At 60.7% G+C, this 57671-nt stretch carries 40 protein-coding genes (2 of these 40 running past the window's edge); 17 read left to right on the top strand and 23 right to left on the bottom strand.

Annotated elements, in window-relative coordinates; genetic code table 11:
- The 3 genes from HUU46_09745 to HUU46_09735 form a co-directional block, all read right to left on the bottom strand.
- Nucleotides 1–1651: the 5' portion of an O-antigen ligase family protein gene (locus tag HUU46_09745; GenBank protein NUM53913.1), read on the bottom strand. The gene continues 923 nt to the left of window position 1, outside the view; 1651 of the gene's 2574 nt are visible here — the first part of the coding sequence; its start codon is at nt 1649–1651; its stop codon lies off the left edge, out of view.
- The gene (locus tag HUU46_09740) at nt 1648–2775 is read right to left on the bottom strand and encodes an undecaprenyl/decaprenyl-phosphate alpha-N-acetylglucosaminyl 1-phosphate transferase (GenBank protein NUM53912.1); all 1128 of its coding nucleotides are present in this window, start codon (nt 2773–2775) and stop codon (nt 1648–1650) included. The genes HUU46_09745 and HUU46_09740 overlap by 4 nt, the downstream gene beginning before the upstream one ends.
- Before the next feature lie 168 nt (nt 2776–2943).
- Nucleotides 2944–3219 carry a DUF433 domain-containing protein gene (locus HUU46_09735; GenBank protein ID NUM53911.1) on the bottom strand — a complete coding sequence of 92 codons (276 nt, stop codon included), beginning with the start codon at nt 3217–3219 and terminating at the stop codon, nt 2944–2946.
- Between the two features lie 569 nt (nt 3220–3788).
- On the opposite strand from HUU46_09735, the gene flgK reads away from it, so the two are divergent.
- From flgK to HUU46_09710, 5 genes are all read left to right on the top strand, one after another.
- Nucleotides 3789–5483 (top strand): flagellar hook-associated protein FlgK, encoded by a 1695-nt coding sequence (flgK, locus tag HUU46_09730; protein NUM53910.1) that lies wholly within the window; start codon nt 3789–3791, stop codon nt 5481–5483.
- Nucleotides 5484–5717: 234 nt separating this feature from the next.
- Nucleotides 5718–7298: an arylsulfatase gene (locus tag HUU46_09725; protein NUM53909.1), complete on the top strand. Its 1581-nt coding sequence runs from the start codon at nt 5718–5720 to the stop codon at nt 7296–7298.
- 217 nt (nt 7299–7515) lie between these two features.
- Entirely contained in the window at nt 7516–8967 is a 1452-nt protein-coding gene (locus HUU46_09720) for an alkaline phosphatase D family protein (GenBank protein NUM53908.1), read from the top strand.
- 120 nt (nt 8968–9087) lie between these two features.
- Nucleotides 9088–10857, top strand: a complete 1770-nt coding sequence (locus HUU46_09715) for a right-handed parallel beta-helix repeat-containing protein (protein NUM53907.1) — start codon at nt 9088–9090, stop codon at nt 10855–10857.
- Nucleotides 10858–11129: 272 nt separating this feature from the next.
- Nucleotides 11130–12275, top strand: a complete 1146-nt coding sequence (locus tag HUU46_09710) for a DUF1593 domain-containing protein (protein NUM53906.1) — start codon at nt 11130–11132, stop codon at nt 12273–12275.
- Between the two features lie 27 nt (nt 12276–12302).
- Here the strand turns inward: HUU46_09710 and HUU46_09705 are convergent, their stop codons facing one another.
- Nucleotides 12303–12773, bottom strand: a complete 471-nt coding sequence (locus tag HUU46_09705) for a hypothetical protein (protein ID NUM53905.1) — start codon at nt 12771–12773, stop codon at nt 12303–12305.
- A 1081-nt stretch (nt 12774–13854) separates the two neighbouring features.
- Here HUU46_09705 and HUU46_09700 point away from each other — a divergent pair.
- From HUU46_09700 to HUU46_09690, 3 genes are all read left to right on the top strand, one after another.
- A complete protein-coding gene (locus HUU46_09700; protein NUM53904.1) occupies nt 13855–14877 on the top strand; it encodes a PD40 domain-containing protein in 1023 nt (340 codons plus the stop codon).
- The gene (locus HUU46_09695; protein ID NUM53903.1) at nt 14874–15854 is read left to right on the top strand and encodes a hypothetical protein; all 981 of its coding nucleotides are present in this window, start codon (nt 14874–14876) and stop codon (nt 15852–15854) included. Before HUU46_09700 ends, HUU46_09695 begins: the two co-directional genes overlap by 4 nt.
- A 61-nt stretch (nt 15855–15915) precedes the next feature.
- Entirely contained in the window at nt 15916–16968 is a 1053-nt protein-coding gene (locus HUU46_09690) for a DUF1624 domain-containing protein (GenBank protein ID NUM53902.1), read from the top strand.
- Nucleotides 16969–17195: 227 nt separating this feature from the next.
- On the opposite strand, the gene HUU46_09685 is transcribed toward HUU46_09690, so the two are convergent.
- Complete coding sequence (locus HUU46_09685) at nt 17196–18506, bottom strand: hypothetical protein (protein NUM53901.1); 1311 nt, start codon at nt 18504–18506, stop codon at nt 17196–17198.
- Nucleotides 18507–18658: 152 nt separating this feature from the next.
- The gene (locus HUU46_09680) at nt 18659–20758 is read right to left on the bottom strand and encodes a hypothetical protein (GenBank protein ID NUM53900.1); all 2100 of its coding nucleotides are present in this window, start codon (nt 20756–20758) and stop codon (nt 18659–18661) included.
- A 225-nt stretch (nt 20759–20983) separates the two neighbouring features.
- Between HUU46_09680 and HUU46_09675 the strand changes: the two genes are divergently transcribed.
- Nucleotides 20984–22024, top strand: coding sequence for an exo-alpha-sialidase (locus HUU46_09675; GenBank protein ID NUM53899.1), 1041 nt, complete (start codon nt 20984–20986; stop codon nt 22022–22024).
- Nucleotides 22025–22153: 129 nt separating this feature from the next.
- Here HUU46_09675 and HUU46_09670 read toward each other — a convergent pair whose 3' ends face one another.
- Entirely contained in the window at nt 22154–23644 is a 1491-nt protein-coding gene (locus HUU46_09670; protein ID NUM53898.1) for a hypothetical protein, read from the bottom strand.
- A 43-nt stretch (nt 23645–23687) separates the two neighbouring features.
- Between HUU46_09670 and HUU46_09665 the strand changes: the two genes are divergently transcribed.
- The 3 genes from HUU46_09665 (at nt 23688) to HUU46_09655 (ending at nt 28905) form a co-directional block, all read left to right on the top strand.
- Nucleotides 23688–25781: a hypothetical protein gene (locus HUU46_09665; GenBank protein ID NUM53897.1), complete on the top strand. Its 2094-nt coding sequence runs from the start codon at nt 23688–23690 to the stop codon at nt 25779–25781.
- 63 nt (nt 25782–25844) lie between these two features.
- Nucleotides 25845–26459 (top strand): hypothetical protein, encoded by a 615-nt coding sequence (locus tag HUU46_09660; GenBank protein NUM53896.1) that lies wholly within the window; start codon nt 25845–25847, stop codon nt 26457–26459.
- 157 nt (nt 26460–26616) lie between these two features.
- A complete protein-coding gene (locus tag HUU46_09655) occupies nt 26617–28905 on the top strand; it encodes a DUF4838 domain-containing protein (GenBank protein NUM53895.1) in 2289 nt (762 codons plus the stop codon).
- Here the strand turns inward: HUU46_09655 and HUU46_09650 are convergent.
- Together HUU46_09650 and HUU46_09645 are read right to left on the bottom strand one after the other, a co-directional pair.
- Nucleotides 28856–30544 (bottom strand): hypothetical protein, encoded by a 1689-nt coding sequence (locus tag HUU46_09650; GenBank protein NUM53894.1) that lies wholly within the window; start codon nt 30542–30544, stop codon nt 28856–28858. The two genes, HUU46_09655 and HUU46_09650, sit on opposite strands and share 50 nt — an antisense overlap.
- A 34-nt stretch (nt 30545–30578) precedes the next feature.
- Nucleotides 30579–30773, bottom strand: coding sequence for a hypothetical protein (locus HUU46_09645; GenBank protein ID NUM53893.1), 195 nt, complete (start codon nt 30771–30773; stop codon nt 30579–30581).
- A gap of 238 nt (nt 30774–31011) precedes the next feature.
- Between HUU46_09645 and HUU46_09640 the strand changes: the two genes are divergently transcribed.
- A complete protein-coding gene (locus HUU46_09640; GenBank protein NUM53892.1) occupies nt 31012–31305 on the top strand; it encodes a flagellar biosynthesis anti-sigma factor FlgM in 294 nt (97 codons plus the stop codon).
- A gap of 58 nt (nt 31306–31363) precedes the next feature.
- On the opposite strand, the gene dut is transcribed toward HUU46_09640, so the two are convergent.
- The 7 genes from dut to HUU46_09605 form a co-directional block, all read right to left on the bottom strand.
- Nucleotides 31364–31816 (bottom strand): dUTP diphosphatase, encoded by a 453-nt coding sequence (gene dut, locus HUU46_09635; GenBank protein ID NUM53891.1) that lies wholly within the window; start codon nt 31814–31816, stop codon nt 31364–31366.
- Complete coding sequence (locus HUU46_09630; protein ID NUM53890.1) at nt 31813–33084, bottom strand: insulinase family protein; 1272 nt, start codon at nt 33082–33084, stop codon at nt 31813–31815. Before HUU46_09630 ends, dut begins: the two co-directional genes overlap by 4 nt.
- 353 nt (nt 33085–33437) lie before the next feature.
- Nucleotides 33438–35729: a polyribonucleotide nucleotidyltransferase gene (gene pnp / locus HUU46_09625; protein NUM53889.1), complete on the bottom strand. Its 2292-nt coding sequence runs from the start codon at nt 35727–35729 to the stop codon at nt 33438–33440.
- Between the two features lie 189 nt (nt 35730–35918).
- Nucleotides 35919–36191: a 30S ribosomal protein S15 gene (gene rpsO, locus HUU46_09620; GenBank protein ID NUM53888.1), complete on the bottom strand. Its 273-nt coding sequence runs from the start codon at nt 36189–36191 to the stop codon at nt 35919–35921.
- 219 nt (nt 36192–36410) lie between these two features.
- Entirely contained in the window at nt 36411–37643 is a 1233-nt protein-coding gene (locus HUU46_09615) for a phosphoglycerate kinase (protein NUM53887.1), read from the bottom strand.
- Nucleotides 37644–37812: 169 nt separating this feature from the next.
- A complete protein-coding gene (gap, locus tag HUU46_09610; protein NUM53886.1) occupies nt 37813–38811 on the bottom strand; it encodes a type I glyceraldehyde-3-phosphate dehydrogenase in 999 nt (332 codons plus the stop codon).
- 391 nt (nt 38812–39202) lie between these two features.
- Nucleotides 39203–39808 (bottom strand): HNH endonuclease, encoded by a 606-nt coding sequence (locus tag HUU46_09605; GenBank protein NUM53885.1) that lies wholly within the window; start codon nt 39806–39808, stop codon nt 39203–39205.
- A gap of 231 nt (nt 39809–40039) precedes the next feature.
- On the opposite strand from HUU46_09605, the gene HUU46_09600 reads away from it, so the two are divergent.
- Nucleotides 40040–42370, top strand: a complete 2331-nt coding sequence (locus HUU46_09600; GenBank protein NUM53884.1) for an alginate lyase family protein — start codon at nt 40040–40042, stop codon at nt 42368–42370.
- Between the two features lie 325 nt (nt 42371–42695).
- Here HUU46_09600 and HUU46_09595 read toward each other — a convergent pair whose 3' ends face one another.
- Nucleotides 42696–44393 carry an exo-alpha-sialidase gene (locus HUU46_09595; protein ID NUM53883.1) on the bottom strand — a complete coding sequence of 566 codons (1698 nt, stop codon included), beginning with the start codon at nt 44391–44393 and terminating at the stop codon, nt 42696–42698.
- A gap of 397 nt (nt 44394–44790) precedes the next feature.
- Nucleotides 44791–45669, bottom strand: a complete 879-nt coding sequence (locus HUU46_09590) for a hypothetical protein (protein NUM53882.1) — start codon at nt 45667–45669, stop codon at nt 44791–44793.
- A 163-nt stretch (nt 45670–45832) separates the two neighbouring features.
- On the opposite strand from HUU46_09590, the gene HUU46_09585 reads away from it, so the two are divergent.
- Nucleotides 45833–48517, top strand: coding sequence for a hypothetical protein (locus HUU46_09585; protein ID NUM53881.1), 2685 nt, complete (start codon nt 45833–45835; stop codon nt 48515–48517).
- A gap of 6 nt (nt 48518–48523) precedes the next feature.
- On the opposite strand, the gene HUU46_09580 is transcribed toward HUU46_09585, so the two are convergent.
- The 5 genes from HUU46_09580 to HUU46_09560 all read right to left on the bottom strand — a co-directional run bounded on the left by HUU46_09580 (nt 48524) and on the right by HUU46_09560 (nt 54617).
- On the bottom strand, nt 48524–49333 hold the full coding sequence (locus HUU46_09580; GenBank protein NUM53880.1) for a class I SAM-dependent methyltransferase: 810 nt from the start codon (nt 49331–49333) through the stop codon (nt 48524–48526).
- Between the two features lie 18 nt (nt 49334–49351).
- Nucleotides 49352–50620, bottom strand: coding sequence for a nucleotide sugar dehydrogenase (locus HUU46_09575; protein NUM53879.1), 1269 nt, complete (start codon nt 50618–50620; stop codon nt 49352–49354).
- 27 nt (nt 50621–50647) lie between these two features.
- On the bottom strand, nt 50648–51439 hold the full coding sequence (locus HUU46_09570) for a hypothetical protein (protein NUM53878.1): 792 nt from the start codon (nt 51437–51439) through the stop codon (nt 50648–50650).
- Nucleotides 51440–51451: 12 nt separating this feature from the next.
- Nucleotides 51452–53092 (bottom strand): sugar transferase, encoded by a 1641-nt coding sequence (locus HUU46_09565; GenBank protein NUM53877.1) that lies wholly within the window; start codon nt 53090–53092, stop codon nt 51452–51454.
- Nucleotides 53093–53165: 73 nt separating this feature from the next.
- Nucleotides 53166–54617 carry a hypothetical protein gene (locus tag HUU46_09560; GenBank protein ID NUM53876.1) on the bottom strand — a complete coding sequence of 484 codons (1452 nt, stop codon included), beginning with the start codon at nt 54615–54617 and terminating at the stop codon, nt 53166–53168.
- Nucleotides 54618–54978: 361 nt separating this feature from the next.
- On the opposite strand from HUU46_09560, the gene HUU46_09555 reads away from it, so the two are divergent.
- Together HUU46_09555 and HUU46_09550 are read left to right on the top strand one after the other, a co-directional pair.
- Nucleotides 54979–56907, top strand: a complete 1929-nt coding sequence (locus HUU46_09555; protein ID NUM53875.1) for an O-antigen ligase family protein — start codon at nt 54979–54981, stop codon at nt 56905–56907.
- 53 nt (nt 56908–56960) lie between these two features.
- A protein-coding gene (locus tag HUU46_09550; protein NUM53874.1) for a hypothetical protein crosses the window boundary here: on the top strand, nt 56961–57671 show its 5' portion. Its footprint extends 618 nt past the window's final position; 711 of the gene's 1329 nt are visible here — the first part of the coding sequence; its start codon is at nt 56961–56963; its stop codon lies beyond the right edge, outside the window.

The following is a 57671-nucleotide window of genomic DNA, read 5'->3' as shown; positions in this document are numbered from 1 at the left end:
CCGCAAGCGTGGCGAGGCTCGCGTTGAAGAAATTGAAATCGACGAACGAGTGCAGCAGAAAGCCGATGACACCGGCGAAGGTTCCCGCGCGGAACCACCGCATCGCGCGGTCGGTTTCGCGGAGAATGCTGCGCGCGTTCGACACGGCGAAGTATCCCCAGAACCCGAGGAACGCGAGCAGGCCGAAGATGCCGGTTTCGCTGGCGCACTGTAGATAATCGTTGTGCGCGTACTTTACGTCGCCTGCGCCGAGAACCTGGTAGTGCGGATAGGCGGTCGGGAAATTGTCCAGACCGACGCCGGTGACTGGGTGCGCGGCGAACATGCGCAGGCCGGATATCCAGTAGCCCAGGCGCAAGAGCGCGGTGTTTGGATCGGTCATGGCGTCCCACGACGGATTGACGCCTTCGACCGTGAGGTTCTTCATGTTCGGCCCGGACTGTTCGCGTTGCGGCGCGTTTGGCGGAGTGCCTTGTTGGGCGACGGCGAGGTGCGCGAGCGGCAACATGGAGGCGAGAACGAGCAGTATGGCGACGGTGTGTTGCGCGGCCTGTATTTGAATGGCGGGTTTGCGTTGCACCATGAGCAACACAAGGACGATGAGCGCCCCGCCGCAGGCGAGCATTCCGCCGCGCGAATACGTCGCGCCGAGGCCGTAAACGGCGGTGAGGCCGAAGAGCGTGGAGACGATCATGGACACGGCGAACATGAGCGCGCTCGCGCCGTAGCGCGAGGCGAACACCCACGCGGCGATCGTGATTGCGGAGGGCAGTGCGGCGCAATAGAACATCCAGCGCGCCATGTGCGCGCCCATGTCCGCCGTCGGGCCATACGAGACGGTGAAGTAGATGATGTAATAGAGCGTGATGCCGACGAATGCGGCCGCACCGACGAGCAACGTCGCGAAAAGTACGCGGGTGCGTTCGGTCACGGATTCGGGCGCGACTTTCCCTGTTTCGCGCGCGCGCGACAGCGTTTCGCTCAGGCGCAAGTAGAGCCCGTTGGTGGCGGCGATGCCGAGCGGAACGCCGGTGAGGAGCCAGCAGGCGAGGGCGTTGGCGAACAGCATTGAACCGTATGCGCGGTTGCTTTCCAACCGCGCGGCGAGTTCCGCGGTGATGGAGTGGGCGTCGAAATACGTTTGCAGGAGTGTGGGGTCCTTCATGACGGCGGCGCGCTGCATGGGCATGACGTACATGACGTGCAGTACGGCCCACAGCGATTCCGCGATCGTGGTGATCGCGAGGAAGCCGATGACGATGGCGATGGACGTGCGCGAGCGCAGGCCGTTCGCGGCGGCACAGAAGAGGAGCAGGTGGCCGCTCCACGTAATCAGGGCGCGGTAGGTGCGGTCGTACTGGATTGTGTAGGCTGCCGTGACGATTGCGACGAGCAGAAAGAGGGCGAGCAAGGAAACGGGGAGCACAAAGCGGACCTGCATACGGCCTGTGAGCACCATGACGGCCCAGTACGCGGCGAGCGCGGCACACGCCCATGTGAAGGTGACGTTGTACTCGGGATAGGTCATGCCGTCGCGCCAGGGGCGCACGAACACGATCAAGCCGACACCGACCGCGAGGACGAGTTCCTCGATAGGCGGAAGCGATTTCAGGATGCCTTCGCGCGGCGCGGATTTTGTCGGCACGGTCATGGGGCGCGCTTCTTGCCGTTTCCGGAGTTCATGAGCAGCACGATGAGCAAGTATACGCCGACGGCCTGGGCCAGCACGATGATTGTACCGGTGAAATCGACGTGCGGTAAGAGGGCCGCGCCGAGTCCGGTGACGAGGCCGACGAGGTAAATGAACTCGACCGCCTGGCGCGGGGTCATGCCGACTTCGACGAGGCGGTGCGAGAAGTGCCGTTTGTCGCCTTTCATGATCGATTCGCCGCGCCGCCAGCGGATGTAGACGACGCTGACGGTGTCGAACACGGGCACGCTGAGGGCAAGCAGCGGCGCGGCGAGCGCAATGCGCGACGGAGTCACGTTCGCCGAGTAGAAGGTGCCGAGCACGGCGACCGTCGCGAGGATGTAGCCGCAGAACATGGCGCCGGCGTCGCCCATGAAGATTCGCGCGGGGCTGAAGTTATGGTAGAGAAAGCCGGACACTGAGCCGACGAAGACCATGAGCAGCACGCAGACAAAGGTCTGGTGCGTGGGCAGGACGCATGCGAAGAATGCGAGGCCCGCGATCGCGGAGACGCCCGCGCAGAGGCCGTCCATGTTGTCGAGGAAATTGAGTGCGTTGGTCATCATGACGATCCAGACCATGGTGACCGCGCCGGAGATAATGGGGTGCACGCCGATCACGTCGTTGAGAAAGTCGAAGCGCACGCCGCAGAGGACCAGCAACAGCGCGGAAAGAATCTGGCCGACGAGTTTTTTCTCCGGGCGCAACGCGTAGAGATCGTCAATGACGCCGACGGCAACGATGACGATGCCGCCGAGGAAGACGCCGGCAAGTTTCCAGACGGCGTCTTGTTCGGTGCCGAGGAAGGACAGCACGTTGGCCTGGAGCCAGTCCCAGTCGAGACGTTGCGCGGGCAGCAGAATAAGCATGTTGCCGACGATGACGAGGAAGAAGGTGAGGGCGATGGCGACGCCGCCGAGGAGCGGGACGGGTTCGGACTGCATCTTGCGCTCGCCGGGGTGATCGAGCACGTTCCAACGGATGGCGAGCTTGCGGACGATATGCGTGAGCACCGCAGAAAGAACGAAGGAAACCCCCAGCGCGTAGGCAAAAATCGAGTACCAATTCACCTGCCAAACCGTCATGCGGGGACCTGTACGCCTTTCGTTTGCGACTCACAAAGCGGGAGGATAATTGATACACGAACGGGGTGGAAGACTTCCAATTTGTCAATGCAGCATGCAACCTGCGGAGCGGAAACGGTTTTTGCAGCACGAGGCATGTTGGCATCAATCAGGAACCGCATGGCCGCGCTACCTGGTCGACAAGTATAACTCATCCTGCTCGACGCCATTCTCCGCGAAACACAATGCCGCGAGCATGTCCTCGCGCTTCAACTCGTAATCTTCCTGAATCTCGTCGCAGGTCATGCCGCTCGCCAGGCTTCCGAGTATAAGCGCGACGGGTAAGCGGGCGCCGCGGATCACGGGCTTTCCATGGCAGATGTCTGCATCGATTTGAATCCGGCTATCCACTACGCCGCGCCTCCAACAGTGACCTTGAGAGTCGTAGCCCGGCGTCCCGAACAGCGCAACCTACCGCGAACTAGTGTCATGAATCCCAAATTCGTTCGAAAAGTCGAGCGCCTATAGAAGTTTTGCAGGAGCTCGAATGTTCGATTACGAGTCGTCACGAACAGAGTTTACCCTGAGATTATGAAAACTTGAGCGGTGCGCTTTCAGCGCACGGCGTACGATGCGGCACCTATTCACAGTTGGCGCTGCCCCGCTCGCGAGAACTGGCTCTCTTGGGATGGTGGTACTCCCCGACGCGAAGGCGCCAGAGCCGGCGAAGGCTGTCCGTGGCCGGGTCGCCCGACACATTTTCCTCTCCTTGGGGAAAGCAATGCCGGGTGGAGCGACCCTGATTCGCGTCAAATGAGGCGTGGTTTGCAGCGCATTGGGCGAGATCGGAGGCGCGTGCAGCATACGTAAGTATAATATTCATAATTACTTATGAATGTTCAATAAAATGTTCGTTCAAACCCTTATGAAAAGACCTCAAGCCCCCAACTTTCCTCGCCGATAAATGGGTATGCGGATTGCACCGTTGGCTGCGACGGAATGCGTCCAGGGCAGTCCGCACTCGGGAGGATTCAGTGGGTAGTTTGTTCAGCGCGCTCGATATCGCGCGGTCGGGAATGGCCGCGGCGCAGATTCAGCTTGACGTGACGGGCAACAACATTGCCAACGTGAACACGCCGGGGTTCTCGCGTCAGCGCGCGCTTCTCGAGGAACGGTTCCCGGCGTTGACCGCTGTGGGGCCGATCGGGCGCGGCGTGGACGTCGCCAATATACAGCGCATCCGGGACGCCTTCCTTGACCAGGCCTACCAAGGGCAGGCGCCCAACCTGGGCAGTTCGAGTGTCCAGACGCAATATTTCAATCTGCTGGAGGACGTATTTCTCGAGCCGTCGGAGAATGGCTTTGGGTCGCGGCTCGATCGGTTCTTCGACGCGCTGAACGACTTTGCGAACAACGTCGAATCGCCCCCTGTGCGCGAGGCGCTTATCTCGGAAGCAAACGCCATGGCCGGCAGCTTGACCGGCCTCATTGGACGCTTCGATCAACTCCGCACGAACGCCAACGAGGAAGTGCGGAACCTCGTCCCCGAGATCAATTCGCTCGCGGACCGCATCGTGGACTTGAACCGCCAGATTCGGCTTGCGGAGGGGGGCGGCGCAAACGCGAGCGGCCTGCGCGACCAGCGTGGCGTGCTGGTAGACGAACTGTCGCGCATCATCAACATCAGCTCGCGCGAGGACAGCAGCGGGCAACTCCACATCCAGATTGGCGCGGACGTGCTGGTCGATTCGTCCGGCGCGCGCGACATCATCGCGTTCCGGAATCCCGCGCTAGACCCGGAACGCAACGATCTCGTCGAGCTGCGGTTCGCGGACAACAACGCGCTGGTGGACGTCACCAATGGCGAAGTTTTCGGCGCGCTGCACATCCGCGATACGGTCATTCCCGGGCTGGATGACGAGATCGATCAGATCGCCGCGGCGCTGATCGAACAGATTAACCGCATTCATAGCCAGGGCAACGGCACGCAGAACTTGTCCGGCACGATCACGAGCACGAATAACGTGACCGGCGCGGGCACGGCGCTGGTCTCGGCGGGGCTTCCGTTCACCGTCACGCCCGGCACCTTCGACGTCGTCGTCTACGACAACACGGGCGCGCCCACGACGACGACGATTACGATCACGGCGACAACGACGCTCAACGATCTGGCGACGGCGTTGAACGCGGTCCCGAATTTCTCCGCGAGCGTTTCCGGGCAGCAGATTAGCCTCGGCGCGAACGCGGGCTTCACGTTCTCGTTCGCGAACGATTCCACCAACGTGCTCCCGGCACTGGGCATCAACGGATTCTTCACCGGGCGCGACGCGCGCAGCATCGGCGTGAATCCCGACCTCGAAGCGAACCCGGATTGGATCACGTCGTCGTTCAGCGACGATGTGTTGAATACCGGCGACAACGAAGCGGCGTTACAGATGGCGGCGTTGCGCACCGCGCTCGTGCTCGATAGCGGCACGGCGACGATCAGCGACTTTTATCAATCAACCGTAGCTGGACTGGGGATTGACTCGCGCGCAGCGAACGACAGTCTGGCAGTCGACGAGCAGTTCCTGCTGAATCTAGAGGCGCGGCGGCAGGAAGTGTCCGGCGTGAACCTCGACGAGGAAGTCACAAACCTGCTGCTGTATCAACGCGCCTACGAGGCGTCCGCGCGCGTCATCACGGTGACGGACCGGATGCTCGACGCGCTGTTCAGTATCGCGCAGTAATTGGACATTCCAGGGCAGTTCATCTTCGTGCTCGTGCTCGTAATCGTGCTCGTAATCGAGGGTTCGGTCATACCACGGCATTCGGAGGTAAGAGCAAAGCGGAGCTTTTCAAGAGCGCGTTACCAAGCAGAGCTTGGTAACGAGGCAATTATGAGCACGAAGAGAACGTTAATTACGTGTTTGAGTTGAAGTGCGTGTATGCTGGCGCCCACCGGATAGTGGGGAGGGCGACCCATGATCACGCGCAGACAGTTTATCGGACGTAGTGCGGGCATCGCGGCGGCGACGGCGTTGGGACTGACGACTGATGGGGCGCAAGCGAGATCGACGCGCCCGAACATCGTCATCATCATGGCGGACGACATGGGCTTTTCCGATCTCGGGTGCTACGGGTCGGAAATCCATACTCCTAACCTCGACCGCATGGCGTCCGAGGGGTTGCGTTTCACGCAGGCGTACAACTCGGCACGGTGCTGTCCCACTCGCGCGGCGCTATTAACGGGCCTCTATCCGCATCAGGCCGGCATGGGCGGTATGGTCAGCTTTCCGGAACAGAACCGTCCGCAGGGTCCGTATCAAGGATATCTCAACAAGAACTGCGCGACGATTGCCGAGTTGCTGCGCCCCGCGGGATACAGGACGTACATGTCGGGCAAGTGGCACGTGGGCGAGGCGCCGGACCACTGGCCACGCAAACGCGGGTTCGATCGCTACTTTGGAATCGTCAGCGGCGGCAGCAGCTATTGGAAGCTCGACACGGAAGGCCCGCGCAAACGCGTGATGGCGCTCGATGACGAGTCCTACGTGCCGAGCGGCGATACGTTCTACATGACCGACGCGTTTACGGATTACGCGGTGAAGTTCGTCGAGGAACACAGCAGCGCCGAGCAGCCGTTCTTTCTCTATCTCGCGTACACCGCGCCGCATTGGCCCATTCATGCGTGGCCGGAGGATATCGAGAAGTACCGCGGCGTGTACGACATCGGCTGGGACGAACTGCGCGCGCGGCGTCACGAACGCATGATCGAACTCGGTATCGTGAACAAGAAGTGGCCGTTGTCGCCGCGCGATCCGGAAGTGCCTGCGTGGGCCGACGTATCCGATAGGGAAGACCGCGCGCTGCGCATGGCCGTGTACGCGGCTATGATCGATCGCATGGATCAGGGGATTGGCCGCGTGATGGAATCGTTGCGGAAGACGGGCGCGGACGACAACACGCTCGTGCTTTTCCTTTCCGACAACGGCGGCTGCCATGAAATGGTCCTGGACTCGCCGTTGCACACGCCCGGCACGCGCGCGGGCGAACGCGGTTCGTTCCTCGCGTATCAGCGGCCGTGGGCAAACGCGAGCAACACGCCGTTCCGCATGTTCAAGCATTGGACGCACGAAGGCGGCATCGCCACGCCGCTCATCGCGCGATGGCCGGGTGAGATTCGTCAGCACGGCGAACTCACGAAGCAGGTGGCGCATGTCACCGACCTTATGCCGACGTGTCTCGATCTCGCCGATGCGGCGTACCCGGATTCGTATGAAGGGAACTCCCTCGCGCCACTGCCCGGCAGCAGCATCGCGCCGATTCTCCGCGGTAAGAAGCGCGAGCAGCGCGAACACCTTTATTGGGAACACGAAGGCAGCAAAGCGATCCGCGAGGGCAAATGGAAGTTGGTGTCGGCGGTTAACCGCGATTGGGAACTCTTCAATCTCGAAGCAGACCGCACCGAGCTGAACGATCTCAAGCGCAAGGAACCCAGACGCGCTGAGGCGATGCTCGCGCGGTGGAATAAATGGGCCGACGCAATCGGCGCGAAACGATAGGTCGATGGTTTGGGGGTATTGCGTATTCAAGAATATAGTGGCTGCTGAATCGAGACGGTCTTCTAATGGATATCGAGAATTCGATTACGATTACGAGCACGATTACGAGCACGCGCACGAATGGGCCATGGCGTTGTATCTATTGGCATAGTTGAATCGAATTGCATAGCGAATCGGTATATTGAACGGTCGAATCTGCAGGGGAGACATGTCGATCATGCGAATCGTGCTGCTTGCTTTGTTCGTAGCTGCCGCGGCGGTCGAACACAACGGTCCGTATTTGGCGACGGGCGTCAAGATTGGCGAAGTGACGGACACGTCGGCGATCGTTTGGACGCGATTGACGTCCACTAAGGATCGCATCGCCGAAGGCGGGCCAAACCCAATCGTAAAATATCGCGATCCGCGAACCGGTGAAACCTCGGAGGAAGATACCGGCCGAAATCGTGCGCCTGTCGTTGAGTTTCCAAACGGCGTCACCGTCGACGAGTTGGACGGCGCTGCACCCGGGCATGCCGGTCAAATGCGCGTTGCATATCGTGAACAAGGGCTGCGCGAATGGACCGAAACGGGTTGGCAATCGGTCGATTCCCAACGCGATTTCACTAACCAAATCAAGCTGGAAAACCTCAAGGCGAATACGCGATACGAGCTTCGCGTCGACGCCCGGGCAATGGATGGTACGTCACCGTTGTCGTCGATTTCTGCGCGGTTCAAAACGGCCCCGGCGAAGAACGCTACGGTGCCCGTGACCTTTACGGTCACGACCGGCACGGAGTACAACGACAAGGACGCGCCGGACGGTTTCCGCATGTACGCGGCGATGCTGAAACTCAACCCCGACTTCTTCGTACACACCGGCGACATACTCTATTATGACGTTTTGGCAAAGTCGCTGCCGCTGGCGCGGTGGCACTGGCAACGCATGTACAGCCTGCCGACGAATGTCGAGTTTCACAAGCAGGTGCCGAGCTATTTCATCAAGGACGATCACGACACATGGCAAAACGATTGCTGGCCGACGATGGAGTCGAAGTTCATGGGCGACTTCACGTTTGCGCAAGGGCAGGCGGTGTTTCTCGAACAGGTGCCGATGGGCGAGAAGACGTATCGCACGGTGCGCTGGGGAAAGGACCTGCAGGTGTGGTTCGTCGAAGGGCGCGACTTCCGCAGTCCGAACGACATGCCCGACGGACCGGACAAGACGATTTGGGGCAAAGAACAGAAGGAATGGTTCAAGCGCACGGTATCAGAATCTGACGCGGCGTTTCGCGTGTTGGTGAGTCCGACGCCGATCGTTGGCCCGGATCGGTCCGCGAAGAACGACAATCACGCGAACGCGGGCTTCAAACACGAGGGTGACGAACTGCGCGCGTTTATGGCCGCACAGAGAAACATGGTCGTCGTCTGCGGGGATCGGCATTGGCAGTATGTCTCGGTCGATCCCGTCACCGGCCTGCGCGAATACTCGTGCGGCCCCGCGAGCGATGCGCATGCAGGCGGCTGGCCGAAGGACGACAAGCGGCCGGAACATAAGTATCTGAATGTCATCGGGGGATTTCTTTCCGTCACTGTCAATCGCGAAGACGAAAAGCCGGTGCTAGCCGCGCAACATTACTCGGTCGACGGCATTATGTTAAACGAAGACCGATTTGATACCGGGCAGTAAGGGCGCATCGAATTCGCGCGACGAAAGAGAATAGTCAGCGGTGGTGCGCGCGAACCAATGCTTTGTCGGATGCGATACTGCTACCGGTGCCAGTCCCCAAGGACGCGGAGGGGTACGATAATGAAAGCGTTCCGAATGCCGAGCACTGTCGCGTGGTGGTTCATGGCGGCACTTTGTGCGTACGCCGCGACCGAGAACGTTGTCGCGACAATCCAGCCTGAGCCGGACGGCGTAGCGCAACTCCGCAACGCCCTCGAGGCCATTCGCACGAACAATACCGACATGCAAGGCGACATCATCATTGAGATTGCCGACGGCACGCTCTCCATCGACACGCCGTTTTTGCTTGACGAGTCCTGCAGCGGCGCGAACGGCCACAACGTCATCTTCCGCGCGGCTTCCGGCGCGAAGCCGGTGATCAGCCGCGGTACGAGAATCGAGAATTGGACGGAGGACGAGCACGGGCGCTGGCGCGCGCCCCTCAACGGCAAACGCGTTCGGCAACTGTTCGTCAATGATGTTCGGGCACAACGCGCGCGCGGCCCCTTCCCAGAAGGCGCGGAGCGCTACGGCAATCTCAAAGCGATTGACGCAGATGCGGGTTTCATCGTCCCGAATGGAGAAATGGCGCAGTGGAGGAATCCTTCCGAGATTGTGTTCGGCTTCTTCAATTCGTGGTCGCACATGACGTGCGACGTTGCCGCGATCGCCGCCGATCCCGATGGTCGCGCCCGCGTTCGCATGCGAATGCCCGCGTTCATGCTGATGTCCCGCAAAGAGGGCGTGCGCGCGGAAATGCCCGCGTATATCGAGAACGCGATCGAAGTGCTCGACGAACCGGGCGAGTGGTACGCCGATGCGTCCACAGGCGCAGTGTATTACATGCCGCGCGCCGGCGAAGACATGACCTCGGCAAGCGCCGTGATCACCGGCAACGACGAACTGCTGCATATCGGCGGGCGGTCGGATGAGCGCGCGCATCATATTCGTTTCGAGGGCATCACGTTCGCGGAAGCCGCGGCGAACGATCCCGATACCGGCGGTCACGCCGACGTGCAGGCGAACTTCGTCATCACCACGGAGAACAGTTACGAGCGCGACGGCTATCTGGTCAATCTTCACAACGAATACATCAAACCGCGCGCGGCCATTGTTGTCGGCGCCGCGAGCGACATCGTATTCGACGGTTGCACGTTCACGCGCATCGGCGGCGCGGCGCTCAATCTCGACGCCGCGCAGAAAGCAAGCGATGTCGCGACGCAGGATGTGACGATTCGCAACTGCACGTTTTTCGATATCGGGGGCAGTGCGATACAAGTCGGCGACGTGAATCGGTATGCGCACCATCCGCTGGACGACGAACACGTTGTGCGCAACATCCGCATCGAGAATTGCAGGATTCACAATATCGGCAGCGAGTACGAGGACAGCGTCGCCGTCTTCGCCGGCTACGTGCAAAAAGTCGAGATCATCGGAAATGAAATGCACGATCTTCCATACAGCGGGATTTCTATCGGTTGGGGATGGGGCGAGGAAGACGCGGGCGGCTCGACGTATCCGATTCCATACATCTACGAATCGCCGACGCCCGCAAGCGACAACCGCATCGCGAACAACCACATATATCGCGTGATGCAGAAACGTCTTGACGGCGGGGGCATCTACACGTTGGGCAACCAGCCTGGTACAATCATCGAGGGAAATCACATTCACGACAACAAGGGCTGGCCGGGCGGGATTTATTTGGATGAAGGCAGCGGTTTCATCGAAGTGCGCAACAACCGCGTCTACAACGTGCCCACTCCCATGAACTTCAACAACCGCAACCAGGACCGTATCGAGACGTGCAACGTGCACGACAACGACTTTGCGGAGCCGCAGGCAAAATGAGTTTGCGATTGGCAGTGTAAGAGCAATTTGAGATATGTCGTAGCCGTCATGTCCCGTAGGATTCGCTGCAAATCGAGTGCGCGATTACGATTACGAGCACGAGCACGAGCACGAGCACGAGCACGAAAATTCAACTGCGTAGCGTCTCAATTCATTCTAATCTACCCCGCACGTTTCGCATAGTATGAGCAGGAGGCGACGCGAACAATGCAAAAGTATATGTGGTGGGATGAAGATGTGCCGGTACCGATGTCGCGCTGGGAGTTCATTGTATGGATTCTGCAAAACCCAATCGAGTTTTTGCTGAGACTGATCGAGTTGATACGCAACCCTTATTTTATTGCATACTGAATAGCCGGGGGCGCGCGAACGCAACAAGGCGCTTGGTTTCAGATTGGGACGGAAGACGTGTTCGCCGCGCGTCGCCGCTCCGTTACGTCGCCGCCGCGTGCGCACTTTGGGTCGTCGCGTGTGCGGCACACGCCGGCGTCCTTCCGATCCTCAAACGTGGCGCAGTGAACGGCGATCGTTGCCGCGTTATCGTGTCGACCGACATCGGCGGATCGGACCCCGACGACTTTCAATCGATGGTCCACTTTCTCGTATACGCGGACCTGTTCGACGTGGAGGGCCTGATTTCGTCGCCGCCGAAACAAGGCCGCGCCACGCACATCCACAAGACCGTCGATGCTTACGAACGAGACTACCCAAACCTCGTTCAATGGTCGACCGCGTATCCGTCGCCGGGCCAATTGCGCGCGGTCGTCAAACAAGGCGCGATCGATCCGGCGCCGGAACAAGGCTTTAGTCAACCGACCGAAGGCTCGCGATGGATTGCAGCGCGCGCCGGTGCGGGCGACGCGCGCCCGCTCTACGTGCTTGTGTGGGGATCGATCACGGACGTCGCACAGGCGGTACACGACGATCCGGCCATCAAACGCAATCTGCGCGTTTACTCGATCGGGTCGTGGAACACGTCCAACGATCGCGCTGCCCGCGACTACCTCTTTCGCGAGCACATCGATCTCTGGTGGATCGAATCCGACACGACGTTTCGCGGCATGTACGTGGGCGGCAATCAGGAGGGCGAGTGGGGCAACAAAAGTTTCCTCGAAACGCATGTGCGCGGACACGGCGCGCTCGGCGATTTTCTCGTCACAAAACTCGGGGCGATCAAGATGGGCGATTCGCCGTCCGTGTTGTATCTGCTCTCGGGCGATCCCAACGATCCTGCCGCGCCGCATTGGGGCGGCAGTTTCGTGAAGACGGACCACGGTCCGAACTACTGGACCGATTCGCAGGACGCCGCGTTGCAGGAGGGGAAATATCCGGGCGCGAAAACCGTAAACGCGTGGCGCGAACGATTCCTGACGGATTGGCGCGATCGCATGGATCGCGCCGCCGGGAGAGCGCGATGAACCGGTCCGGCGCGCAGAGAACGTGCGTTACGGTTCGCGCGCGGCCGCGTTAATCGAACCGATCGAGATTTGGATTGCTTCGGTTTCGAGGTCCGAGCGGACGCGCACTTTCGCGTTCAGGCCGGCAGTCCGCAGCCACTTGACGACCGACGTGATTTCTTCCGCGTGAAGCGCGCTGGACTTCGTCAGGATCTTGATCCCTGGCGCATTCTTCGACTCGGGAGTCACAGTCACGTTCCAACCGGCCTCGGCCATCGCCTTGCCGAACTCCTTCGCGAACCAGTGCGCCTCCGGATCGTAGACGTTGTACGTGATGTCCGCGGGGCAATACTCGAATTGTTTCATTTGATCAATGAAGTTCGAGCGCACGCGCCCGACGAGTTTCCACTCTCTTGCGGCGCTTTTTCCAGATGCAGCGCGCCGCGCGGGGCCCGCGTTATCGGCGGCGGTCCCGGCGCCCCCGCCACGAGACATTGACGCGTCACTTTGCTGAATCATCGTCCGCACATCACCCATTTACACGCACAAGACACACACAACGCGGCGATATTTTACCACACGAATTCGGGTTGTGGCGTGGCCTTTTCGCGAATCGCGAGGGCGAGACTACGCAGAATTATCCGTTTGAATACAATGCGAACTCTTGCTGTCCCAACGTGTTTGCGGAGGGCAGAACTCCGTGGTTCCGTTTCAACAGGTCTCGTAGAATCCGCCGATTGGCGGCGCCATGCGCGCAGGCAACGGGGGGGGCCGACGTGTGCGATCGGCTTCATTTGGCTAAGGCGTATCGGAATAATCGTCATGCCCTATTGGGTACCCAGGAACCATGAAAATGCAATCTCAGATTTGAAATCTCATATTGCACATCACCACGGGCAGGAAGACTTAGGACTCTCTAACATTAATGCCGAAACCCCTTCAGGTACATTCCCCGATGGGGGGTGGTTGGCACCCAGGGTAGCCCCGCCTACGTCGGAGCGACTTCGGCGGGCCAACCCTGGGCTGCGCGCCGAAACCCCTTCGGGATAAACGCAAAGACGTCATTATAGTTAGAAGTTCTAAAGGTCTGTTTTCGACGTAGGTGCGGTGGGTATTGCTGCCGTTCGGGTGAATCACGATGGCGCGGAGGCCTCGAATGGAAACACTATCGCAGCGAAATTCCTATTGCGGAGGAGACGGTTGTGGGGCATACTGAACGGTGGCGCCGCACCGCCCGAGGAGGGTGCATGGGGCGGTTGGTAGCAGGGCGCGCCAGAATTCGGATTGCGGCAAAGCGTTACAAGGATTGGAGGAACATGCCATGTCGATCTTGGATATTCTGCTGTTGCTCATTCGCATAATCCTACGATTGCTGGGGTTGCTCGAGCCCAGGATGCTCGTCGAGATGTAACGATTCTGCCCGGCATGGAAGCTGGACGGCCCTCTTGCAGGGAGGGACAGGCACCGTGTTTCGCTTCCTCCTTCGCTAGAGCTATGGAGGACAAGCCGCAGAGCCTGAGCGAAGGACGGCGCCAGTCCCCGGCGATTACGCCCGGTGATCGCTCGTGTGCCGGAGCCGGTACATGGTAGACTCCGCCAAATGGGAATTCTGTTTCTTGTGGCGGGTCTCGCGATCGCGCAGGGTCCAAGCGGGACAGTCGCATTCGTTCAACAAACCGATGCGGGGCAGCGCGTTGTCTGCGTAGTGGATGCAGCTACCGGCGCGGTGCGCACCGTGGGCGCGGGCCCGTGGGATGGCGCGCCCGTGTGGTCGCCGGATGGGTCAAGGTTGGCCTTTGGTTCGGAATCGGATGACGGCGCGGCGCGCATCCGAATCGTTGGCGCGGACGGCTCGGCGGGTCCCGAAATCGCGCATGCAGACCCGGTGAACTACGCGCCCGCGTGGTCGCCGGATGGCGGGAAGCTGGCGTACGGCGCCGGCACCGGGCATGCGCGGCACATTCGCGTGTACGACACCGAAACGGGGCGCGAAAACGTCTGGGGCGCACCGGGACCGCCGAACGAGACCAATCCGAGGATTGCCTTCCAGAAACCGGTGTGGCTGACAAACACGTTGATTGCCGCGGTCGGCATCCGCGATGACGAATCGGGGCGCGTCGCCGACCTCTACAAACTGGAGCAGGACAGCGTAACGCCGATGGTGGAGACGCGCGGCCTCGGCATCTACGTCGAGTGGGCGCCGACGCCGCATGCCCGCACCGGCCAGCTCGCGTACGAATCGAATGACGGCGGCGACCGCGAAATATTCGTGACTGCGCCGCAACGCCTCAACGACGTAAGCAACCATCGCGACGCGGATTGGAACCCCGTGTGGTCCGCGGATGGCGCGCGGCTTGCCTTCGAATCGTTTCGCGGCGGTTCGCGGGGTATTTACAGGACGACGCCGCAGGGAACCGTCGTTACTCCGGTCGCCGCCGATCCGGCTTACGACAACTGGTCTCCGACGTGGTCGCCGGATGGCGCATGGATCGCGTTTGTGTCCATGCGCACGGGCAAAGCGACGCTGCACGCCTGCCGCGCGGACGGATCGGACGCCCGCGCCATAACCACTCACGAGGGCGAAGACTTCGCGCCCGCGTGGCGGCCGACGCCGGCAAAATGACTTTGCGGTTGGCCGTGATAGTGATCATCGCCGGCGCCGTGGCGGGTGCGCGCACGCCAAGCGGTTCGCTGGGCGCGCTCCTTCTGCCCAATAGCACGCGGCCCGCGGTGATAGCGGCCAGCGGCGAATTCACGGTGGAAGCGCAACAGCGCGGCGACTTGCGCCTCATCGGTGAAGCCGCCGAGTTTCCGCTGTCGCCGGAATGGAAGGACACGCCCGGTGGACACACGCGCGCCGAGGTCGTCGCGCCGGGGGGCATGCCGGCCGGCGCGTACGCATTGGAATGGACGAGCGGCGACGAGGCCGACCGGAACATCCGTGCGGTGTACGTAATTGCGCCGCCGGAAACGCAGAATCCATTCTCGCAACAGTATGCGTTTGCGTGCGTATCGGTCGACGCAACCTCCGGCGAGTCGACAGTCATCGCCGACGTTGCCCAGCGCATCGACGACGCGCAGGCGCAGTTCGCCGTTGTGTTCGTACGCGGACCCGAAGACCGCTTTCCGGGGATCGTCGCGGCGCTCGATGCGTGCGCCACGCCGACGGTTGTGATCGCGGATGCGCCCGAGTCGGCGTGCCGACGCTGGTTCGGTCCCGCGACATTTTCGTTTTCATACGGGCCGGACACGTTCATCGCGCCGGCGAGCGGCCGCGCCGGGATTGGCGACGAAATCGGATCGGTAACCGGCACAATCGCGAAGCTGCGTCACGACGCAAAGACGTCGCGCTGGACAGTTGGGCTGTTCAGCGAGGCGGGCGCGCGGCTGAGTATGCGCAACGAGATTACGTTGTTTGTAGACGATACGCTGCACGCTTGCATCTACGGGTCTGCAGACGGCAAAGACCGCACCGACGCGCCAAAGGCCTGGGCGGGGTGGTTCGAACCGCCGCTGCATTTCGCCGTCATTAAGGACAGGGCAACGCTGTTCGCCGTAAACCGCAAAGAGGTAGCGCTGGTGAAACAGGGCCAGCGTTAGCAGCGCGGAACGGCTTCCGCGCATAGACCTGCGCGCGACTGCGAGAGGGGAAACAACACCGATGTCTACCGATCAGACCGGCCGCGCCGCGCCAACTGCGCGCATTGCATCGATGGACCAGATTCGCGGTTACGCGATATTCGGGATGCTGCTCGTCGATTACTTCGAGGCGTTCAAGGTCACAACAGAACAACTGCACCACCACAAAGAGTACATGACGTACGCGGACACGATCGCGCCGCTGTTTCTCTTTGTCGTGGGCATGGGCATGCGGTTATCGATGAAGCGGCGCATCGAGCAGGAGGGCGCGCAGCAGGCTCGGCGCGGCCTCTTGAAGCGTTACATGTTGCTTGTGCTCATCGCGTTCACATTGTACACAGGCTACTTGTGGGACGCGCTGATGAACATAGGTCTCGCGGGATTGATCGCGCTATGGGTTGTCGACAAGAAACCCGCCGTTCGGATTGGAGTTGGACTTGGGTTCCTCGCGGTGTATCAGGCGCTCTTTTCTTTCACAAGTTACGGCGGATGGATGACGCGCGCGATCGAATACGACGGCGAGAGCATGCCGATTATCTGGAAACTAATTCCCATCGGCACTGAACTGGTCGGTTGGCCGGGCAACGGCGGTCCGATCGGCCACTGGAGTTGGCTGTTGATGCTCATTTGCGGCACGGTCGCCTATGACATCATGTCGACGCGCGATACGAAGAAGATTGTCGTGGGCTGCCTGGCTTGGGGCGCGGCGTTGTCTATCGCGGGCTGGGCGCTGCACTGTCCATGGCCGGGTGTGAAGGAAGAATGGGTATTCTCGAAGAATTACATGACCGCGCCGTTCGCGTTGTGGGCTTCCGGACTCTCGTTTTTCACCATGCTTGCGTTTTACGTGTTGTGCGATCTGATCAAAGCGCGGTTGCCGCACTTGACCGTGTTCGGCATGAACCCGCTGGCGATCTACGTCCTGCAATGGTGCATTATGGAAACGGCGCACCGGTTCATCCCCGAGGATACGACAAACTGGTTCGGTATCATGGCCGGGTTCGCGCTGTTCTACGGCGTGTGTTACGGCGCTGCGTATTGGATGTACAGGCGAAACATCTTCATCAAACTGTAACGACCGCGACGGGCCGCGTGGTTTGATCGAAAGCTACGGCCTATAGCGCCTCTAGTTTGTATGCACCGGGGTTACATCCCCCTAAATCCCCCTTCAAAGGGGGACTTAAAGAATCGCAAAACGGCGGTATTGGTCTTGGCTTAAGTCCCCCTTTTGAAGGGGGATTTAGGGGGATGTCAAGGAGCACGTCAACTGCAAAGAATGTGTGCACTCATTCTTGAGCCGCTCTAATCTTGCTGGAACGTTTCGACGCCGAGTTCTTTCTTGCTGGTGAACAGCGCGTAGACCTTACCATCGGAATCGACGGTGCAGGTGGTTTCTTCGTGTTCCGGCGTCGAGAAGGCCCAACTCGTTATAAAGTCACCGTTGTTGTTGTATTTTGCGATGCTGACGTCTTTGGCCCCGGCTTTCGATATTGCGCCCTGGTATCCGGATTTGGTGCGCACCATGCAGTAAATGTTGCCCCACCGGTCGCCTGTCATGTTGTGGAAGTAGACCGGGCCGTCCGGCGGATCGCCGTACGCGAACGCGCCGACGTAGTTGCCTCTGGCGTCGAACTTCTGCGTTGGTCCGTAATAGCTGGTGATGAAGACGTCGCTGCTGCGGTCGACGAAGATTCCGTGCGGCGCGTTTAGCTGGCCGGGATTCAATCCTTCCTCGCCCCATTGATAGAGAAACTCGCCCTGGTTGTCGTAGACGTTGACACGCATGTTGTCCACGTCCGTGGCGAACAAGTGTCCCGTGGGGCCAAACGACAAGCCGTGACAGCGCAGGAGCATGCCGTCCGGCCGGCCCTTCTCGGCGAAGATTTTCAGGAACTCGCCCTTCGGGCTGAATATCTGAAGGCGCGGGCGATCGCCCTTGCTGTCGGATATGAAGATGCGGCCATCCGAGGCAACCTCGACGATGCGCGGTTCTGTGAAGTGTCCTTCTTCGCTGCCCGAGCCGAGGCCGAGTTCGCCGAGGTACTTGCCATCTTTCGTATAGCGGACGACCTTGCTGCCGAGTTGATCGGCGATGATCAGGTTGCCTTCTTTGTCGATTGCGATGCCGTGGGGATCGCGCATGTGTTCGGATCGGCCGGTCTCTTCGCTGATGACGGGTTCGGACCAGACGTGGATGCCGCGGTACACGATCGGTTCCTTGCCGACGATCACGGTCGCAAAGAGAAAACGGTTCGCCGATTCGGGAACTTCCGCGACAATGTGAACCTCGCGCGGCGATGGCATCTGCGCGGGCGTGCGATAGACGCCGTCCGCGCCGATCGTTCCAACCGTGTTGTCGCCGCCGGGGATGTCGTTCACGGACCAGGTCACCTGCTTCGGCGGCATTGCGGCCATCAGGCGCGTGGCAAGCATCACGATCTTGAACGGCTGCTCCTCGCCCGGTTCGAGGTATACCAGCGAGGGATGGATCGTCGCGCGATGATGCGGGGACTTCGGCTTGAGGTCTTCGGCATTCGCCCAGGCGCAGACAACGGCCAACGCCGCCACAACGCGTGCAGCACGACACGAGTAGAATTTGATGGAATTGCGCATGACTCCCCCAAGTGGTTCGCTTCTCGTTTTGGCCCGAATTTACCGCGCGGACCGAGATGGACGGTTCGTTGCCAGTGTATCGGGACGCGCGCCGAAGTGCGAACTTAATGTCGGCGCCGGAATCGGCGGGATGGAACGGCGCGTGCAGGGCATCACGGTCTTACCTTGAATTTGCTGTCGCTTTGATCGCTGATGGAATCGTCCGCAGTGGAGACGATCTTCACCTTATATCCATTTCCCTGCGCAACGGAATCTTTTACCTTCCATTTTAGCTGGCCGTCGTTTGGCGTCTCGTTCTTGATCTTGCGCACGAACGCGCCGTTACGCCACAGCTCGATTCGCACTTCGGGGCCGAGCGCGCCCGCGCTGGTCCAGGAAATGGTCTCCTTCTCTCCGATATGCCAGACTTCGCCGCCGTTCGGCGCGGTTACCGTAATGGACGGCTCGTCCGCGCCGGCGGCCTGCGTGACGGTCACGTCAACTGGGCTGCCGGTTGCGCCGGTGGCCTCGACGCGCACGGCGCCGACGCGCTCCGCGCCATCGTTTGTGGTGAATGCGCACTCGATGGTTCCCGCGTCCACACCGGCATCGCCCGAGCTAATGCTCAACCAGTCGCTGCCGGAAATCACCTGCGCGGACCAGTTCATCATGCCCGTGCCCGTGTTGGAAACATCGAAGGACGTGTTGCCCGCGGCCGCGCCCACATCGCGATTGGCGGGTATAACGGAAAGGATGGGTTGATCGGGCAACAACGAGAGTTGATCGGTGAAGTAATCGAGATCGGCGGCGTCGAGGCTGTTGTCCGACCAGACCAGATACGCCATTGAACCCTGGCACGCGACGCCAATATATTCGAGGAAGTTGTTGGTTGTTCGGTTGGCGTTTGTAACGGACTGGTTTGACGGCGCATCCGACGCGAGCCGCTCGACGGAGAACGTATCGCCGCCGTCATCGCTGACGCCGAGGAATACCTCGACCAACTGGTTGTTTACGTCGTTTCGCGCGTCATACCAGATGACGCCGACCCTTCCGGACGACTGGTCGACGTCGAGCCACGGCAGAAACTGGCTGTTCGTGTCGTTTGTGACCGCGACGGCCGTAGACCAGGTCGCCCCTTGATCGTCGGAATAACGCACGAAGACGTCGGTGTCGGGCATCGTGCCGACGACGTCGACGTACGAGATGTAGAGGCGCCCGTTATGCGTGCCGCCGCTTCGGTCCACGTCGATATTCGGGCCCGCAAACACGCCGCGATCGGGCTGGGCCGGAATGGGCACCTTGAATCCGATGCGCCCACCGGAAGCAAAGGCGCTGTTAATCGTGGTGACGAGTTGGTCGGTGCCGAAGTTGCTGCCGCCGAACCACGAGTCCGAGACGTCAACGAAGATTTTGCCGGACGCCGTGTTGTGCCACACGACGTATGTTTCGCCGTTCGGTCCAACGGCGGGTTCGGCAAAGATGTTGCCGGTTTCATTCGAACTCCCGAGGGAATTATCGTTCACAATGAGGCTCGTCACGAACGATTCGCCGCCGTCGAAGGACGGGAGCAAGACGATGCGTTGATCGAGCCCGCCGGGATCGTCGATGTTCGCCGTCATTGCGAGATAGACATTCTCCTGGCCGGCATCGTCGGGGTCGGGTCCGGTGGCAAGCTGCCATTTGTCGCTGCCCGGAAGGGTTGTCCCCGCGGGGTCATCCGGGGCGGTGGTTGCATATGCGAAGTGCGTGTAGTTCTGCCCGCCGTCCGTGCTCTTCGCGACGATCACCACGGTATCCGTCGTGCCCATACCGCCGTCTACCGTAGCGCCGTATGCGACGAATACATTGCCGTCGGCGTCAAACGCAACGCTGGGATCGAAGCGGAACGTGCTGGTCTTTCCATCCTCCGCATCGCCCAGGGGCACGTGCGTCCACGTTTGTCCGCCGTCCATAGAATAGAACGTATTCAGCGTCGCGAAATCGGGCGAATGTCCCGCAATGACCTGGTTGTTGGCGTCGGTCGGATTCACGTCGATGCCGACCTCGCTCTCGTTGCCCATTAGGTTGCTGACGTTGATGTCGACGCCCTTGGCTCCGGGCGTTCTCGCGCGGGGTGATTGCACTTTGAAATTGGCAGCAGGTGCACTGACCTGGGGATCGGGAAGTGTCGTTACAGGATCGCCCGGCCGCGCGCCGTCGCCCGCCGCGACGCACAAGCATGCGGCGCACAAGGCTGCTGCCCAATGCCCGATGTGGTATGGGCGGTCGTTCATGATGCCCGGTATCCTCCGCGTGCGCGAAGATATGACGGTACTGCACGAAACGAAGTGGAACGAACTTTGCACCTAGGACCCAACACACAGTATGGCAGAGGATCGCGATTCGCGCAATGGCTTTGTGCGCGGCGAGCGCGGTACGCTTGAGATCGTGGCAGCGATGGCGCGCTGGTTTGCGGTACGGCGCACCGGGTTCAGGCACTACCGAAACAGGGGGACCCCATGATCGATTTGATGGTTTGCTTCATTGCAGCAATTGGCGCGCAACAGGCCGACACGGCGGTGGCACCGGGCACGGAACCGTATCACATCGTCGTCGCGCCGGTCGGCGAACGGAACCCGAGGAACAGCGAGGCGGCGATTGTATCGTTGAAGGACGGATCGCTGCTGCTGGGCTGGACCGAATTCTATGCCGGCGATGGCGCGGACCACGGCCCGGCCCGAATCTCCGGAAAGGTTTCCAAGGACAAGGGCAAGACGTGGGGCGAGAAGGTCGCGCTGGTGGAGAACGACGGCGGCTGCAACGTGATGGAGGTGAATTTTCTCCGAACTCGCGACGGCCGGCTCATGCTGTTTTACTGCCAGAAGAACTCGGAGAGCACGGACTGCCGCGTAATGATGCGGGTTTCCGATGACGAAGGAAAGACCTGGGGCGCCGCGAAGCAGATTAGTCCGGACAACAAGTACACGGGCCTGACGAACGGGCGCTGCATTCGATTGCAATCCGGCCGTATCGTGCTTGAAGCGTGGGAAGGCGGCGATAGTTATTGCTATCTGTCGGATGACGACGGCGCGACCTGGCGCGAGTCGCAACGCGTGAAACCGGGCGACGGATCGTGGGAACCCGCGTGCGTCGAACTGAGAAACGGCGATGTGCTGATGCTGATGCGCACGGGGCTTGGCGGCCAATACAAGAGCATTTCCAAAGACGGTGGCGAAACGTGGAGCACGCCCATCGAAACGCCGTTGAAAGGCACGGCGGCGCCGGTTTCGATTAGCCGCGTTCCGGGAACGGGCGATCTGCTCGTGATCTGGAACCACAACCCGGGCGCGTCAAAACGGAACCCGTTCACGTCGGCGATTTCAACGGACGAAGGCGAGACGTGGGAGCGGTTCCGCAACATCGAAGATGCGCCGGACGACGCGTGGGCCTACCCCGCCGTAACGTGGGTCGATGGGAACGCTTTGCTCACGTATTTCAACTATACGGGCGGCTTGTCGCTGCAATTGAAGATCATCCCCGCGCAGTGGTTTTACGATTAGAGCAATTTAGGATACGTCGTAGCCGGTATTTCCTGTCGGTTTCTGTACAAATCGAGTGTGCGATTACGATTACGAGCACGATTACGAGCACGCGCACGAAAATGCAGCTACGTAATACTTCAAATTGCTTTAGTCCGTAACCTGGAAGGCATATAGCGCGCCTCGTTGGATGGTGAAGCGCAGCGCAATCGGGCGGCCCGTTACCGCTTGGTTCAACGTGCGATCGCCCGCTGGCGATTGCCACACGACGCGGTAGCGCAGAGGGTCGCACGCGATCAACCGCGATTGTTCGGCGTTGTACCCGTCGAGGACGGCGCCCGACGAATCAAGCAGTTCCACGCGCAGATCGCCTGGTGCGGCCGCTGCGTTGACGATTAGATCGACACCGTCGAACGCAAGCGGTTTGGTTTCAATCACGGCGGGCAATGAGGAGTCGTAGGGTCCGAGCGCAACGAAACGGTCCGCCGGCAGCGTGGCAAGTCCGATTCCCATTGCGCCCCATCCCTCGCCGTGTCGCGTTTCGACGCCGGTGAAGTAAATGTGGACGCGATTGTCCTTTACAAACATCGTCGTACCGGGAAATACGCGGCCCTGGTCCCATGCGCCGGGTGTGCCTGCGAGAAACACGGCGCGGTCCGCGACGCGAGTCCAATTTCGTCCGTCGCGGCTTACCACAAGTTGTACGTCCTGGTACCCGATCGAATTGTTGTTGGGCGCCTGGTCGAGATGGAGCAGCCATAACAAGCCAATCAGGACATCGCCGTAAGGAGTAACGGAAATCCCGTAAGGCTGCACCCAAGGATATCCGTCGTCCGTGTCGGTAATGAGTACCGTCTGCTTCGGCGACCATTGCTCGAAGTCGGCGCTTGTCGAAAGCCCCACGCCGCGCATCACCGCGGGCCAGTTGGGGTCCTTGACCTGTGCGCGCACAAACGCGAGGTATTCGCCCTTCCAGCGAACGATGCAGGTGCTGGTGTCGTTCTTGCCCACGGCATCGCGCCAATCGCGCAGGCGCCATTCGATCCCGTCGGGAGACGTGCCGACCAGCGCGCCGCCGGCGCCCTTGTACTTTCGCGCGGGATCGGGGTCGTCCGGCGTTGGAAGCACGCAAAAGCCGTGCGTATTCCGAATGATCACGTTGTGCCGGGAATGCACGCCGAACGCACCAACGCCGACCGGCGGTTTGGTCCAATCAATTCCATCCGTAGATTCGGCGTAGCACGTGTAATACTCCGCGGTGCGCGGATGGCCGGGCGTGTCGGGGATGCCGTCTTTGAATTCGTTGGCGAGGTACCAACACCGGAATTTTGACTGATCTGAATCGAACAAGACCGTGCCATAAATTTCGAGAATCCGCTTCTCCCACGGATTCTCCGGCACGATTACCGGATTATCCGCGTGCTTTTCGGGCGACATCAAAGTGCGCTTGGTGTTGGTTGTCGCGCGAACGAGATGGTCGTCGAGAAACAGTTGGGGGCCATTCGAAATGTCGATGGTTTCTTCCGCGTTAAGCGGGTATAAGCACGCGGAAATCGCGAGGATGACGTGTGTCATGACCATCGATGTACGACGCTTCGCTCGGAAAATCATTGTCGCGCTGCCCACCAACTCGCAATTCATGGAAGACTATCCTACGATACGCGGTTTAGTCGGGGAAAAAACAATGATCGCGATGTCTACGGCAGTTTGTGTACTAACGCTTTCCTCGTTCGGCGCGATGCCGCGGGCCGATGGCGGTGTGCTGCACGCCGATTTGGAGAACTACACAGACGGTGTCGTACAGGCATTGAACGCGGGCGTGCGCTGGCTTGGGGACCCGTTCAGCAATGCGAACGAAGGCGTCGTCCAAATCACGCGCGGCGACGCGTTTGCGGGAGCGCGCTGCGCACATGTAGCGACGGAGTCAGCAGACCAGATTGGCCGTGTACGTTTCCAGCCGAGATTCGATGCACCGAAACCGGGCGGCGATTCCATCGCGGAATTCGTGTATCGGCCCACCGCGGATGGTTTGTCGCCGCTGAACGAATTCGTGGTCTGGTCGGCGAAGGGATCGAGCGGGCAACCGGCAGGCGTAACGATTATCGCGAACAGTGACGTTGGCGCGGCGACCTATCGATTGGACGTCATCCACGCGGGCCAGAAGGAACCGGCGCGGACCGATCGCGTCGTTGGCGATGTAAAGCAGAACGCGTGGATTCGAATCGTTCTGCATCGAGAAAGGGCGAGCGGAACGGTGCGGTTGTTTGCCGGCGCACCGGACAATGAGTCGCTCGTGGGTACGTACCCTGATCTCGATGCAGGAAGCGACATTCATCAAATCGAGGTAGGCGATACGTCGGCGTCGGAACGATATGGTTCGGGTTACTGGGACGATATTCGCATAGGCAATCTTCTGGCGCCCGGCGCCACCGTAGCGGCGGCGGAGCCCGCGCTTCGCGATCTGCGTAACGAAGCGGCAGAGATTGAGGCGCCGATTCGCGTGGGCCGCGTGAAGCAACTCTTCGTGGACGACGCGGTGATCGAGTCGATGGAAAACGTCTCCCGGACAATGTACACGGCCACGAAGCACCCCAAAAACCCATTGATGGTGGCGAGCGCGTCGTGGGAAACCGGCGGGATTTGGTTTCTCCCATACGATGTGATCCGCGAAACGCCGGAGGGAGCACTCCGCGTGTGGTACGGCGTATATCCCAAGGCCGGAAGCAAGCTGACGTATACCTGCGTTGCGGAGTCGCGCGACGGAATCGAGTGGACGCGCCCTACGTTCGGACTGTTCGAGGTCAACGGGTCCAAAGACAACAACATTGTGTGGCAGGGGCGAGCCGTGAAACCGAATTTCGATCCGCGCGATCCCGATCCCGCGCGGCGGTACAAGGCGATGACGCGGAGCGACGCGTTTACGCCGCTGTTTTCGCCGGACGGCATTCATTGGACCGAATGGTCCGGGCCGGTGATTTCGCAGGCGTATGACGCTACGTCGTTTCATTGGGACCCTATCGGGGAGAAGTGGATCGCGTCGTGCAAAATCTTTCGTGACGGCAAACGCGCCCGGGGATACGCCGAGAGCCGTGATTATGTGAACTGGAGCGACACGTATTTCATGCTCGCCGCGGACGAACTGGACCAACCGCAAGATGAGACCTATGCGATGCGGATTTTCCGTTACGAAAGCGTCTATATCGGTTTGCTCAAGATTTACCACGTCGCGACGGACCGCTGCGATATCCAGTTGGCGTTCAGCCGTAACGGAAGGCAATGGCAACGGCCTTTCCGTACGCCGTTCCTCGCGAATGGGGACGAGCCGGGCACTCACGACTACGGAAATCTCGATGAAGCGGGCGAACCGATACGGATCGGCGACGAACTGCGCTTCTATTACGCGGGACGCAGCCTGCTGCACAACGAGGAGCCGCGAGACAGCAACGGATCGCTGAATGCCGCGACGTTGCGGCTGGACGGGTTCGTATCGCTTGACGCAGCCAGCGACGGGGTCATCACGTCAAAGCCGGTGCTGTTTGAAGGGAAGACGTTGTACATGAATGCCGACGCGAAGGAGGGCAGCATTCGCGTTGAGTTACTCGGCGGCGACGGACAATCGGTTCGGGGCTACGCGCAAAGCGAGGTCATCACCGGCGATGCCGTGCGTATGCCGGTGCGCTGGGCGAACAGCGGTGCGGCGGTCGAACTTCCGCGCGAACCGGTTCGCATCCGATTTTCCCTCTCAAAAGCGTGTTTGTTCTCCTACTGGGTGGAATAGCCGCGCCATACCCCCGCCCCGCGGCGCTTCGGGGTTATAATATCACTAAGGGGGAAATCTATTATGAGTATCAAGAATCTACCTTTTGGGCGTGCTGTGCTCGTGGCGATCGTGTTTGCGCTCGCTTTTTCATGTCCGAGACACCGTCCACTGCGAATCATCTTCAACCAGGGCGCCTATGGCAGTGCTGCGAATTACAGCGAATTGGAGTACTCGGACTTCTTCGGCGGCGTAGTGCAGATGGCCGACGACTTCGAACTGGCGGAAGACAACAATATTGTCACCCGCGTGCGTTGGTGGGGAGTGTATGCGAACAACATTCCGGCCTCGGACCAGTTTACGATCTTCGCATATGAATTGGTTGACCCCGAGCCGGAATCCCATCCCTGGTACGAATACACTTCTACGGAAGCTACGCGAACGGCGACATCGTCGACCGTGCCGTGGGATGGGGCCAACCTCACGGTTTACGAGTATAATCTCGCGATACCGGATGGTGAATTTCCTCCCGACACGCCTTACGCGCTGTCCATCGTGAACGATACCGGGCGCTGGGCGTGGCTGGTGAACGATTCGCCAACGCAAGGTAACGGTGTGGGCTGGGTGCGGCGATTGGCTGGTGGCACTTGGCTGACGATTGCAGTAGACAGTGCCTTCGTGTTGTGGAGCGACCAGTAATCCAACTTTCGCACCATGCGAATACTTCCACTTGCGAGCGTGAAATCGCGCGGTGTGAGGATGTACTCTGTCTGATCGAGGCGAGCACGGGCGGTGCGGCGACATCCGGCGCCGGGGGCCGCGAGCGGTAGGGTTCACGTATCGGGGAGAAATCGTCATGCGGGCAGTTCTTATTAGCGGCGTGGTGCTTTTGAATGTGGTCTGCGCGTCCGCGCAATCGAAGCAACGCGAACTTTTTCTCGTGAAGGACGGTATTGCGCAGGGGCGCATTGTCGTCGCTGCGGAAGCGCCGGCATCCACGAAGTATGCGGCGGAGGAACTGCAGCGGTTTCTCCGAGAGATGTCGGGCGCGACATTCGAAGTTGTTCCCGATACGGAGAAGTTAAAGGACGGCGATATAGTCGTCGGATGCAACAACGCACTGGGAAAGGCGACGCGAAAGAAGTCGCTGTACAAATCGCTGGGCAATGAATCGTACGTGCTGGAAAACACGGGAAAGCATTTGATTATCGCGGGGGGCGAACCGAGAGGGACGCTATACGGCGTGTACGGTTTGCTGGAAGATGTGTACGGATGCCGTTGGTTTACACCGGCGGTCAGCCGGATTCCGAAACTGTCTACGTTGAAGGTGCCTTTCACATCGATAAGCGGCGCGCCGGCGCTCGAGTACCGCGAACCCTTCGTGGCGGACTGCTTTGACGGGGACTGGGCGGCGCGCAACCGGATGAACAGCAGTTCGGCGCGCCTCGAGGAAAAGCACGGCGGGAAGGTGACGTACTTTGGGTTCGTGCACACGTTCAACATGCTGCTTCCGCCGGATCAATACTTCGATCAACATCCCGAGTACTTTTCGCTGGTGAAGGGGCAACGCCTCAAGGAGCGCACGCAACTGTGTTGCACGAACGACGAGGTGATCCGGATCGTCACCGAAGCCGTGAAGAAGAACATGCGCGAGCACCCGGATGCGACCGTGTTTTCGGTGTCGCAGAACGATTGGCTGAATTACTGCGAGTGCGACAGGTGCACCGCGTTGGCGGAGCAGGAAGGCAGTCAGCTCGCGCCGGTGCTCCTGCTCGTCAATAGCGTCGCAAAAGCGGTCGCGCAGGAGTTCCCGGACAAACTGATCGACACGCTTGCGTACCAGTATACGCGCAAGCCGCCGAAGACGATGCGCGCGGAGCCGAACGTGGTCATCCGCCTGTGCAGCATCGAGTGTTGCTTTGCGCATTCGTTCGTGACGTGCGACAGTCCCGAGAACGTCGCCTTCGAGCAGGACGTGATCGACTGGGGAAAAATCTGCAACCGGCTGTGGGTGTGGAACTATAACACGTCGTTCTCGAACTATTTTATGCCGTACCCAAACCTGCGCGTGCGGAACGACAACATCCAGTTCTATGTGCAGAACAATGTGAAAGGGATATTCGAGCAGGACGTGTACACGACGCTCAACGGCGAGCTGTCCGGCTTGAGCGGGTACCTTAACGCGAAGCTGCTATGGAATCCCGCGTACGACGAGGACACGGCGATCGACGAATTCCTCGACGCCGTCTACGGGAAGGCCGCGCCGCTGGTGCGCGAGTACATCGAGCTTTTGCATAACCGTGTCGAGGCGCACAACATTCACATGGATATCTGGATCGGGCCGGAGCATCCGGTGATCGACGACGGTGTGCTCGAGGCCGCGGACCATATTTGGGACGCAGCGGAAGCGCGCGTGGCGGACCAGCCGGACGTGCTCGAGCGCGTGCGGGCGGCGCGGCTGTCAGTAGATTTCGCGGTCATCGAGCGCGAACGCACCGAGGGCCTGAAGATGTACGAAATCGATCACACGGCGCGCGCGCTGAAGGTCCGGCCGGAATTCGCCGGCCGTGTGAAGCGCTTCTTCGAGGTGGCCGAGCGCAACGGCGTTACGAACTTGCGCGAGAGCCAGGGCGATATCAACGCGTACAAGAAGGAACTCGAAGCTTATACGGACATATCGAGCGGTCCCGAGCGAAAGGCGGTAAAGGTCCGCGGCGCACAGCCGGGCCTTCGCTTCCGCGCGTACGACGGCGAGTTCTCCTTCGTGCCCAATTTCGACGGGCTGAAGCCGGGCGCGGAAGGCATTGCCACCGAGATTGGACTTGGCGTGACGCAGCGCCGCGACGCGTTTGCGCTGGACTTCGACGGCTATTTCCTCGCGCCGCAGGACGGCGTGTACCTGTTCCACCTTCGCTCGAACGACGGCAGCAAGCTGTACCTCGGCGGCGAGGAACTGATCAACAACGACGGGCTGCACAAGATCGTCGTGAAGTCCGCGATCGCTACGCTAAAGAAAGGCTACCACGCGATCCGCGTGTCATACTTCGAGGCCGGCGGACAGGAGGACTTGGGCCTGTTTGTAGAAGGGCCGGGCATCATGAAGAGTTCGGTTCCCGCGGGGCTGCTGTGGCATTCGGCGCGCTAGGAAGTTCGTAAATCGCGACGCCGGTATTGGAAAAGGCCAGCGTAGCGCCGGAGACGCGGCGGAAGTACGCCGCGTCCTCGGCGCCGCGCTCGTTAATAACGTAAATGAAGCGCGGCCGGATTTCTTCGATAAACGCCGAAGCCTTGCCGCGCGGCATTTCCCCTCCAACAAACCGCTCGAATTTCTTGCCGAGTTCTTTGACGTCCGGCGTCAAAGCCCAGTGCCCCAGCGCGACGCGCACGGGCAACAGAAACGCGATCCGGCTTCCCAAGTTCTCCGTCGACAGCACGACGTCATTGGGCTTCACGCGTGACGCGAGCCACGCCACCGCTTCGGCGTCGGGTTCGCGGAGGTAATTGCGCGCGATGGTCGCGCCGATGTTCGCATTCCACACGACGTACAACACGCTTCCGATGGAATTGACGGCGAGAAATGCCACGAGAAATGCAGCGCGCGTTCGCGGCCGCTGAATGCGAAACCGTTCCGCGAGCGCGGGCAGCATCCCCACTGCGACGAGTATCAGTGGCGCCATCAGGGATATGCCGATTTGGGGCGAGAACGACAGCAGTCTCGACAGGTAGTTGCCGTGGAAGAGCAGAAACATTGCCGCGGCGAAGACGACGAGCAGGCGTTCGGCCGGGTCCGTCATTGGTCGTTTTCGAATGCACAGGATTCGCCAGGCAAACAGCAGGCCCGCGAGCCCAAAGCCGAGGGTGTGCCAATGAATCGGCGTCGTTTTCTGGTCGCCCTGACTCGCCCAAAACTTGAACACGGGATGTATCGAGAAGATGTAGTAGTAGTAACCGACGAGCGGTGCGCTGACAACGGCGGGTAACGCGCGCAGCGCGTTCGTGCGGAGATCGATTTTCCGCGACAGCACACATTCGATCAGAATGAACAGCGGGATCGCGGCGCAAATCGTAATGAGGTCGTAGGGGCGCATGAGCCCCTGTATGACGGCCATTGCCGCCGCGGCCACGTACCAACGCGCCCGGCGCGTGCGTTCAGCGGTAATAAACAGGGCAATGACGATCAGGAAGGTCCCGTGCGGCAAACTGTAATGCGGGTTCTTGAGGATTTGGCCGAAGGGATGAATGGCGGTAATGAGATCGATCGCGGGATTCCTCAGCCCGAGCGTCTTTGACGTGTCGATGAGGCGGAACGTGCCGAGTATGGCGATAACCCAGCCGAACCCGCCGCCAAATGCGCACATGACCAGGGCCGTGACGCGCTGCCACGTTCGGGGCAGCGCCACGACGGCGAGGGCCGCGAACCCGAGCATGAGCGTGAGCGAACCGGCAAACCGCCATATCGTGAAAGTGAGCTGCGGTGACCAGCCGAACCAACCCATGCACTTGCCGATAACGAGCCACTGCAGATTGAAGAATACGCGGTCGCAGGGTTGGTGGGTCATGTCATTGCGGAAGAGCCAGTGCCCCTGGGCGGCTTGATGAATAAAGGAAAAGTAGCTGTAGATGTCCATCGCCAGGGACACAAAGCCCAGGGGGACGTAACCGTCGTGGGCGCGCGCGGCGACGATCGCGTAGGCAATCTCGGTCACATAGAACAGAAGAACGCCCAGAGACGCGGCAAGCAAAAGCACGGGGAGCATGCGGGCATGTTGTGGGCTGGTGGACACGGGACCCCTACGGTACGGCGGGAGTAACGCGGGGTCAAGCGCGCGAGCCGGGACGGATGAGCAGCCAGATGATGAGGCCGACCGGCCAAACCAGCAACAGAACCAGTAGTGCCACCAAGCACCCGGACTTGCCGCGTTGCTGGGCGTCCGAGAACGCCCAAATCACGGAGCCGATGTAGACGATGAAAACGATCAGGGAAAACAGCGCGCCGATTCCGCTGGTTATCATGCTCCGAACTCCTTGCGTGGCAAGTGCTTGCAATCTAGCCGTGACATACTATGGCACATTTCACGTGTGGGAACAATCACGGGCGTCCCGCCCGTACTCCTTTTTTGTGCCGACCCGATGAGTCGGCGTGAGGCAGGGCCGGTAGATGCAAAAGTGCTAAAGTCGCGCGGAAATCATGCCGATAAAGAGAATGCCGAGGCAAGGATGCCGAAGGCGGCTACGCTACGGAGAGCAGAGTATGGCTGGTATACAGGGCATCGTGGGGCTGACTACCCCGGTCGGGTCGGGACCCGGCGGCGAGCGCCCCAACAGGCGCAACGAAATCCGCACGGATTCCGGCCAGCACGACCAGGTTTCGATTAGTTCGGAGGCGAAGGACGCTGCCGAGGCGGCCCGCGTGGCGGCGGCTGCCGCGGAGCAGGTCCGCGCGAAGGCGATTGAAGAGGCCCGCGAGAGCATCGAGCAGGGCGCGTACAAGCTGCAGGCCGTCGTCGAACTGGTCGCGGCGCGGATTAGCCCGTACTTGAACTAACCCCCGAAATTGTCTGACAGGTCGGACCGGTCGGACGTGTCCGGCCAGGCGCCACCCTCTACTTTCCCGTATGTCCGAAGCCGCCGGCGCCGCGGGCGGTTTCATCGAGCGATTCGCGCACGTCCCACTGCACCTTCGTGACCGGCGCGACAATCATCTGTGCGATGCGGTCACCCCGCTGAATCATGAACGGTTCCTGGCCGAGATTTGCCATGATGATGCGGATTTCGCCGCGGTAGTCGGCGTCGATGGTGCCGGGCGTGTTTAACAGCGAGATGCCGTGCTTGAGCGCGAGGCCGCTCCGCGGGCGGATTTGCGCTTCGTAGCCTTCGGGCAGGGCAATGCGCAGGCCGGTGGGCACAAGCACGCGTTCGCCGGGCTGCAGCGTGTAGGGCGTGAGCACGGCGGCGCGCAGGTCCATGCCCGCGGCGTGTTCGGTCTCGTACGCGGGCAAAGGCAGATCGTCGCAACCCGGTTCCCTGGTGATGCGCACGGTAACGTTGCGGGTCATAGCGGCACGCTTTCCAGCCTGGCGCCGTTCTTCGGGCCCAGCACGACGAGCGCGCACTGTTCCGGCGTGTAACGTTCTTGCGCGAGCTGTTGAATTTCCTCCGCCGTGACCGCTTCGACGCCGGCGATAATTTCGTCCACCGGCAGAATCCGGCCGTGATACATGAACGATTTTGCCATGCGCGTCATGCGATTGAACGTGCTCTCGAGCGTCATCAGCACGCTGCCCTTCAACTGCTCGCGGTTGAGTTCGAGTTCCTGTTGCGGCAGCGGTTCCTCGCGCAGCTTGCGAATCTCGGCGAACGCGAGGTTGCATGTCTTCTCCAAATTCTCCGGCGCGATCGCCGCGTATACGCCCATCATGCCGGTGCGCCAATAGCTCGCGTGATAGCCGTAGATCGAGTACGCGAGGCCTTCCTGCTCGCGAATCGTTTCGAAGAGGCGCGACGTGGGGCCGCCGCCGAGCGCGTTCGAGAGCATGTTATAGACGTAGCGTTTGTCGTCGAAGATGCTGGGGCCGGGAAACGCAAAGGCCAAATGGTCCTGCGAGATGTCGCTGGCGGCGTGGTGAATGCCGGGTGTAAACGCGGGCACGCTGTCGGGCTGCTGCGCGACTCCGGCGGTCAACGAGGAGAACTCCTGCCGAATCTGTTCGAGCACGATTGCTTCGTCGAAGCAGCCGGCTACGGAAACGATGAGGTTCTCCGGCCTGTACCAGTGCTCGAAGTACGTGCGCACGTCGGCGGGCGTCATTGCCGTCATCGTTTCTTTCGAGCCTGCGATTGGAGTGCCGAGCGGATGGTCCGGCCAGAAGTTGCGGGTGAGCAGATCGTGTACGTGGTCTTCCGGCACGTCCTCGCTGCTGGCGATTTCTTCGAGAATGACGTTGCGCTCTTTTTCGAAATCGAAGAACTGCGAGTCCTTCACGATGTCGCCAAGGATTTCGATCGCGACGCCGACGTGTTCGCCGAGCATTTTTGCGTAGAGGCACGTATAGTCGCGCGAGGTGAACGCGTTGAGGTGCCCGCCCTTGGACTCGATCGCCTCCATGAGTTGGCGAGCGGTGCGTTTCGTCGTGCCTTTGAAGAACAGATGTTCGAGGAAGTGTGACACGCCGGCCTGTTCGGGCCGCTCGTTCGCGGATCCCGTCGCGATCCACACGCCCGCGGCCGCGGTGCGCAGGTACGGCAACGGCTCGAGTAGAACGGTAAGGCCGTTGTCGAGTTTGTGTATGGACGATGTATCGACAGCTATCGAAGGTGCGGACATTGGGTGTTTCCAGGAATCCTAATCAACCACGGAGACACGGAGATCACGGAGCAAGACCTTTGAACCTAAGAACGGCAGTTGAACCACCAACCGGTGAATCACGTTACGGGTAACAAGGTGACGTGAGAAACGCGACCTTCACCATCTGGGTGAGGGACAGGCACCGTGTTTCGCTTCCTCCTTCGCCAAAGCTATGGAGGACAAGCCGCAAAGCCTGCGCGAAAGATGGTGTCAGTCCCGTTCAACCGCCGCTTTTCGGGTGAATTTCTCTGTGTTCTCCGTGTCTCCGTGGTTTCATTCTGTCGGAACGCACACGGCGCTGGGAGCGCCAGCGCCGTGTATGTTCGTTTCGTTTAGTACCGGTCCCGGCGTCCGCCGCGGTCGCCGCCACGTCCGCCGCCGCCGCGTCCTCCGCGGTCGCCGCCGCGATGTCCGCCACGGTCCCCTCCGCGATGTCCGCCGCGATCGCCGCGGTCACCGCGCTCTTCACGCGGCCGCCGCTGGCTCCACTCCTCGTCGGAGATAAGGCCAAGTTGGCGGTCCGCTTCCACCTTCGAGAGGTTCACGCGGCCGAGCTTGTCGATTTCGATGACTTTCACGTTCACTTCATCGCCGACATCGACCACGTCCGTGACTTCCTTCACGTGGCCGACGGACAATTCGGAGATGTGCACGAGGCCTTCCTTGCCGCCGAGCACGGCGACAAACGCGCCGAACGGCATGATGCGCGTAACCTTGCCCGCGTACACTTCGCCGACTTCCGGCTCCGCGGTGATCTCGCGGATCATGTCGATGGCGGCCTGGGCCTGTTCGGAATCGACGGCCGCGACGTTCACGGAACCGTCGTCTTCGATTTCGATCTCCGCGCCGGTGATGCGCTGAATCTCGCGGATGACCTTTCCACCCGGCCCGATCACTTCACGGATTTTGTCGACGGGGATATGAATCGTGATGATGCGCGGCGCAAACTTCGAGATTTCGTTGCGCGATTCCGCAAGGCATTCCCGCATTTTGCCGAGAATGTGCAGCCGGCCGTCGCGCGCCTGATACAGCGCCTGCTTCATTACGTCGCGCGGAACGCCCATTACCTTGCAGTCCATCTGGAACGCGGTAATGCCGTTGGCGGTGCCGCAGACCTTGAAGTCCATGTCGCCGAGGTGGTCTTCCGCGCCAAGGATATCGCTCAGCACGGCCACGTCGTCGCCTTCTTTAATCATGCCCATCGCGATGCCCGCGACCGGCGCCTTGATTGGCACGCCCGCGTCCATGAGGCTCATCGTCGCGCCGCAGGCGGACGCCATCGAACTCGAGCCATTGCTCTCCGTAATGTCCGACACGACGCGAATCGTGTAAGGAAAGGTTGCTTCGGATTCTTCGTTGGCGTCGAACGGCAGGACACCTTCGACGGCGCGTTCGGCGAGTTTACCGTGGCCGATCTCGCGGCGTCCGGGCCCGCTGATGCGGCGCACTTCGCCGACGGACCAGCTCGGGAAGTTGTAGTGCAGCATGAACCGTTTGAACTCTTCGCCGGACAGTTCGTCGGTGCGTTGTTCGTCGCGGCTGGTGCCAAGCGTGGTCGTGACGATCGCCTGCGTTTCGCCGCGGGTGAACAGGCACGAGCCGTGTACGCGCGGCAGAATACCGACTTCGATCGAGATCGGACGGATCGTTTTCGTGTCGCGGCCGTCGAGCCGAACGCCCTGCTGGAGCACCTGCTCGCGCATAAGCTTCTTCTCGATCGAGCCGAGCACGTCGGAGATTTCCTTCTCGCGCTCTTCGAACAGTTCCTCGCCGTACTTCGCTTTAAGCGATTCGTGCACCTGGGATTCGAGCGCGTCGAGGCCCGCGGCGCGTTCCTGTTTGGCGAATCGCGGACCGAGCAGTTCCTTCAGCTTGCCGATGGCGACGCCTTCGACGTCCGCGACGATCTCCGCGTTTTGCACCGGCGCGGCGAACGTCAACTTTTCGACGCCCACGCGCTTGCGGAACTCGTCGATACCGTCGCAGATTTGCTTAATGTAGCCGTGGCCGAATTCAAGCGCTTCGAGCATCTTGTCTTCGGAAATCTGCTTGGCCGCGCCCTCGACCATGGTGATCGCTTCGCGCGTGCCCGCCAGCACAAGATCGAGTTCGCTGTCGAGCATTTGCGACATTTGCGGGTTGACGACCAACTCGCCGCCAATCAGGCCGACGCGCACCGCGCCAATTGGTCCTTCGAACGGTACCTTCGAGATGTGCAGCGACGCGGAAGCGCCGATGATGCTGAGCACGTCGGGGTTGTTTTCGTTGTCGGTCGAGAAGACCGTCGAGAACACCTGGACTTCGTTATAGAAGCCCTTGGGGAATAACGGCCGCAGGGGGCGGTCGGTGAGGCGGCACACGAGCACTTCGCGTTCGCTCGGGCGGCCTTCGCGGCGGAAGAAGTTCCCGGGGATGCGGCCCGCCGCGAAACTCTTTTCGCGGTAGTCGACCGTAAGCGGGAAGAAGTCTTGCCCTTCTTTCACGTCGGATGCGACGCAGATCGCCGAGAGCACCATCGTTTCACCACAGGTGACCATGACGGCGCCGTGCGCCTGCTTCGCGATTTTGCCGGTCTCGAGGATGATTTCCGTCGAACCGACAGGGATTGAGAGACGTTCTGCCATACTGTTTTCTTTTCTCCGTGTTGGATGTGGTGGAACGCCTCTCAAGAGCGCTCCACGCCGTTTCTTTCTATTTCTACTTTTCGTTGTACACGTGTTCAGCCGCACCGGCTGCCCCGCTTCGCGAGTAACACACGCGAAGCAGAGCTTCCAGCCCGCTTGCGTTCCCAAGCCGGAGCTTGGGAACGAGTACTACTTGCGCAGGCCGAGGTTCTTCACCAGCGTGCGGTAGCGCTCGACATTCTTCTCGCGCACGTAATTCAACAAGTTGCGGCGGCGGCCGACGAGCTTCAGCAGGCCGCGGCGCCCCGCGAAATCTTTCGGGTGCGACTTGAAATGCTCGGTGAGATCGTTGATGCGCGCAGTGAGCAGCGCGATCTGCACTTCCGACGACCCGGTGTCGCCTTCGTGCGCGGCATTGGTCTTGATGATCTCGGTCTTGCGGTCTTTCGTCAGAGTCGACATGGTTCACCTGTCCCTTTCGTTCGCCCGGCCCCAGCGCGGCATCGGTGAGGTTGCACGCCCGAGTTCCGGGTAGTTATCGCCCATGCGCCGGATACATTCCAGCGCATCCAAGGCCGTAATCGTAATCGTCCTCGTAATCGTAATCGAGTTTTCAAACCCGATTACGATTACGAGTTACAGGGACGATTACGATATCAATTCCAATTTTCGATTATCGGTCTACTTGTCCGTCAGTGCCGCCAGCCCCGGCAGCTCTTTGCCCTCAAGCATTTCCAGCGATGCGCCGCCGCCCGTCGAGACGTGCGACATCTTGTCCGCGAGACCGTATTGCACAACCGCCGCGGCCGTATCGCCGCCGCCGATGACGCTGGTGATGTTCGGCGAGGTGGCCAGCAGGTCCGCGATCGCGCGCGTGCCCTTGCCGAACTTCTCGAACTCGAACACGCCGAGCGGGCCGTTCCAAACGACAGTCTTCGATTTCCTAATCGCGTTGCTGAACAACTCGATGGTCTTCGGCCCGATGTCGAGACCTTGCCAACCGGCTTCGATGCCGCCGAGTTCGACGATCTTCGAGACAGCCTCATTGGAGAATGCGTCGGCGACTACGGTGTCGATCGGGAGCAGCAGTTCGACGCCCTTTTCCTTTGCCTTCGCCATGACGGTCTTGGCCGTCTCGATGCCCGGCTCGTCCAAAAGCGAATCGCCGATCTCGTAGCCCTGCGCCCTCATGAAGGTGTAGGCCATACCGCCGCCAATGATGAGCGTATTGACGAGGTTGAGGAGGTTTTCGATGACGGTGATTTTGTCGGAGACTTTGGCGCCGCCGAGGATGGCCGTGAGTGGGCGCTCTGGATTGGTTAACACCTTGACGAAGTACTTCATTTCCTTCGCCACGAGAAAGCCCGCGGCACTCTGGGAAATGAACTTGCACACGCCTTCGGTGCTCGAATGCGCGCGGTGCACGCTGCCGAAGGCGTCGCTCACGTACACGTCGCCGAGCGCGGCAAGCTGCTTCGACAACGCCTCGTCGTTCTTGGTCTCGCCTTTGTGGAAGCGCGTGTTTTCGAGCACGACGATGTCGCCGGGTTGCATCGCGTTCACCACGGCCTCGACTTCCGGGCCGACGATGTCGTTCACTTTCGTGACGTTGCCGCCGACAAGTTCTTTCAACTTCGCCGCGATGGGGTCCATCTTCAGCAGCGCGTTCTTCGCGACGATCTCCTGCTTCTCGGCCTCGCTCTCCGCCTTCTCCGGTTTGCCCGGGCGGCCGAGGTGCGACATAAGGATGAGTTTGCCGCCTTTTTCGCGGACATAGTTGATGCTCTGCAACGCCGCGCGAATGCGCGTGTCGTCCCGCACCGAACCGTCCTTGTTCTGCGGCACGTTGAAATCGACCCGCATCAGGACGCGTTTGCCCTTCAGGTCGAGGTCTTGAATCGTCAGTTTATTCATATCAGTGATAACCACGGAGACACGGAGAGCACGGAGATATTCAATCGCGATCCTCGAACTTTCGAATTCGAATCTCCAATACGTGCGTTGCGTTCTTGGCCAACGGCGCATTCGCGGTTTGAAAGGCCCGCGCTCCGCGTTCTCCGTGTCTCCGTGGTTCTTCCCCTTCTTATGCTTTCATCTTCTTCAGCAGGTCGATGCAGCGGTTCGAGTAGCCCCACTCGTTGTCGTACCACGACACGACCTTCGCGAAGTTGCCGTCCATGACGCTGGTAAGCTTCGCGTCGACGATGCTCGAGTACGGATTGCCGATCACGTCGCTGGACACGATCGGGTCCTCGCAGAACATCAGGATGCCTTTGAGCGACGTCTCCGACGCGTTCTTCAGCGCGGCGTTGATCTCGTCCTTCGTGGCGGGCTTGATCAACTCGACCACGAGGTCCGTCACCGAACCGTCCGGCACGGGAACGCGCATCGCGATGCCGTCGAGCTTGCCCTTCAGCGCGGGCAACACTTCGCCCACCGCGCGGGCCGCGCCGGTCGTCGTCGGGATAATGTTGGTTGCGGCGCTGCGCGTGCGGCGCAGGTCGCTGTGCGGCATATCGAGCACGCGCTGGTCGTTGGTGTACGCGTGAATCGTCGTCATCCAACCGCGCTTGATGCCGAACGTCTCGTGCAGCACCTTCGCCATCGGCGCGAGGCAGTTCGTCGTGCAGCTCGCGTTCGAGACGACCTGGTCCGTCGGCTTGAGCGCGTCATCGTTCACGCCCATCACGACGACCGCGTCAATTGCGTCCTTCGGCGGCACCGTCAGGAGCACCTTCTTCGCGCCCGCCTTCACGTGGAGCAGGCACTTTTCCTTCGTCGTGAACACGCCCGTCGATTCGACGACAAGCTCGACCCCGAGCTGGCCCCACGGCAGCGCCGACGGGTCCTTTTCCTTGTACACCTTCACGGGGTTGCCGTTCACGACGATCGAGTCTTCCGTCGCCTTAACCGTGCCCTTGAACACGCCGTTGGTGCTGTCGTACTTCAGCAAGTGCGCAAGCGTCTTCGGATCGGTAAGGTCGTTGATCGCCTCGACGTCGAAGTCCGGATGCTCGAGCAGCAGTTTGAACACATTACGGCCGATGCGGCCGAACCCATTGATGCCTACTTTGGTAGCCATAACCCCTTAATCCTTTCGCTTGATAATTGCTTCACCGGGAGCTTCCACACGCGTTCCGCGCGTGGGTGGATTCCCGATGCACAAACCGCAAAACCTGTCGCCCAAGAGGAGGTTTAAATCGTGGGGGGCGGACCGGATTTTCCGGCCCGTCATTCACCGCGCGCCCCGAGTGGGGAACTTGTGTTGGCGCGGGTGTCTCACGCTTTTGCGCCTCTTTACGTAAACAGCTCAGATGATGCCATACGGCGCGAGAGGGAGTCAAACGCACGACGGTTGGCGCAACGCGGGCATCGCACCATTATGGAACGTTCGGCGAGCCGGGCGGCTTCGCTGACATCGCTTCGCAGAACGTGGTAGGGACGGTCCTGGCGAACCGTCCCTACCCCAAAAACTACGACACCGCCGATTCCCGCGTCGGCATGGTCCAGTGGCTGGTATCGACGAACTTTTTCCAGACTTGGAGCTGATCCACCGGGACGCGGGCGCCGAAATGGGGCATCCACGCCGGCTTGTACGGTCGGATCAAGAGCGGCATGTTGGCCTCGTCCGGCGTACGGTTGCCCTTGCGGACGTTGCAGTGTAGGCAGGCCAGCACGAGGTTCTCCCACGTGTCGCCGCCGCCGCGCGACTGTGGCACGACGTGGTCGATCGTGAGCTGGGCGCGCGGGAAGTGCTTGCCGCAGTACTGGCAGGTGCTCTTGTCGCGCTCGAAAATGCTCTGGCGCGAGAAGCGCACCTCGTGGTGGATGAACCCGTTAAATAGTGTCAGCAGAATGACTTCCGGCACGCGCACGCGAAAGCTGGGCGTGTGGATGTAGCGCCCGCCGAGGCCGTTCTGCGAGAGCTTGACCCAGTCCTCGAAGTCGTGGAGCGAATAGTGCTGCGGGTGGACGGCGCGGGCGGCATCGACGTAGAGCAGGGTCATCGCGCGCCGGGCCGACGCGATATGCACCGCGGCCCAGGACTTGTTCAGGACTAGTACGTTCCCATCCAACATGCGCGAACTCCGCCGCATAAACGCTATGCGCCGATTACCACGCGGCCCCATGCATACAGGCCACGAAGCGCACGGCGCATGCACAATGCAAAAAGGCAACAGCAGTATACGAACGAAATGGCGGGCAGTCAAACCAGCCAACGGGATACAGGGTAGACGAATCGCGGCGAAGGCTGTACGATTCGGGGCGGTCTTTCAGGCAGGTCCTACGGGCGGAGTTGGCGGTTTACGATGCTGTCGCGGTTGTGTGTCGCGGTTACCGGGCTTGCGATTCTTGCGCTGGCCGTATCGGGGTGCCCACGGCCGCGTGCAGATACCGAGCGCGGAGTGCGCGCCTCAGCGGGCGGCAACAGCATTCGCCAGCCGTTCACCGACAAGGAGCTGTTCGCGGCGCTCGATCTTGACTTACCAGGGCTGGAGGACACGAAGCGGGCCGTGGCCTGCGGCAATTATCCCTCGGCAAAGGCCGCGCTGAATGCCTTCATGCGGTCACGATTCAGCCGATCGAACTTCTTCGATCCGTCCATCGATCTCGCGTACTTCGGGGAAGCGGAGTTGCTGTCGGCGGAAGAATCCGCGCGGACGGGCCGGTTCATCTCGCGTTACTCCGGGCGCGTGTTTCAGTTCAATCCGGATGGGTTCAGTTTGGACGACGTCGATCTTAATGACGTGTCGCAATTGGACAGCAATTATCTGTTCGGTCTCGACGAAATGTTTCTGCGTTACCGCCCCGCGTACTTCGTGACCAAGGACCCAATCTACCTGCAGCGGTCGTACGAGTTGATCCGCAGCTATTACGAACTGTTTCACGGGGGCGCGCGCGACGGCGCGGCGGACGTTCCACTGAGTCCTTGGGAGCGCTGGTCGCTGCGGCATCGCATTGAGCACCTGGTCGCGTACTTCGTGCTGTTCGAGGCGGGCGATCTCGATCCGGAAGTGACGGCGATGGCGCTCAAGATTTTGCTCGAGGACCAACGGGTCCACGTGCCGCGCGGACCGCTCTGGGAGGGCAATGCCGTCGAGTACATGTGCTTCACCGGCGCGTTCACGTCGGCATTTGTGTATCCGTTTAAGGAATCGGGCGCGTGGTACACGGACCAGACGGGCCGGCTATGGGGCGGCATGCTGCAGCTCATGCCGGACGGGTGCAACAGCGACCTGTCCCCGACATACGCCGGCGCATACGGCTACTGGGCGGATTTGTACAAGCCGATTGTGTGGATGGACAGCCCGTGGCGCCTGGAAAACGTGCCGGACGACGTGCAAGTGAAAATGGAGGCGCTTGGCGAGTTTCTGATGAACACGACCAAGCCGAGCGGCGAATACGCGCCGTTCAACGACTCCGATCGTCTCTCGTATTTTCCCGAATACGTGCGCGGGCTGGGCGCGTTCTTCGACTACTTCGGGCGGGACGACTTCAAGTGGTTCGCGACCAACCAAACCGAAGGCGCCCCTCCGGCATATCACTCCTATCCGCAGACGTCGAAAACGCCGAGCTATTCCGGCCTGTACGTGATGCGCGACGGTTGGGACGCGAATGCGATCTATCTCGCAAGCGACTTCGGTCCAGGCTGGTTTGCGCATTCGCACGCGGATTACGGCAGCTTTGTGTTGCACGCGTTTGGCGAGGACCTCATCGACGAAGGGCGCTCGGCACAGTACGAAAGTGCACTGCACGTCAACTACTCGACGAAGTACTGGGCGCACAATACGATCGCCGTTGATGGGCTCGGTCAGGAGAAAGGCGCGCTTGGCCGGCCACCGTTTGGGCAACCGGTACCGGCACAATGGGTAACGAACGCGTCGTTCGACTATGTGGCCGGCGAGTATCCGCTGCACGTGTTGCACCCGGCGGAATTGCCGGGCGTCGTACACCGCCGCGCGATTTACTACGCGAAGCCGGACTATTTTCTCGTGCTCGATCGCGTCGACGGATCGGGGCCGCACAACGTTTGGATCAAGTTTCAATTGGGTCCGTCCGTGTCGGCGACGTTGTACGGTAACGTCGTGCATGGCGTTTCGGAATCCGGGCCTTCGGTCTGGATCATTCCCGGCGACGCGCGGCCGGCGCCAGGCGTAATCACCGGCCAGACCGAACCGCGATACGATGGGTGGGTAAGTCCGGACAATCGACTTGCAGCACCTGTTGCGGCGCCGTCGATTGAATACGAGGAAGCACGCGCGCTTCCGTTGAATTACGTGACGGTGATTCAACCCGCAAGGAAGTCTACGCGACCGGCATTGCTCGTCTCTTCCGTACCCCTTAATGGGCCGAGCGGATCGGGAATCGAGTTACGCGTTGCGCCCCCTTCGGGCGCGTATGAGGACGTGTACATCATCCGGCACGAAGGTACGATTGTCATGGGAAGCGACGGCGGATCGGTTGATGGCAGTATTGCGCATTTCCACTATGTCGCGGACGAACTCGAAAGAATATCGGTGGTGAATGCGGTGGATAATTCGTTCTCGTTTGACGGGCAAACCGTGAACCGTTCGTTTGGCAATGCAACGAGCGCATATGCGAGTTCGGACGATGGGTTCTCGGAGTGGCATGCGGAGTAGGCGGTGTGCGCGCGTGAGGTCGCGAGTCACAGCAACTCAAGATTGTGTGTATCGCGGAGGGCGGGTGCTCCAATCCGCCGTCGTGTTACGAGGTGAGGATGACGGGGTGGAAAAACCACCCTCCGAAGGATTCGCGTGTGCAGGCAAACTTGAGCTGCTCTAGTTCTGAGAAGCGTTAGGTAGTGCCACTTACGTTACGGCGGGGATCGTCAGGCGAATATCGTGTGGATGACGTGACCGCGGTAGCAGGTGAGGCAGCGGTCGATGGCTGTTGTTGCGTTAGCGTCGCCCAAAGGAACCCGGAGCAAAGGCTCTCTAGCGGCATTCACAGACTGATGCGCGGGCGCCTGGAGCTGCGCAATATATATACTCCCAGCACCGCCACCGGAAACGCGGTCAGAAGCAAATACAGCGCTCGCGATGCGGGCAGGGGGGCATCGGGGCTGGTTGGGCTTGTACGATACGTGAACTCCTGCAGGTTTGTCATGCCGTCGCCGTCAAAGTCGTCGTCCGGTGACACCTCCTCGAAGCCGCTGATTGTGTCGAATGGGTCGTGATCAATGATGAGCAATTCGAAGTAGTCCGAAAAGTTGTCGCCGTCGGAATCGGGCCAGCCGCTGGGGCTGAGTGAGGCTTCGGCGATATACGCGATGATATCATTCTCTGATCCGTCGGGCGTATCGAAAGTAATGTTTGTGGCCGTTACGAACACCCAGTTTCCGACGCGATCCGTCGCTATGCCGGGCGAATAACTAGTAATGCCGCCAATATTTATGAGTCCCAGATCTGGATGGAGTTGACCAGGTTCTGTCCATGTGGCGCCATTGTCAGTCGAGTAAGAGATAGACTGCACACGTCGGAGGCCGGACAATGTTGCCTGCTCGGCCCCCGAGAACAGGCACCAGTTGCCCCACCCGTCCGTTGCGACAACTGGGGTTTTCGCGCGCAGGTTTTCACCAGTGGATCCAGCGATCGCCTCGGGATCACTCCATGTCGCTCCATTGTCTTCCGACCGAGAAACGAAGAAGCTTTCGTTGCTCCAACTTACTTCCCCTTCCCAAACCAAAACCCAGTGCCCGGCCTTGTCCGTGGCCAGGTTTCCGCCATAACTGAGACCTGTCCGTTGTCTTAAGGGAATTTCGACGGGAGTAGACCATGTCTGTCCGTTATCGTTTGACCGTACCGCGCGCATCTCGGTGTGATGCCAGGCTGCAATCCAATTGCCTTGTTCGTCTGTCTCCAACCATACACCCTGAGCGCGCCCTGAAATACCGTAGTCCTGCCCACGCATCTCACCCAATGTTACCGGTTCGGACCATGTGTTGCCGTCTGTCGACCGCGCGCAAACGGCAAAGGTATTGTCCAAGCTTCCTGCCTCAATCCAAGCCACTTCCCACACACCGCGACGATTGGTTCGAATACTGGGTTCTATATCGTCTTGATCGTCGGTACCGGCGTTCGTGATTATCGTGCTCGCAGTAGACCAAGTCGCGCCGAAGTCTGTCGACTTCGCAAACATGACCTCCGAGTCTCCAGTTGGTCGATACTTGCTTGCCACGTCCTCACTGAAAGACGACTGTTCATATTGGTTCGAGTCCCAAACCACGATCCACACCCCCTTTCCGTCCGTCGCAATCGACGGGTGATCCTCCCAAACGAAATCTGAGGATGGAATTGGAATTACTTTCACAGGATCAGACCACGTGTGACCGTTGTCACTTGAATGTGCGGAAAGAATATCGTAGTCGGGATAGTTCCCCATGCCAGATGACCAATGGTCTCGTTTTCTCCACACCGTCACCCAATTGCCTTGTCCGTCCGTTGCCACCGCTGGTCGATCGTCACTTTCAAAAAGTAGGGAGATTGGATCCCCATCCGTCAGGCCGTCATTGTTCACAAGAGTTGGCGGTCCGAACTCGGGCGCGGGGAGAATCGCGGCGGTATGCATCGCGACGGCAAACGTAATGAATATGCCAAATACGGACTTTTGCCAGACGGTCGTGGCACGCAGAACGGTTTTCATGTGCGGCAACTCCCCCAGTTGCTGAAGCTATTTGTTCGCCTCAAATCGTATGCAGCATTTCGCGTGCCGTCTGGAGCAGCAATCTCGCGTCTCTTTGTATGGATTTGGAGCATAAGGAGTTAGAAAAAGCCCCGTGCAGCAATTGCATTCGCCCGCCCACGTCGCCGGTGTCCCGATTCCGGAATCGGGACGGTGCTTTGTTCAGAATCTGGACTTTATGGCGCCACTAGTTTGTATGCGCCGGAGGCACATCCCCCTGAATCCCCTTCAAAGGGGGACTCAACACAAGATCAATACAGTCGTTTTGCGATTCTTTAAGTCCCCTTTTGAAGGGGGATTTAGGGGATGTAAGGGAGCACTTCAACCAAACAATGTGTGCACTCGATTTTGAGCCGTGCTAGAACTGCAAGCCGACAATTGAGCCGTTCGTATTTGCCGTCGGCAGCGCGTTGTGGACCTTGACGGTCCCGTCGTCTTCGACAAACAGGTACCAGATCGTCCCGTTTGGCGACGCGATCTTGATGCAACCGGGCGCGCTTCCGCCGCTGCCGTCCCACGCCGTGACCACGCCGCGCGTGGTCGAGTCCTGGCCCGCATCGACATCGCCGCCTCGAAACTGCGCGTCGCCGTTCGATACGATGTTCCCGGTGGGCGCATCGAGCGTGAGCGTGCTTGAGCCGGTCCCGTCACCCTTGAACAGGAAAATCTGGCGGACGCCGGTCGTGTTCGTGTCACGATAGAAGTAGACGTAGCAGTCGGAGTTCGACGTGGTCTGGGGCGAAAATTTTACCGGGGCGTTCGTCGAGAGAAAATTGATGCTCGCCGTACCGGCAACGTCGGTGCCACCCAGCGTAAGGTTCCCGTTTACTTTTACATTGGCGCTTCCCTTGGAAATCTGAATGGCGTCGACGGGCGTCGCACTGCCGCTGCGGGTGCCGATGTGCAGCTTGTCGCCGGCGCCGTCGTAATGAATCGCGCCGCCGTTGACGGCGTCAGCTTCATTGAGATTCACGTAGGTTTGGTTGCTGCCGCCGGCCGTGACGCCGATGGAGTGATCGGCGGCTTCGTTTTCTCCAAACGCCGCGTTACCGTTCGCCGTGATTGACGCGTCGGTGAGAATCGCGCCCGTCTTTTCGATCCACGCCCCGCCGTCTGCGGAGTCGCCGTACCCCCCGCCGATGGCCAGTTCTTCGAGGTAGCGCGGGTTTGCGCTTACCGCCGCCAGGCCGCCCATCAGGACAATGAGCAGACACCCCCACGTCAACGCTTGCTTCATGGCACGTACTCCAATTGTTTGCCGCCAGGTCGCGCCATTGCGACGAGAGACGGCCCTACTTCTTTAGGCCATTGCGTTGCACTCCGGGACGCGCGTTCGCGCCCAACGAACGAATCGGATACGATGCCGACCCTACTCGAACTGTATTGCGGGCAAACGCGAAATGGGCGTATCAGGCGGCGGAACACGCACTCGACGACTCGTGGTCATCGTGCTGGCGGGCGCAATCGCGTCGGCATGGGTTGCGTCATCCGTACGAAACGGCTACGTGGGCGTACGCGTCGAGGCGGAGGTGACGGATCTCGATCCGCCGAAATTGGTTTGGGGCGAAGGCGCGGCCGAATTTGTCCCCATGGACCCGATACCCGCGGATTCGCCGGACGCTCCCGTGGCGTTTTACGATTTCTCGCTCACCGCGAAGGGTGAATCGGACCCGGTCGTCGAGAGCCCTTCCGTCACGCTATTCGGGATACCGCACCACTACGCGGGCGAGCAATCGCCCGAGGGCGGTTGGCAAGCAGACAAACGTGCCGTCGTTGCGAACGCTACGGGCGGACCGGTCACGTATCGCTGGGCACACTGGGGACCCGAGGGCCTCGCGCTCGAACTAGGCACAAGCCCGACGGGCGGTATCGTCGTCCAGAAGACGGCCGACGGTGAAGGTCGGATTAACACCTATCGCGAGCAGGAGGGGCGCGTTGCGCTTGAACTCCGGCCAACTCGCTTGCTGCGCGCCTTCTACGCGCGCGTGCCGCGGCCGGCCCTTTCCAAGCTGCGCTTACACATGCCGAATACCGCAACGAACGGATTGCATCGGCTTCACGTGGAATCCTGGCAGCCAATCCTAATCGCGCGCGGCGACGCGAATCGGGACGATTCCCAACCGTTGACGCTATTGGTGCGTCCGGAGGAATTCGCTAAGGATTCCAACGGCGCTCCCGCGGGATGGTGGGTCAACGACCGAGACTATGTCTCACAAAGCGATGAACCGGGACCCGGCGACGCGGTCGCGTGGACGCTCAAGCCCAATGTGAATGACGAGACGAGATTGGTCAAGACGATTACCGGCGATTTCGCGGGCGAGACGATTGAAGTCCTGGCACAGATCAAAGCGCTCGAGTCTGACGCATTTTGGATTGCGGTCACATGGAAGTCGGGCGACGAGTTTGCGTCGCATGGACTTTCGTTCGATGCGACTGACAGTTGGCTGCCGGTTCGGTTGCTAACGCAAGTGCCACATGGTATCGACAAAGACTCGTTAAACGTACGGTTAACGGTTTCCTCGAAAGCAAAAACACCGGTGCAAGTCGCCGCCGTCGCCATCAATCATGGCGATATGCCTGCGCCCGTGCAGTGGTCCATTCCGGAGAGTGCGAACGCCTCCGTCGCGCTTACGCCGGACATCTTGCGATCCGACGCAACGGGCGATATTCAAATACCATCGCCGGGTGGAATCGAGTTAGGCGGGTGGATGACTGCATCGGCCGCTTTCTTCGCGGCGATTGTCGTCCTTTCGGGCGTCTTTGTCATCGGCGTTTTCGTCCGCGGACTTTGGAGACGATTACCCGATACGCGGTTGAAACGAACGGTGCAAACGGGACTTGCGAACTTGCTGCTTGCAGCGTGCAGTTGCGCGTTCGGCTTGTTGATTGTCGAAGGGGCGTTGCGGCTCTTCTACTTCGGGACGCTCGCGTCGATCGACGTGCGTTCGTACGTCTCCGCACAGTCGCACCCAACACGGGGCTGGACCTTGCGGCCAAACAACCGCGCACGCACGCAATACATCGATTACGACGTGCTCGTGACGACGAATTCGAGAGGTTTGCGTGACGATGAACATGCCTATGAAAAACCCGAAGGCGTTTATCGCATCGCAATCCTTGGGGATTCGTACATGGAGGCGTACCAAGTCGACATGGCGGATGCATTGCCGGGCCGATTGGAGCGGGCTTTCGCGCCGCGCAACGTCGAGGTGATCAATTTCGGCGTGCGCGGGTATGGCACCGCACAGGAGTATCTGACGCTGACGGAGGAGGCGTTGCGCTATTCGCCCGACCTCGCGTTGCTTGCGTATTACCCGCTGAACGATCTCGTCGATAACTCGTACGAACTCACGCGGCAACTGTGGGGCGAAGACGTGTGGCGGACGGCGTCGCGTCCGTATCCGACGGTTGACGCGGAGGGGAATCTCGCCATCGGGCTGCTCGATCCCCTTAAGGCGCGGCGTGCGATCGAATTGGATGTCGCGCAGAACCTGATGTGGCGAAATAGACTCGCCGACCGCGGCTATCTTATGAATACCGCGACGTACGAGACGTACCGGTTTATTCGGCAGGCGTATTCGCTGGACGAGTCCTCGAACTTCGATCCGAACATCGAGTATGGCGGGATTCTCGAAGCCTTTTCTCCGGCGATGGCGGGCGCGCATGACTTGCCGCTCGAACGCTATCAACTGCTCTGGGAAGAGACCTGGAAGGTGACGGCGCGTTGCATTGAAGCGTTGCGCGATGGCGCGGAGGCAGGCGGCGCGAAATTCGCAGTGTTTTCGATTCCAGCGAAGGTTCAGGTCGATCCGAAGTTTCAGGCGGCGTTGCTCGCTCGATTTCCAGAACTGCGGTTGGACGTCGATAAACCGCACGTGCAACTGGACACACTCGCGAAGGAGAAGGAGTTTGAACATCTGAACCTGTTGCCCGTGTTTCGGCAACGCTATTCCGCGAAGGGGCCGGCGCTGTATCACCGCTACCTGGATACACACTGGAACGCCGCCGGGCACAAGTTGGCCACCGATGCCGTGAAGGAGTTTCTGGAAGCAAAGGGGCTGATACCGCGAGCAAAAGCGGATTGATAAGGACTATAGTCTGCGGAGTATCGCGACGCCATATTTGTACAGGTCGGCGCTGCACACGACGCGCGGGTCGGCAATAATCTTCTGCCAGGCGCCGTGCATGCCCTCGGACCAGCGAATCCAACTGCACACATAGAGCGCGTTATCGGAGAGGTAAGGTTTGATCATTTCGAAGTAGCGCAACGTCGCCGCGGGTTCGAGGTGGCCGTCGACGAAGGCGTAGTCGACGGTACCCATATCGCGCAGCACTTCCGGAAGCGATTCCTGAAAAATGCCGATGTGGCCGCGCGCGCAGGTAATGCCGATGCCAGCAAGATGGCGGTCGGCGGCGCGCGAAAGGTCTTCGGAACCTTCGAGGGTGTCGATAGTACCCACGCCGTTGAGCGTGAGCGCCGCGGACTGATAGCTGGTGGACACGCCGATCGACGTGCCTATTTCGAGGCAGTGCGTTGGCTTGAACGCGCGAATGAGCCGGAACAGGAGATAGTTCCAGACGTAGGGCTTGGCGCCGCCAAGACAGAGTTCGCTGAGCGTGTAGTCGTCAAAGTGCGGCCGGCCCGTTTCGGCTTCCTTCGTAAAGTTGCGCATCCGCACTTTTTCGTTGCTCTTGCTCAAATCTGCCCTCAAGCGTTCGCAGCGCGTGAGCCACTCCATCTCCTGCGTGTCCGCGGAGAATCGGGCAAACTGGCGCAGGGCAAGCGCCAGCTTTGCCGCGGAAGGATCGCTTGCGCGCGCCAAAGCGCGGGCCGCGCGGCGCGCGCAGACGCTGAACCACGCGTCCTTTACGGCTTGTTTGGGTCCTTGCCAGGGATACATGCGCACGGCCCGTCCAGACTACAGTTTCACGACCGTACACGTGGGGGCGGGCGCATGGTCTTTGGTCGCGTTGCGCGCGTCGTACACGAGCCGGGCCTCGCGCACGAGCCGGTCGTAGTCGAACGACTTGTGCGCGGTGCAAACGACTACACAGTCGTATTCGGCATACGACGCCGCGTTCGAGACGGATTTCATCGGCTTTCCTCCGCGCTCGAGCTCCGGCACGTAGGGATCGGCATACGACACGTCCGCGCCCTTCTTCTGCAGCAGGCCGATGATGTCGATGGCGGGCGATTCGCGCGTGTCGTTCACGTCCTGCTTGTAGGCCACGCCCATGACGAGAATCTTGCTGCCGTTGACGCTTTTGCGGGCGTCGTTCAACGCGTCGGCGATCTGGGTTACAACGTATTCGGGCATGCTCGAATTGATCGCGGTCGCCAACTCGATAAACCGCGCGGTGTACTGCATCGTTTTCATCTTCCATGAAAGGTAGAGCGGGTCGACCGGGATGCAGTGCCCGCCGAGACCGGGGCCGGGATAGAACGCCATGAACCCGAAGGGCTTTGTCTTCGCGGCCTCGACCACTTCCCAAACGTCGACATTGAGGTGGCGGCACATGATCGCGAGTTCGTTTACCAAACCGATGTTGATCGCGCGGTAGGTGTTTTCGAGGAGCTTTACCATTTCCGCCGCGCTCGGGCTGCTCACCGGGACCAGCGTTTCGACGGCGTGGCTATAAAGCGCTTGCGCACGCTTCGTGCAGGCCGGCGTGACGCCGCCGATAATCTTGGGCGTATTACGCGTGTGCCATGTCGGGTTGCCGGGATCGACGCGTTCGGGCGAAAACGCGAGGAAGAAGTCTACGCCGGCTTTCAGGCCCGTCTCTTCGAGCCGGGGCAACACGAGTTCGTCGGTTGTCCCCGGATAGGTCGTGCTCTCGAGCACCACGAGCATGCCGCTGTGCAAGTACTTCGCCACTTCGTCCACGGCGGCGACGATGTAGGAAATGTCGGGGTCCATCGTCTTGGTCAGCGGCGTGGGCACGCAAACGCACACCGCATCGACATCTCGCAGCACGGAGAAGTCCGTCGTTACGAGAAGCAAACCTTTTTCCAGCGATTCGCGCAGCGCGTCCGAACCGACATCGAGGACAATTGTTTCGCCCTGCGCGATTCGCGCTACTTTTTCCGCATCCACGTCGATGCCGACGACGTTCAAGCCGCCCCGGCAGAACTCGAGCGCCAGCGGAAGACCTACGTATCCCAGCCCAATCACACCCACACGCATCGTGACGAGTACCCTTCTATGTTCGCGCTACAATTTTGCGAGGCGCCGCAAGCAAACCAAAAAGCCGGGGCGCATCGCGAGCGCCCGTTCGTAGGCCGCGCGTGCCGTGTCGCGGTCGCCTGCAAGATCGGCCTTGAGTGCGGCCAGGAATTGTCCCTCGGCGGTCGCCTTGGCGTCCGCGGCCGACCCGCGGCGAATCGCTTCGTCCCAAAGTCCCAACGTCACCAGCGACCAAAGGACTTCGTCCGTCGCCGCGGTCCTTTCGACGATTGCGGCGATCGTCCGTTCGCGTTCGGGCGTACGCCGGCCCCAGTAACGATCGAACGCATTCTTGGCCTCGGCGAGATCGCCCTGTTCGAACAGTACGTGCCCCAGGACGTATGACGTTTCGTCGCCCGCGCCGCCTTCCTCGGCAAGCACTTCGCGCGCCGAATCGAGGTCGCCACGAAGAAGTCTTGCGCGCGCGCGGTCGAGCGCGGTCGCGCCGCCGTATACGTCGCCCGCCGCGGCAACGTGTTCCAACGACCGCAACACGCTTGGGAGCCCGATCAGTTGCGGTCCGAGTTGCCGGGCCATACCGGGCCATGCCGTCGGCGCGAGCGAGAGCGCCGTTTCCAGTTGGTCCTGCGCGACTTCAATCTTGCCCTGTTGGAGCGCGCCGCGCGCGTCCTCGATCAGGGAGACGGACTGCTGATGCTTGGTCCAGTTCATCCCGATACGGCGCGCGCCCGCGAGCACGCCGAGGCACGCACACGCAGCGAAAATCCACACGACCACATTGATCGTCAAGTAACGGATTCGCGCATCGGCAACGGGCACGGCCACTTCCCCTCAGTACGAATCGCCGATGCGCAGCACGACGGGCACGGTTTTGAACAGAATTTGAATGTCGAGCCAGAGCGACCAGTTTTCGATGTACTGCACGTCGAGCCGGATCATCTCGTCGTAACTGAGCCGGCTGCGTCCGCCGACCTGCCACATGCCGGTGATGCCGGGACGGATCAGCAGGCGCTTGTAATGCCAGTCTTCGTATTGCTCGACTTCGTAAGGCACCGGCGGGCGCGGGCCGACAAGACTCATTTCGCCGCGCAGCACATTGAATAATTGCGGCAACTCGTCAATGCTGAATTTCCGGATGAACCTTCCAAACCGCGTGACGCGCGGGTCGTCCGCGATCTTGTAAATGGGCTTGCCGTCCTTGTCCACGGCTGCGGCCTGTTTCGATTTGATGAGCGATTCGATGTACTGCTTGTGAATCGTGGGGTCGTTGTTGTGCCGCATCGAGCGAAACTTTAGAAAATTGAAAACGCGCCCGTTCAGGCCGACGCGCTTTTGCCGGAATATGATCGGTCCGGGTGAATCGAGCTTCACGGCGATCGCTGTGATAAGCATGAGTGGCGACAGCGCGACAAGGGCCGCGAGCGATACGGCAATATCCATCGCGCGCTTGATCGTCTGCGGCCATTGCGCGTACAGACCGGTCCGCGCGACGTTCAGGAGGCACACGCTCCCGACGTATTCGGTGCGCGCTTCGGTGTGGAACGACGGATAAAACGGAGCGACCATTCGCAGATCGACCGCCATCTGCCAGCACGTCTGCGCGACGTTCTGCCGCTGCTCGACGCTCAACGAACCGAGATCGGCGGCGATGATCAGTTCATCCAGATCGCTTTCGTTGATAATGCGATCCAGTTCGGCGACCGTTCCCAGGGACTTGGCGCCTGCGACTTCAGGTGCGTTCTCGTCGCCGCATGCAATGATGCCCGACAGTTTGTATTCCGACGACGGTTTCGAGAAAAGCGAGACAAGCTCTTTCGCGCTCTTGTCTTGGCCGAGGATCGCGACGCGCGTTCGGCCGATGTCGAAGAGCTGCAACGCGACGACGCCAATTAGCAGCGCCGAACGCACGAGAAGCATCCCAAAAAACAGCGCCATCGCGAGATAGATGAAATACAAGTTCGTGAAGGACGCTTCGCTATTGGCGCCTTCGGGCCTGTACGCCAAGCCGAGGACATACAACGCCGCGGTAATGAGCGCGGCACACCGCACAATTCGACCCATCGCGCCGAAGGGCACGATATGGGTGCGCGAAACGGCGTAGAGGCGGAGCCATTGCGCTGTGACCAATTGCAGCAGGGGCGCAATCAACAGCAGGGTGAGATACGGACGAAACTCGGGCGAGAGCAGGGTCTCTACCAGCAGGTCAAGCATGGCTGCCGGACCACTGCGGCCCACTTGCAGCGCGTCGGGCCATCCATGCTCCATCAGAAACGCCGCGAGCACAGCGCCCGCAGCGACCAGACAGCCCCCAACCCGTTGTGCCAAAAGAAGATAACCGCGGCGACGGCGGGTTTGGACGTGCCAGCCCGCAGGCACATTGAGTTCGCCCGCCGATGCCGTAATCTTGGCGGCGGTCGTTCCCGGAATCGATGTCCCCAGCGGCTGTTCGCCCATGTTCGGTCGGCCATCCATTGACGGTATTCGGGCGGCAGACGAGGTCGCCCGGATGCATCAGACGCAGCACAAACTATCGCATTATAACAAGTTACTGAGAAGGGGGGAAGCTTGGGTATTGCCGAAGGACCGTGCGCAGCGCGTCATGGATTGACCGCGCGTCGCCGGCCCACCCGCCGAGGCCCTGCGTGAGATCGATGAGTTCCCAGTAAAGGTCGTCGAACCCGGGGTCGCGCGCGCCGCCGAAGAGAATGGGGTGCCAGACGATGGAGCCGCATCCGCCGGCACGACGCAACAGTTCCAATTCCGCCTTAATTCGTTCTCGTGCGTCCGGGGCGGACAGGCCGAGGTACGTGCGCAGGGTAACGTCCATCAACACCAATGGGATTTCGAGGACGCGATACGGGCGATCTTCGGCAAGATTGTATGGATGGTAAGGGTGCGAGAATCCCACGCGCGAGCCGCACGCGTCCGGGTAGCCGATGGACATGTCGTAGGCAATGCCCGCATGCTCCTGTGCCGCGAAGAGGGTGTCGTAGTCGAACGAGAGGTAGTGCTGCCGCGATCCGCGCGGTTGCGCGAAGTGCTCGGTAAGCGTGCGCACTTCGTCCGCGTACCACTCCGCGCGCTCGGTCGATCGGTAGCTGCCGTGCAGGCACACGTCGAACCCCGCGTCGACGATGGGCCGCAGATACGATTGCACAGCCTTGTCCTCAATCCGGTACGTCACGTCATTGGGATGCCGGTTCGCTACGGCGATCTGGTACGACGCGCGAACGCCACGCGCCTGCTCTTTGCGCACCAGTTCGGGGACCGTCAGGTACGGATTGCGCCCGCGCGCCAGCGAGCCAATGAAAGCCCCCGCGACGCGGATGGCGTCCATCGGGCTCCTGTGCGTGATGAGTTGGCGCAGTACGGATTTCGCGCCCATCGTTATGGTGTCCGCAAGATTGCGCGGAATAAAATCCTCGTCGTGCGAGATCACCACCGCAAATGCGCTTCCGTCCAGCCACCGGCGTGTGCCGGAGATTCGATCAAGGACCGTTGGGGCGGACTTTGAAAGTGCGCCCATCAGCAGCGAGGCATAGTCATCGACGACGGTCTGGGGAATGTCGAGCCGTCTGAACACGCTGTCCGCGTACAACGCGCGCGTCCCGCGATCGCGTTCGGACGGCACGCGCTCAGACCAACTCGACAGGAAGTAGAACGCATTCGCAACTAGGTCAAACGAAATCGCATCGGGCGTGTTTGGATTCTCGCAGAATTCGTCGAAGACCACGCGTAATCCCTGGACTGTGGCCGCACGACCGACATCCGCCGCTTCCCCGAAAAAATCCCATGCGCGGGCGGAGCAAAAGACCCCGAGCGCATTCTTGGGGACTTGAGCGAATTCCGCCGTGTAGACCACATTCGGTGCTCGGTCGCCGGTGTCGTCGTACGCGACCGGCACGCGCCGCGCCGCGAGCAGCGTGTCGAACACGTAGCGCGCCTTCGCGCGGACGTGCGCGGGACAATCGAGGCGTATGACGACGGGGTCGGACACAACGCGTACCTATCCCGGATTTTTCACGCGAACACCAAAGACATGCACTATCCGTTGCGTCACATGAAGTTCCATAGATTTCCGCACTATACAGGCTGTTCGCGTGAAAAATCCTCTCGCCATGCGCTCAAGGGCTTACTCGAGAGCATTTCTCGCCGCACCGAAGGATTTTGCATCCGCTGCGACGGCGCGGGGCGGTGAGAAATGCGGTCTATACCGGGCTTTCGTGCAGTTGCGCATCATCGCAAGCGGCGCTTGAACAATCAATCCAATTTGCCACGGCGATTGGAACCGCCTGCGCGGATCAAGCAGAATGCCTTGCGAGGGGCAACCAGGTTTTATCGTGCGCCGGCCGCATCGTATGCAGAATCGACACCGCTTACCGTCCATACTCCGCGCGGGCATTGCCATATACGCCGCCGCGTTGATCCTTTCGGTCTATCCGTATTCGCCGTTGCCGGCTGTGGATATCAAAATCTTCGTCACGCACGTTGCCGCATTTGTGCTCGCGGCGCTGTGCGCGGCCGCCGAATGGCGCGGCGAATTTCCGGGCGCCCGGCCGCGCCTATTGATGGGCGCACTCGCCGCATTCACGGCCGTCAATCTCGCGGCGTCGCTTGCGTCGCCGTATCCGATGAACGCTCTTGCGATGACGGCACGGTTCTTCTCGCTCTCGGTGCTGTGCTACGTGACCGCACGTACGTTCACCACAGCCCGGCACGCGGCGTCGCTGCTGGTTGCAGTCGTAATCGCCGCGGCCATTGCGTCGGCGTACGGATTCGTGCAGCGCGCGGGTTTCGATCCGTTGCCGTGGGACACGTCGCTCGCGGCAAGCGAACAATTTCGCCAGTTGCCGAGTACGTTCGGCAACCCGAATCTCGCCGGTCACGTGCTTACGCTTGCGATAGTCTGCGCGCTGTTCGTGGCGTCGCGGCGGGGCGACCGTTGGGCGATTGTACTCGTGCCGCTGTTTCTCGCGCACCTCGCGCTCACGAGGCACCGCGCAAGCTGGCTCGGGCTGGGTGCGTGCGCCGTCTTCGCGCTCGTCGCATGGCGCGCCCGCTCGAGGTGCAACAACGACGCAGGCCGCGGCATCGGAGTTGCCGTGGCCGCGTTCACGATCGCCGCGACTGCAATTGCCGCGATTGGTGTTGGCGCGCTTGCGGCGCGCAGTGGACGCGGCGTGCCGATGGACACTTCGTTGCTGCTCCGGTACAACTCGTTCTATGGCGCGGCGCGCATGATCGCCGATCGTCCCCTGCTCGGCGTCGGCCCGGACAACTACCGCATTCTCAACGTCGATTACTGGACGCCGTACGAGCAGGAACACTTCGCGCGCGACCGGATGCTGAACGAGCACCCGCATAACGAATTTCTGATGGCGGCAATATCGGCCGGCATTCCGGGATTGCTCGCGTACGTGTTCCTGCTTGCGCGCGCGTTTGTCGCCGCGCTCACACTGTACTTCGCCGCCCGCGACGAGTCGGCCCGGCAATTCGGTCTTGCCTGCGCGGTCTTGCTCCTTGTGTTCGCCATTGACGGGGCGCTGGGATTTAATCTGTACGCGCCGGTATCGGGCGGCATTCTGTTTCTCGTGCTGGGTCTCCTGGATGGCGTCTATTCCGCACACGCCGCGAACGGCAAAACCGCGCCGCGCGGTTTGCCGTGGGCAACGACCGCCTGCGCGGTCATCGCGTTCGCGTGCGCCGCGCTGGGTACGGCGACATTCGCGAGCCAACTCCATCTCGCGCGCGGGCACAGCGCCATGTATTGGAAAGCGTTCCCGACGGCGATCGAACAATACGACCGCGCCGCGTCGTACGCGCCGTCGGACTGGATGCCCTTGTACCGCGCGGCAAAAGCGCGCGCCGCGTTGGGCGATTTGCCCGGCGCACTCGGCGACCTCTCGGCAAGTATTGCCCGGAACCCGCGGTATATCCCGTCGCTGCTCGACGCCGCCTATATCGAGCTTGGCCTCGCCAACAACGAACCGCTCACGGCGTCGCCGGACGTGCTGAACGCAGCGCGCGCATACGCCGCGGAGGCGCAACGGCTCTGCCCGCACGTGCCCGAGGCGCAGGAAATCCTCGGCAGGGCCGCGCTGACCGAAGCGGAACGTCTGCGCGCGCGGGCGACCGGCCTGTCGGCCGAACGCGAGCGACTCCTGCGGGAAGCGGCGGACCGGTTCACGCGCGCGATCGCGTATGGCGCGCCAAACGTGGCCGAACTCGCCGCGTATCAAGCCCAAGCCGAGGCGCTGCTCGGCGCGCCGCTCGGACCTTCGGGCTAGACCGGGCAAAAGCGCGTTTGTTAGAATTCGCCGGGTCTACTCTGGAGAACCCCATGCAGTTTTCGATTGTCGCCGTGCTGTCCGCGTTATGGAAGCACAGGCGGCTCATCATCGTCATTACGGCGATCGCCGGGATTCTCGGCGTGCTGAAAGTACTCATCTCTCCACGGGAGTACGAAGCGCAAAAACTGCTCGTCGTCACATCCATCGATCTGGCGCCGCAGCCCGCAGATGCGGGTAGTCTCTCGCTGAACGCGTCCATACAGGCGCCGCTCAGTCCCAAAGTGTACGCCGATATGCTCACGTACCCGAACCTGTTGGGCGAGGTGTACGACAAACTGCTCGCGTCGAACACGATTACGAAGAAAGATTACCCACGACTCGCAGACTTCTCGAGCAAAATGTCGGCGGGCGTCACGGTGGTGGACCAGACCGCCCGGCCGGTTCTGTACTCGCCGATCATCACGCTGGCCGTGACGGGCGACGACCCCGAGCGGATCGCGTCTATTGTTAAAGCGTGGGCGGACGCGGGGACGGATTGGTCGCGCGAAATCGGCAAGGTCCGCACCGCCGCCGCGGCGGAGCAATTCGTTAAGGAACGCGAGCGTTCTGCCGCCGACCTCGAGACGCTCCAGAATGCGCTGGCGGAAGAAAAGGGAAAGTGGAACGTCGAGATTCTGAAAAAGGAACTCGAAGAGCGCCAAATGTTGATGGGGGAAGTGGAAAAGGCGTTGGCCGAGGCCGAGCGCGACTTGACCGGAGGC

Source organism: Candidatus Hydrogenedentota bacterium (assembly GCA_013359265.1).
Taxonomy (GTDB): domain Bacteria; phylum Hydrogenedentota; class Hydrogenedentia; order Hydrogenedentales; family SLHB01; genus JABWCD01.
This window is presented reverse-complemented; position numbering and strand designations above follow the sequence as displayed.

Excerpts from the sequence above, each read along its gene's own strand:
- HUU46_09655 (NUM53895.1), top strand. The coding sequence starts at position 26,617 with ATGCGGGCAGTTCTTATTAGCGGCGTGGTGCTTTTGAATGTGGTCTGC.
- HUU46_09580 (NUM53880.1), bottom strand. The coding sequence starts at position 49,333 with ATGTATCCCTGGCAAGGACCCAAACAAGCCGTAAAGGACGCGTGGTTC.
- HUU46_09585 (NUM53881.1), top strand. The coding sequence starts at position 45,833 with ATGGGCGTATCAGGCGGCGGAACACGCACTCGACGACTCGTGGTCATC.
- HUU46_09660 (NUM53896.1), top strand. The coding sequence starts at position 25,845 with ATGAGTATCAAGAATCTACCTTTTGGGCGTGCTGTGCTCGTGGCGATC.
- HUU46_09690 (NUM53902.1), top strand. The coding sequence starts at position 15,916 with ATGTCTACCGATCAGACCGGCCGCGCCGCGCCAACTGCGCGCATTGCA.
- HUU46_09705 (NUM53905.1), bottom strand. The coding sequence starts at position 12,773 with ATGATTCAGCAAAGTGACGCGTCAATGTCTCGTGGCGGGGGCGCCGGG.
- HUU46_09720 (NUM53908.1), top strand. The coding sequence starts at position 7,516 with ATGCGAATCGTGCTGCTTGCTTTGTTCGTAGCTGCCGCGGCGGTCGAA.
- HUU46_09555 (NUM53875.1), top strand. The coding sequence starts at position 54,979 with ATGCAGAATCGACACCGCTTACCGTCCATACTCCGCGCGGGCATTGCC.
- HUU46_09590 (NUM53882.1), bottom strand. The coding sequence starts at position 45,669 with ATGAAGCAAGCGTTGACGTGGGGGTGTCTGCTCATTGTCCTGATGGGC.
- HUU46_09645 (NUM53893.1), bottom strand. The coding sequence starts at position 30,773 with ATGATAACCAGCGGAATCGGCGCGCTGTTTTCCCTGATCGTTTTCATC.
- HUU46_09680 (NUM53900.1), bottom strand. The coding sequence starts at position 20,758 with ATGAACGACCGCCCATACCACATCGGGCATTGGGCAGCAGCCTTGTGC.
- HUU46_09740 (NUM53912.1), bottom strand. The coding sequence starts at position 2,775 with ATGACGGTTTGGCAGGTGAATTGGTACTCGATTTTTGCCTACGCGCTG.
- HUU46_09695 (NUM53903.1), top strand. The coding sequence starts at position 14,874 with ATGACTTTGCGGTTGGCCGTGATAGTGATCATCGCCGGCGCCGTGGCG.
- HUU46_09575 (NUM53879.1), bottom strand. The coding sequence starts at position 50,620 with ATGCGTGTGGGTGTGATTGGGCTGGGATACGTAGGTCTTCCGCTGGCG.
- HUU46_09700 (NUM53904.1), top strand. The coding sequence starts at position 13,855 with ATGGGAATTCTGTTTCTTGTGGCGGGTCTCGCGATCGCGCAGGGTCCA.
- HUU46_09615 (NUM53887.1), bottom strand. The coding sequence starts at position 37,643 with ATGAATAAACTGACGATTCAAGACCTCGACCTGAAGGGCAAACGCGTC.
- rpsO (NUM53888.1), bottom strand. The coding sequence starts at position 36,191 with ATGTCGACTCTGACGAAAGACCGCAAGACCGAGATCATCAAGACCAAT.
- HUU46_09710 (NUM53906.1), top strand. The coding sequence starts at position 11,130 with ATGGATTCTGCAAAACCCAATCGAGTTTTTGCTGAGACTGATCGAGTT.
- HUU46_09565 (NUM53877.1), bottom strand. The coding sequence starts at position 53,092 with ATGGATGGCCGACCGAACATGGGCGAACAGCCGCTGGGGACATCGATT.
- HUU46_09600 (NUM53884.1), top strand. The coding sequence starts at position 40,040 with ATGCTGTCGCGGTTGTGTGTCGCGGTTACCGGGCTTGCGATTCTTGCG.
- HUU46_09665 (NUM53897.1), top strand. The coding sequence starts at position 23,688 with ATGATCGCGATGTCTACGGCAGTTTGTGTACTAACGCTTTCCTCGTTC.
- HUU46_09685 (NUM53901.1), bottom strand. The coding sequence starts at position 18,506 with ATGCGCAATTCCATCAAATTCTACTCGTGTCGTGCTGCACGCGTTGTG.
- pnp (NUM53889.1), bottom strand. The coding sequence starts at position 35,729 with ATGGCAGAACGTCTCTCAATCCCTGTCGGTTCGACGGAAATCATCCTC.
- HUU46_09640 (NUM53892.1), top strand. The coding sequence starts at position 31,012 with ATGGCTGGTATACAGGGCATCGTGGGGCTGACTACCCCGGTCGGGTCG.
- dut (NUM53891.1), bottom strand. The coding sequence starts at position 31,816 with ATGACCCGCAACGTTACCGTGCGCATCACCAGGGAACCGGGTTGCGAC.
- HUU46_09670 (NUM53898.1), bottom strand. The coding sequence starts at position 23,644 with ATGAATTGCGAGTTGGTGGGCAGCGCGACAATGATTTTCCGAGCGAAG.
- HUU46_09725 (NUM53909.1), top strand. The coding sequence starts at position 5,718 with ATGATCACGCGCAGACAGTTTATCGGACGTAGTGCGGGCATCGCGGCG.
- HUU46_09605 (NUM53885.1), bottom strand. The coding sequence starts at position 39,808 with ATGTTGGATGGGAACGTACTAGTCCTGAACAAGTCCTGGGCCGCGGTG.
- HUU46_09675 (NUM53899.1), top strand. The coding sequence starts at position 20,984 with ATGATCGATTTGATGGTTTGCTTCATTGCAGCAATTGGCGCGCAACAG.
- HUU46_09715 (NUM53907.1), top strand. The coding sequence starts at position 9,088 with ATGAAAGCGTTCCGAATGCCGAGCACTGTCGCGTGGTGGTTCATGGCG.
- HUU46_09630 (NUM53890.1), bottom strand. The coding sequence starts at position 33,084 with ATGTCCGCACCTTCGATAGCTGTCGATACATCGTCCATACACAAACTC.
- HUU46_09595 (NUM53883.1), bottom strand. The coding sequence starts at position 44,393 with ATGAAAACCGTTCTGCGTGCCACGACCGTCTGGCAAAAGTCCGTATTT.
- gap (NUM53886.1), bottom strand. The coding sequence starts at position 38,811 with ATGGCTACCAAAGTAGGCATCAATGGGTTCGGCCGCATCGGCCGTAAT.